This is a genomic window from Allobosea sp. P2_A10 (assembly GCF_056405115.1).
Window position 1 is genome coordinate 1 of record NZ_JBFUCS010000018.1, and the last position, 56,164, is coordinate 56,164.

50 protein-coding genes and 2 tRNA genes (1 of these 52 cut by a window edge) are annotated in these 56,164 nt (G+C 67.0%); 21 read left to right on the forward strand and 31 right to left on the reverse strand.

The window, feature by feature from the left end:
- Positions 1 to 181 precede the first annotated feature (181 nt).
- The 3 genes from AC1DZY_RS21365 to AC1DZY_RS21375 all read right to left on the reverse strand — a co-directional run bounded on the left by AC1DZY_RS21365 (position 182) and on the right by AC1DZY_RS21375 (position 4,533).
- Positions 182 to 1,114, reverse strand: a complete 933-nt coding sequence (locus AC1DZY_RS21365; protein ID WP_476822171.1) for a CobW family GTP-binding protein — start codon at positions 1,112 to 1,114, stop codon at positions 182 to 184.
- 5 nt (positions 1,115 to 1,119) lie between these two features.
- Entirely contained in the window at positions 1,120 to 2,604 is a 1,485-nt protein-coding gene (locus AC1DZY_RS21370; RefSeq protein WP_476822172.1) for an amidohydrolase family protein, read from the reverse strand.
- A 132-nt stretch (positions 2,605 to 2,736) separates the two neighbouring features.
- The gene (locus tag AC1DZY_RS21375; protein WP_476822173.1) at positions 2,737 to 4,533 is read right to left on the reverse strand and encodes a RyR domain-containing protein; all 1,797 of its coding nucleotides are present in this window, start codon (positions 4,531 to 4,533) and stop codon (positions 2,737 to 2,739) included.
- 174 nt (positions 4,534 to 4,707) lie between these two features.
- Here AC1DZY_RS21375 and AC1DZY_RS21380 point away from each other — a divergent pair, with 174 nt between their 5' ends.
- From AC1DZY_RS21380 to AC1DZY_RS21400, 5 genes are all read left to right on the forward strand, one after another.
- Entirely contained in the window at positions 4,708 to 6,375 is a 1,668-nt protein-coding gene (locus AC1DZY_RS21380) for an SUMF1/EgtB/PvdO family nonheme iron enzyme (RefSeq protein WP_476822174.1), read from the forward strand.
- A gap of 35 nt (positions 6,376 to 6,410) precedes the next feature.
- Positions 6,411 to 6,932: a GNAT family N-acetyltransferase gene (locus tag AC1DZY_RS21385; RefSeq protein WP_476822175.1), complete on the forward strand. Its 522-nt coding sequence runs from the start codon at positions 6,411 to 6,413 to the stop codon at positions 6,930 to 6,932.
- A gap of 70 nt (positions 6,933 to 7,002) precedes the next feature.
- Positions 7,003 to 9,702 carry a DUF2610 domain-containing protein gene (locus AC1DZY_RS21390; RefSeq protein WP_476822176.1) on the forward strand — a complete coding sequence of 900 codons (2,700 nt, stop codon included), beginning with the start codon at positions 7,003 to 7,005 and terminating at the stop codon, positions 9,700 to 9,702.
- 123 nt (positions 9,703 to 9,825) lie between these two features.
- Positions 9,826 to 11,025, forward strand: a complete 1,200-nt coding sequence (locus tag AC1DZY_RS21395; RefSeq protein WP_476822177.1) for a hypothetical protein — start codon at positions 9,826 to 9,828, stop codon at positions 11,023 to 11,025.
- A 15-nt stretch (positions 11,026 to 11,040) separates the two neighbouring features.
- Positions 11,041 to 13,050, forward strand: coding sequence for a hypothetical protein (locus tag AC1DZY_RS21400; RefSeq protein WP_476822178.1), 2,010 nt, complete (start codon positions 11,041 to 11,043; stop codon positions 13,048 to 13,050).
- Between the two features lie 28 nt (positions 13,051 to 13,078).
- On the opposite strand, the gene AC1DZY_RS21405 is transcribed toward AC1DZY_RS21400, so the two are convergent.
- Complete coding sequence (locus tag AC1DZY_RS21405; RefSeq protein ID WP_476822179.1) at positions 13,079 to 14,152, reverse strand: lactonase family protein; 1,074 nt, start codon at positions 14,150 to 14,152, stop codon at positions 13,079 to 13,081.
- 314 nt (positions 14,153 to 14,466) lie between these two features.
- Positions 14,467 to 14,541: transfer RNA gene (locus tag AC1DZY_RS21410), tRNA-Gly, on the reverse strand.
- Between the two features lie 236 nt (positions 14,542 to 14,777).
- Between AC1DZY_RS21410 and AC1DZY_RS21415 the strand changes: the two genes are divergently transcribed.
- The 4 genes from AC1DZY_RS21415 (at position 14,778) to AC1DZY_RS21430 (ending at position 18,363) form a co-directional block, all read left to right on the forward strand.
- Entirely contained in the window at positions 14,778 to 15,302 is a 525-nt protein-coding gene (locus tag AC1DZY_RS21415) for a prolyl-tRNA synthetase associated domain-containing protein (RefSeq protein ID WP_476822180.1), read from the forward strand.
- A gap of 84 nt (positions 15,303 to 15,386) precedes the next feature.
- Complete coding sequence (gene trxA, locus AC1DZY_RS21420; RefSeq protein WP_476822181.1) at positions 15,387 to 16,286, forward strand: thioredoxin; 900 nt, start codon at positions 15,387 to 15,389, stop codon at positions 16,284 to 16,286.
- A 17-nt stretch (positions 16,287 to 16,303) separates the two neighbouring features.
- Positions 16,304 to 16,975 (forward strand): LON peptidase substrate-binding domain-containing protein, encoded by a 672-nt coding sequence (locus AC1DZY_RS21425; protein ID WP_476822182.1) that lies wholly within the window; start codon positions 16,304 to 16,306, stop codon positions 16,973 to 16,975.
- Positions 16,972 to 18,363 (forward strand): MFS transporter, encoded by a 1,392-nt coding sequence (locus AC1DZY_RS21430; RefSeq protein ID WP_476822183.1) that lies wholly within the window; start codon positions 16,972 to 16,974, stop codon positions 18,361 to 18,363. The genes AC1DZY_RS21425 and AC1DZY_RS21430 overlap by 4 nt, the downstream gene beginning before the upstream one ends.
- On the opposite strand, the gene AC1DZY_RS21435 is transcribed toward AC1DZY_RS21430, so the two are convergent.
- Both AC1DZY_RS21435 and AC1DZY_RS21440 read right to left on the reverse strand, forming a co-directional pair.
- Positions 18,360 to 18,482 (reverse strand): hypothetical protein, encoded by a 123-nt coding sequence (locus tag AC1DZY_RS21435; protein ID WP_476822184.1) that lies wholly within the window; start codon positions 18,480 to 18,482, stop codon positions 18,360 to 18,362. The two genes, AC1DZY_RS21430 and AC1DZY_RS21435, sit on opposite strands and share 4 nt — an antisense overlap.
- Positions 18,483 to 18,591: 109 nt before the next feature.
- Positions 18,592 to 19,728, reverse strand: coding sequence for a DSD1 family PLP-dependent enzyme (locus tag AC1DZY_RS21440; protein ID WP_476822185.1), 1,137 nt, complete (start codon positions 19,726 to 19,728; stop codon positions 18,592 to 18,594).
- A 114-nt stretch (positions 19,729 to 19,842) separates the two neighbouring features.
- Here AC1DZY_RS21440 and AC1DZY_RS21445 point away from each other — a divergent pair, with 114 nt between their 5' ends.
- Positions 19,843 to 21,663 carry an ABC transporter ATP-binding protein gene (locus AC1DZY_RS21445; RefSeq protein WP_476822186.1) on the forward strand — a complete coding sequence of 607 codons (1,821 nt, stop codon included), beginning with the start codon at positions 19,843 to 19,845 and terminating at the stop codon, positions 21,661 to 21,663.
- Between the two features lie 149 nt (positions 21,664 to 21,812).
- On the opposite strand, the gene AC1DZY_RS21450 is transcribed toward AC1DZY_RS21445, so the two are convergent.
- The 3 genes from AC1DZY_RS21450 to AC1DZY_RS21460 all read right to left on the reverse strand — a co-directional run bounded on the left by AC1DZY_RS21450 (position 21,813) and on the right by AC1DZY_RS21460 (position 24,397).
- Positions 21,813 to 22,364: an invasion associated locus B family protein gene (locus tag AC1DZY_RS21450; RefSeq protein ID WP_476822187.1), complete on the reverse strand. Its 552-nt coding sequence runs from the start codon at positions 22,362 to 22,364 to the stop codon at positions 21,813 to 21,815.
- A gap of 79 nt (positions 22,365 to 22,443) precedes the next feature.
- The gene (obgE, locus tag AC1DZY_RS21455; protein WP_476822188.1) at positions 22,444 to 23,487 is read right to left on the reverse strand and encodes a GTPase ObgE; all 1,044 of its coding nucleotides are present in this window, start codon (positions 23,485 to 23,487) and stop codon (positions 22,444 to 22,446) included.
- Between the two features lie 43 nt (positions 23,488 to 23,530).
- Positions 23,531 to 24,397, reverse strand: coding sequence for a LysR family transcriptional regulator (locus tag AC1DZY_RS21460; protein WP_476822189.1), 867 nt, complete (start codon positions 24,395 to 24,397; stop codon positions 23,531 to 23,533).
- Positions 24,398 to 24,572: 175 nt separating this feature from the next.
- Here AC1DZY_RS21460 and AC1DZY_RS21465 point away from each other — a divergent pair, with 175 nt between their 5' ends.
- On the forward strand, positions 24,573 to 25,499 hold the full coding sequence (locus AC1DZY_RS21465) for a DMT family transporter (protein ID WP_476822190.1): 927 nt from the start codon (positions 24,573 to 24,575) through the stop codon (positions 25,497 to 25,499).
- 3 nt (positions 25,500 to 25,502) lie between these two features.
- Here AC1DZY_RS21465 and AC1DZY_RS21470 read toward each other — a convergent pair whose 3' ends face one another.
- The 5 genes from AC1DZY_RS21470 to AC1DZY_RS21490 all read right to left on the reverse strand — a co-directional run bounded on the left by AC1DZY_RS21470 (position 25,503) and on the right by AC1DZY_RS21490 (position 35,155).
- Positions 25,503 to 27,836, reverse strand: a complete 2,334-nt coding sequence (locus AC1DZY_RS21470) for a molybdopterin guanine dinucleotide-containing S/N-oxide reductase (protein WP_476822191.1) — start codon at positions 27,834 to 27,836, stop codon at positions 25,503 to 25,505.
- Between the two features lie 1,320 nt (positions 27,837 to 29,156).
- A complete protein-coding gene (locus AC1DZY_RS21475) occupies positions 29,157 to 29,861 on the reverse strand; it encodes a hypothetical protein (protein WP_476822192.1) in 705 nt (234 codons plus the stop codon).
- 130 nt (positions 29,862 to 29,991) lie between these two features.
- A complete protein-coding gene (locus AC1DZY_RS21480; RefSeq protein WP_476822193.1) occupies positions 29,992 to 33,225 on the reverse strand; it encodes an efflux RND transporter permease subunit in 3,234 nt (1,077 codons plus the stop codon).
- Between the two features lie 20 nt (positions 33,226 to 33,245).
- Positions 33,246 to 34,484 (reverse strand): efflux RND transporter periplasmic adaptor subunit, encoded by a 1,239-nt coding sequence (locus tag AC1DZY_RS21485; protein ID WP_476822194.1) that lies wholly within the window; start codon positions 34,482 to 34,484, stop codon positions 33,246 to 33,248.
- A complete protein-coding gene (locus tag AC1DZY_RS21490) occupies positions 34,481 to 35,155 on the reverse strand; it encodes a TetR/AcrR family transcriptional regulator (RefSeq protein WP_476822195.1) in 675 nt (224 codons plus the stop codon). The genes AC1DZY_RS21485 and AC1DZY_RS21490 overlap by 4 nt, the downstream gene beginning before the upstream one ends.
- Positions 35,156 to 35,379: 224 nt before the next feature.
- Here AC1DZY_RS21490 and AC1DZY_RS21495 point away from each other — a divergent pair, with 224 nt between their 5' ends.
- Complete coding sequence (locus tag AC1DZY_RS21495) at positions 35,380 to 36,177, forward strand: glutamine amidotransferase (protein WP_476822196.1); 798 nt, start codon at positions 35,380 to 35,382, stop codon at positions 36,175 to 36,177.
- Between the two features lie 24 nt (positions 36,178 to 36,201).
- Positions 36,202 to 37,473, forward strand: coding sequence for an NAD(P)/FAD-dependent oxidoreductase (locus tag AC1DZY_RS21500; protein WP_476822197.1), 1,272 nt, complete (start codon positions 36,202 to 36,204; stop codon positions 37,471 to 37,473).
- A 150-nt stretch (positions 37,474 to 37,623) separates the two neighbouring features.
- Here AC1DZY_RS21500 and AC1DZY_RS21505 read toward each other — a convergent pair whose 3' ends face one another.
- The 8 genes from AC1DZY_RS21505 to AC1DZY_RS21540 form a co-directional block, all read right to left on the reverse strand.
- On the reverse strand, positions 37,624 to 38,406 hold the full coding sequence (locus AC1DZY_RS21505) for a succinate dehydrogenase iron-sulfur subunit (RefSeq protein ID WP_476822198.1): 783 nt from the start codon (positions 38,404 to 38,406) through the stop codon (positions 37,624 to 37,626).
- A gap of 2 nt (positions 38,407 to 38,408) precedes the next feature.
- Positions 38,409 to 38,708: a virulence factor gene (locus AC1DZY_RS21510; protein ID WP_476822199.1), complete on the reverse strand. Its 300-nt coding sequence runs from the start codon at positions 38,706 to 38,708 to the stop codon at positions 38,409 to 38,411.
- Positions 38,709 to 38,769: 61 nt separating this feature from the next.
- A complete protein-coding gene (gene sdhA / locus AC1DZY_RS21515) occupies positions 38,770 to 40,602 on the reverse strand; it encodes a succinate dehydrogenase flavoprotein subunit (RefSeq protein ID WP_476822200.1) in 1,833 nt (610 codons plus the stop codon).
- A 5-nt stretch (positions 40,603 to 40,607) separates the two neighbouring features.
- Complete coding sequence (gene sdhD, locus AC1DZY_RS21520) at positions 40,608 to 41,000, reverse strand: succinate dehydrogenase, hydrophobic membrane anchor protein (RefSeq protein WP_476822201.1); 393 nt, start codon at positions 40,998 to 41,000, stop codon at positions 40,608 to 40,610.
- Between the two features lie 13 nt (positions 41,001 to 41,013).
- On the reverse strand, positions 41,014 to 41,430 hold the full coding sequence (gene sdhC, locus AC1DZY_RS21525) for a succinate dehydrogenase, cytochrome b556 subunit (protein WP_476822202.1): 417 nt from the start codon (positions 41,428 to 41,430) through the stop codon (positions 41,014 to 41,016).
- 141 nt (positions 41,431 to 41,571) lie between these two features.
- Positions 41,572 to 42,636: a MaoC family dehydratase gene (locus tag AC1DZY_RS21530; RefSeq protein ID WP_476822203.1), complete on the reverse strand. Its 1,065-nt coding sequence runs from the start codon at positions 42,634 to 42,636 to the stop codon at positions 41,572 to 41,574.
- A gap of 133 nt (positions 42,637 to 42,769) precedes the next feature.
- Complete coding sequence (locus AC1DZY_RS21535; RefSeq protein ID WP_476822204.1) at positions 42,770 to 43,723, reverse strand: threonine/serine dehydratase; 954 nt, start codon at positions 43,721 to 43,723, stop codon at positions 42,770 to 42,772.
- A gap of 15 nt (positions 43,724 to 43,738) precedes the next feature.
- Complete coding sequence (locus AC1DZY_RS21540) at positions 43,739 to 44,506, reverse strand: DUF429 domain-containing protein (RefSeq protein WP_476822205.1); 768 nt, start codon at positions 44,504 to 44,506, stop codon at positions 43,739 to 43,741.
- A 105-nt stretch (positions 44,507 to 44,611) separates the two neighbouring features.
- Here AC1DZY_RS21540 and AC1DZY_RS21545 point away from each other — a divergent pair, with 105 nt between their 5' ends.
- A complete protein-coding gene (locus AC1DZY_RS21545) occupies positions 44,612 to 45,487 on the forward strand; it encodes an HpcH/HpaI aldolase/citrate lyase family protein (RefSeq protein ID WP_476822206.1) in 876 nt (291 codons plus the stop codon).
- Positions 45,488 to 45,571: 84 nt separating this feature from the next.
- On the opposite strand, the gene ppa is transcribed toward AC1DZY_RS21545, so the two are convergent.
- The gene (ppa, locus tag AC1DZY_RS21550) at positions 45,572 to 46,108 is read right to left on the reverse strand and encodes an inorganic diphosphatase (RefSeq protein ID WP_476822207.1); all 537 of its coding nucleotides are present in this window, start codon (positions 46,106 to 46,108) and stop codon (positions 45,572 to 45,574) included.
- Positions 46,109 to 46,293: 185 nt separating this feature from the next.
- On the opposite strand from ppa, the gene AC1DZY_RS21555 reads away from it, so the two are divergent.
- On the forward strand, positions 46,294 to 47,016 hold the full coding sequence (locus AC1DZY_RS21555; protein ID WP_476822208.1) for a fused DSP-PTPase phosphatase/NAD kinase-like protein: 723 nt from the start codon (positions 46,294 to 46,296) through the stop codon (positions 47,014 to 47,016).
- 9 nt (positions 47,017 to 47,025) lie between these two features.
- Here the strand turns inward: AC1DZY_RS21555 and AC1DZY_RS21560 are convergent, their stop codons facing one another.
- Positions 47,026 to 48,381 carry a hypothetical protein gene (locus tag AC1DZY_RS21560; protein ID WP_476822209.1) on the reverse strand — a complete coding sequence of 452 codons (1,356 nt, stop codon included), beginning with the start codon at positions 48,379 to 48,381 and terminating at the stop codon, positions 47,026 to 47,028.
- A 156-nt stretch (positions 48,382 to 48,537) separates the two neighbouring features.
- On the opposite strand from AC1DZY_RS21560, the gene AC1DZY_RS21565 reads away from it, so the two are divergent.
- Positions 48,538 to 48,795 carry a hypothetical protein gene (locus AC1DZY_RS21565; RefSeq protein ID WP_476822210.1) on the forward strand — a complete coding sequence of 86 codons (258 nt, stop codon included), beginning with the start codon at positions 48,538 to 48,540 and terminating at the stop codon, positions 48,793 to 48,795.
- Here AC1DZY_RS21565 and AC1DZY_RS21570 read toward each other — a convergent pair.
- Both AC1DZY_RS21570 and AC1DZY_RS21575 read right to left on the reverse strand, forming a co-directional pair.
- A complete protein-coding gene (locus AC1DZY_RS21570; RefSeq protein ID WP_476822211.1) occupies positions 48,792 to 49,301 on the reverse strand; it encodes a DUF1684 domain-containing protein in 510 nt (169 codons plus the stop codon). The two genes, AC1DZY_RS21565 and AC1DZY_RS21570, sit on opposite strands and share 4 nt — an antisense overlap.
- A 15-nt stretch (positions 49,302 to 49,316) precedes the next feature.
- Positions 49,317 to 49,466 carry a hypothetical protein gene (locus AC1DZY_RS21575; protein WP_476822212.1) on the reverse strand — a complete coding sequence of 50 codons (150 nt, stop codon included), beginning with the start codon at positions 49,464 to 49,466 and terminating at the stop codon, positions 49,317 to 49,319.
- Positions 49,467 to 49,786: 320 nt separating this feature from the next.
- On the opposite strand from AC1DZY_RS21575, the gene AC1DZY_RS21580 reads away from it, so the two are divergent.
- The 4 genes from AC1DZY_RS21580 to hemP all read left to right on the forward strand — a co-directional run bounded on the left by AC1DZY_RS21580 (position 49,787) and on the right by hemP (position 53,150).
- A complete protein-coding gene (locus AC1DZY_RS21580; RefSeq protein ID WP_476822213.1) occupies positions 49,787 to 50,863 on the forward strand; it encodes a tryptophan 2,3-dioxygenase family protein in 1,077 nt (358 codons plus the stop codon).
- Positions 50,863 to 52,047, forward strand: a complete 1,185-nt coding sequence (locus AC1DZY_RS21585) for an aminotransferase class V-fold PLP-dependent enzyme (RefSeq protein ID WP_476822214.1) — start codon at positions 50,863 to 50,865, stop codon at positions 52,045 to 52,047. Before AC1DZY_RS21580 ends, AC1DZY_RS21585 begins: the two co-directional genes overlap by 1 nt.
- Before the next feature lie 162 nt (positions 52,048 to 52,209).
- Positions 52,210 to 52,695 carry a L,D-transpeptidase gene (locus tag AC1DZY_RS21590; RefSeq protein WP_476822273.1) on the forward strand — a complete coding sequence of 162 codons (486 nt, stop codon included), beginning with the start codon at positions 52,210 to 52,212 and terminating at the stop codon, positions 52,693 to 52,695.
- 272 nt (positions 52,696 to 52,967) lie between these two features.
- Positions 52,968 to 53,150 carry a hemin uptake protein HemP gene (gene hemP, locus AC1DZY_RS21595; protein WP_476822215.1) on the forward strand — a complete coding sequence of 61 codons (183 nt, stop codon included), beginning with the start codon at positions 52,968 to 52,970 and terminating at the stop codon, positions 53,148 to 53,150.
- A 96-nt stretch (positions 53,151 to 53,246) separates the two neighbouring features.
- On the opposite strand, the gene AC1DZY_RS21600 is transcribed toward hemP, so the two are convergent.
- From AC1DZY_RS21600 to AC1DZY_RS21610, 3 genes are all read right to left on the reverse strand, one after another.
- A complete protein-coding gene (locus AC1DZY_RS21600; RefSeq protein WP_476822216.1) occupies positions 53,247 to 53,924 on the reverse strand; it encodes a cold-shock protein in 678 nt (225 codons plus the stop codon).
- A gap of 101 nt (positions 53,925 to 54,025) precedes the next feature.
- A complete protein-coding gene (locus AC1DZY_RS21605) occupies positions 54,026 to 54,724 on the reverse strand; it encodes a carbonic anhydrase (RefSeq protein WP_476822217.1) in 699 nt (232 codons plus the stop codon).
- A 146-nt stretch (positions 54,725 to 54,870) separates the two neighbouring features.
- The gene (locus AC1DZY_RS21610) at positions 54,871 to 55,161 is read right to left on the reverse strand and encodes a YggT family protein (protein WP_476822218.1); all 291 of its coding nucleotides are present in this window, start codon (positions 55,159 to 55,161) and stop codon (positions 54,871 to 54,873) included.
- A gap of 115 nt (positions 55,162 to 55,276) precedes the next feature.
- Here AC1DZY_RS21610 and AC1DZY_RS21615 point away from each other — a divergent pair.
- Positions 55,277 to 55,352, forward strand: a tRNA-Ala gene (locus AC1DZY_RS21615).
- 339 nt (positions 55,353 to 55,691) lie between these two features.
- On the opposite strand, the gene AC1DZY_RS21620 is transcribed toward AC1DZY_RS21615, so the two are convergent.
- On the reverse strand, positions 55,692 to 56,164 hold the 3' portion of the coding sequence (locus tag AC1DZY_RS21620; protein WP_476822219.1) for a FadR/GntR family transcriptional regulator. 274 nt of this gene lie beyond the right edge of the window; 473 of the gene's 747 nt are visible here — the last part of the coding sequence; its start codon lies off the right edge, out of view; the stop codon is at positions 55,692 to 55,694.

A 56,164-nucleotide genomic window follows, 5' to 3' on the forward strand; every position in this document is an offset into this window, starting at 1 on the left:
GCTCTCGCTCACCCCGAAATGCCGGGCCGCAGCCCGACGCGAATGCCCTGCTTCGACAAAACCCACGACGCGCGCACGCAAATCATCCGAATAGCTGCGACCCATGATCCACCTCCAGAAACGGTGAATCACAAAGCAGCCCTCAAGGGAATCCCACGATTCCAGTTTTCAGTCCGACGCTCTAGCCTTTCGGATCGACGCATCCGTCCATGGCGAGGTCGATCTCGGTCGCGGTCACGGCCGCAAGCTCGGCGATGAACACGATCCTCGACCGGGGCAGTCCGGCCGGCGGCATTCCCGCCGGAGCCAATGTCGCCCTGCCGCTGGCGAGCTGGAACAGGAACTGACGTCCCGGCTGCTCCACGGTTTCAAACAGCCCCTTGGCGCGGGCGATCCTCGGTGCGAGCTGGTTCACGGCTCGCTGCAGGCGCGGCAGCGAGACCGGCTGTTCGGAGGTCCAGCTATGGCTCTCGAACCGGTCGATGGCGGGGCGTCGGCCGCCGACCGGGCGCGGCGTGGCCGGGCGATCCGGGCTTTCGGGAAAGACCAGCTCCAGCGGCACCTGACCGAGCGGCGCGTCGATGACGAGCACGCCCGGGCGGATCGTCGCCACGGCGCGCCGCATCGCGTCCCGTAGGGCCTCGTCGACGAGATCGGTCTTGCTCAGCGCCACGATGTCGGCGGCGCGCAACTGTGCGCGGATCAGGACATCGTCCAGCGTGGAAGTCGAAGCCGTCGCGTCGACCACGCACAGAACGGTCTCCAGCGGAGCCTCCCGCCAGATCACCGGGTCCATCAGGTTGCGGACGATGTCCACGGGATCGGCGACGCCGCTCGTCTCGATCAGGATCGCCTCCGGTCGCGGGTCGCGCCGCAGGAGGGTGGCGAGCGTCCGCAGCAGGTCGCCTTCCAGCGAGCAGCAGATACAGCCATTGGACAGGCTGACGATGCCGTCGCTGGCGCCCGCGATCAATTCGGCATCGATGTCGATCGCGCCGAAATCATTGACGACAGCGGCGATCCGCCGGCCCCCGGCATGGGCCAGGATGTGGTTCACCACCGTCGTCTTGCCCGCTCCCAGAAAGCCGGCCACGAGCAGGATCGGGACGGGCATGCCGGTCAGGCGACCGGCCGGCGCACGGGCTGGCCGGGGCGCGCCGCGACGTCCATGACGCCGTCGCTGATCACCGCCTGACCGCCGACCACGAGATGTCTCACGCCCTGCGCCGGGCGGTTCATCGCGGTGAATTCGGCGCGGTCGGCCAGCGTCTCGAAGTCGAACACGACCACGTCGGCATCGGCGCCCGGCCGCAGCCGCCCCTTGTCGCGCATCGCCGGGGTGCTCGCCGCCAGGATCTCCGCCGGGATCAGCGTGCATTTGGCGATGCCCTCGATCAGCGGGACTGCCTGCCGCTCACGCACCCAGCGGCTGATGAAGCGGGTGAAGGTACCAGCCGAGCGTGGATGCGAGGTCGCCTCGATCGGCAGCGGCCAGGCGTCGCCGGTATAGGACGAGCCGTCCGGCATCGACCAGGGCATCGCGTCGGACGCGATCGCGCCGCCCGGATAGAGCACGGAGAGATCGAGCATATCGGCATGGCGCGGGTTGTTGTCGGTGTCGAGCACATGCCAGAGCACGAGCTGCGAGGGATCCTGCACCTGGGCTGCGAGCAGGTCCTCGCGGTCGCGGAAGCGCCGCCCGGTCGCGACGATCTGGACCTGGTCATAGGTCGCGTCGTTGCGGCTCTCGAATTCCGGGTCGCTGAAGAACGCCGCCGACACCACCGTGGAGCCCGTGCCATAGGGATAGGCCTCGACCGTGATCGGCAGGCCCTGCGCCTGCGCCTTGCGGATCAGCTTCTCGCAGCGCTCGACATCCGTCTTGCTGGAGCTGTTGAAGTGGCAGATGTGCATGTGCGCGCCGGTCGCGCCGGCATAGCCGATCAGGCGGACATAGGCCTCCGCCGCGCTCTTGGGATCGCGGTTGGCCATATAGGCGATGTGGGTGAAGGTCGGCACGCCGCGTTCGGCGGCGAGCTGGCAGATCGCGGTCAGCTCCTGCACGCCGGCGCCGGGCGCATAGGCATTGAGGATGCCGATACCGATGCCGCCCTCGTCCAGACCCTGCGCGATGCGGGCGATGATGCCGGCCTGCTCCTCGCTGCTGGAGACATTGTCCATCCAGCGCGGATCGCGCATGGCGCGGCCGAACGCCTCCAGCGACGATTCCTCGTTGATGCCGACCATCGCGCCGATCCGCGCGAAGGCCCAGTTGGTGGCCGCCCCGTAGTTCAGGATGCGGCCCTGCTCGGCCTGACGCCGGTACCAGGAGGCGACCGGCATCACGCCCGCCTCCAGATCGAGCGTGGTGGTGACGCCGTCGAACGCCTGCATGCGGTCGGCGGGGATCGACTGGCCGTGGGCGTGCAGGTCGATGAAGCCCGGGGCTACCACGAGCCCGGTCGCGTCGATGACGCGCTCGCCATCACCCAGATCCGTCCCGACCGCGACGATCCTGCCATCCTGTATGACGACATCGCCGATGGCATCCATCCCGCTTTCGGGATCGACCACCCGGCCGCCTTTGATCACCAACCCGCCCATATCGCCACTCCGCATGCCGGGCCCGCGCCCGGCCAGCCCAAAACCGGTTCAACCGGCAGTAGAGTCGGATTCCCCGATGGCCGCAATCGATCCGCGCGAGGTTCAGCCCTGCCGTATACGGTGGTCGATCGATCACGCCACCGCAGGTCCGGGCGCGCCTGCCCGCTCGCGCAAGATCTCGCTTTGCGCGGTCGCGATCTCGATCAGCACGCGGACGGTGTCGCGGTCCTTGATCTTGTCGCTTTCGGTAAGCTGCTCATAAGGCAGAAGCGAGGGATGCAGCTGCCGGTCGTCATTGCGGACCTGGCCGTAGCGCCAGCCATGGTCGATGCGCGAGGCCATCCAGTGGCGATGCTCGACCATCGCCAGCGTCTCCAGTTCGTCCGCCGAAATCTGGCGCGGCGGGATGCCGGGAGCCGCCTCGACAAGCTCCAGACCGATGGCGGCGAACAGGATCGGCGCATGTTCGGCCGCCGAGCGGTTGGCTTCGCGCAGGTTCTCCGACAGTTCGTCCCATGACTTCAACGCGGCGGGCGTGCTGACGCCGCCCGCCTGAGCGGCCGCGAGATAGCGCTCGTGCAGGGCGATGGCCCTCTCGTCGCCCTTGCGGCTCAGCGCCCGCTCGATGCTGTCGGCCCGGATCAGCCCGCCGAAGGCGACCATGCGCGACAGATCTCGCGCCTGGCCCTGCGTTCTCTGCAGGGTCTCGAGCACATGGTCCTCGCGGCCCTGCCGCACGAGCAACGGAACGTTGCCGGTTCCGGCCGGGTTCATCGGCCGGCGCAGGGCAAGCGAGGTCGCGATCGCATCGGCATCCTCGCACATCACCACGACCAGATGCGGGCTGCCGCAGCGCGCGACCCATTCGCTCAAGGCGTCCGCCCGGGGCAGGCGGGCGGTTTCGGCCTCGAGAAGCTCGAAGCGGACGACGAGGTCGAGCTCGGGCCGGGCCGCGCGCCAGGCCTCGAACAGCTTCAGTTCCGGCGCGGTCAGGACGAGCGACAGGATCGGCCGCTCGGAAGGATGATCCTGCGTCGCGACGATCAGCTCGGACAAGACCTGCTCGAAGCGGCCGGCGAGCCCTGCGACCATGACATGGCTCGGCGCGTTGCGGTCACGCTTGGTGAAGATCGGAGCGAAACGGGCGAGTTCGAGGCGAACGCCTTCGCGATCCGGGCAGAGCCGGTGATAGCGCAGGCGTTGATGGCGGGCGATGCCGTCGAGCGCCTCGTCGAGTTCGATCGCCAGATCCTCGCGATCGATCATCACCGCGAGCACCAGCGGCGGCTGGCCGTCGGGGCGGTTCTCGACCGAGGCCAGGGCCAGCATGGCGATGTTCAGATTGTCGAGATCGTCGGGACCGGTGACGAAGACGGCGGCCGCCGTCCTGAGATTCAGTTGTTTCAACGCGCCGGCCTGCCGCAGATCGGACTCGATTGCCGTCAAGCCGAAACTTTCCAGCATCTCGCGACGCAAATCCGTGACCTTGGGCGCGACGACCACGATCTGGCGTCCGCGCTGCGCCAGCGTCAGCAATGCGGCCTCTGTCAGCTTGGTGTCGCCGAAGACGACGATGTGTTCCTGCGCGCGCGGCAGCAACGCCAGCCGCAAGGGCCGCGTGACGGCGCCGACCAGCACATGGAACGAGGCCAATACGGCGACGAGCGGCACCATCAGTCGGGCGATCTGGAGCTGCCAGGTGATCTCGCCGTCGAATTTCTTTGGGAAGTTCAGCGTGACGAGCTGCAGGGTGCTGAACAGGTTGTTGGCATGCCCCGACCAGTTGGCGGCCGGCTCCTCGATCGACCAGCCCCAGAAGCCGAGCCCCAGTGCGATCGCGCCGGCGACGAGCTGCATCTCGCCGCGATGACGCGTCACCCGCGACGCCATCTGCGCCGAGAGCTTCGAAAGCGCGATCAAGGCCGGCATGCCATCCCCCAAACCATGCAGCGATTTGATCGGTTTCGGGTCGCTTGGCAACGGGCGGGTCCTCGCCGAACGCCACGGCCATGCGAGGTGCTTGAACTCGCCTGTCGCGGTATGGCAGGATCAGCCTACGTCGATCGACGCCGGATCCGATAAAAGCCGCTCCGAGACCGGTCCTTGGCAAGCATCTTCATCAGTTATCGCAGGGCCGACAGCGCCGGGCTCGCCGGGCGGCTCTATGATCGTCTGGAGCGGCAGTTCCGCCGCCAGGACCTGTTCATCGACATCGACAGTATCCAGGCCGGCAGCGACTTCACGCAGACGCTCGACCGGACGCTGGCGCTTTCCCGGGTCGTGCTCGTCCTGATCGGCCCCAACTGGCTCGACATCCGCGACGCCGAAGGCAACCGCAGGCTCGAGGATCCCGGCGATTTCGTTCGCCTCGAGATCGAGGCCTCGCTGGCGCGCGATGTCGTCGTCGTGCCGGTGCTGCTGGAGGACGCCGTGATGCCGGCGGCCTCGGCGCTGCCCGAGAGCCTGCGTCCGCTCGCCCGCCGCCAGGCCGTCGAATTGCGCACGCGCCGCTTCGGCCCCGATTGCGACGATCTGGTGCGGACGCTGAAAACCCTGCTGAAGCCGGCAAAGTCGCGCAGCCTGGTCTTGCCGGTCGCCGCAGCGCTGCTTCTGGCGGCGTCGGGCATCGGCTTTGCCGCCTATCGATCGCTTGGCCCCTTCGCGAGGGACGAGGGTCTGCACGAGCGCACGGACGCTGCCGCGCCAACGCCTGCCAATGCGGTGCGCGGCGATCTCGCGGCGACGGGCCTGCCGGTTCAGGTATCGCCCACCGCTCAGACGCTCGCCTCGCTCGAACAGCGCCGCGTCGATGATGCGCAGGTGGTCGAGGCGGCGCGCAAGGCTGCCGAGGCGCAGGCGCAGGAGACGCGGAGGGTTGCTGCCGCGAAGGCGGACGAGGAAGCCAAGGCGAAAGCGAAGGCTGAGGAGGAGCGGGCGCGCGTCGCGAGCGTGGTGGCGCCGAAACCGGCCGCCGTCGCACGGACGCCGGGGCCGGCCGGGACGCCGTTCCAGGAATGCGAGACCTGTCCGCAGATGGTCACGCTCCCGGCCGGGCGTTTCACCATCGGCTCGCCGGCAAGCGAGCGCGGCCGCAACCCCGATGAGGGGCCGCAGCGCGAGGTCTCGATCGCGACGCCCTTCGCCGTCTCGCGCTATCCGGTCTCCTTCGACGATTGGGACGCCTGTCTCGCGGAAGGCGGCTGTAACGCCCACCGTCCGGGCGACTACAACTGGGGGCGCGGCCGGAACCCGGTGATCTTCGTCTCATGGGCCGACGCCAGGGCCTATGCAGCCTGGCTGTCGCAGAAGACCGGGCAGGTCTACCGGCTGTTGAGCGAGGCCGAGTGGGAATACGCCGCGCGCGGCTGCGCCGGGCCGCGCTGTGGCGGGGAGGCGTTCTGGTTTGGCCCGATCACACCCGAGAAGGCGAATTACGACTGGCGCCAGTCCTATGAGGGCAGCCCCAAGGCGCAAGGCGAACGAAAAACCGTCGCGGTCGATTTGGGGCAGCCCAACGGCTTCGGCCTCGTCCAGATGCTCGGTAATGTCAGGCACTGGGTCGAGGATTGCTGGGCTGCGAGCTATGACGGCATGCCCGGCGACGGCTCGCCACGGCTTGGCGGCGATTGCTCGCGTCGCGTGACGCGCGGCGGCTCCTGGTCCGACGAGCCCAGGGCACTGCGCGCGGCGGCGCGGAGCTGGGAGATTTCGGACGCGCGCGGCCGCAGCGCACAGATCGGCATCAGGGTGGCCCGAGTGATCGCACCGTAGTGGCTGCAATCGCAGGGATTGCAGACCCCGTTGCCGTGCGCAGGACCGAAAGGCTACTGCTGCGTCCGCCGGGGCCGGCCGACCGGGACTTCATCATCGCGCTGTTCTCTCGGGCAGAGCTCGTCGCGCATCGCCCCGATCCGACGCCGGATCCGCCGGAGGCGAGCATCGCGCGGCTCCTCCGCGACATCACGCATTGGCAGACGCATGGCTTCGGCCGCTGGGCGATCGAAGCCGATGTCGGCATCATTGGTTTTGGCGGCGTGACGGTCACGAAGGATTTTGATGGCCTCAACCTGTCCTATCATCTTCAGCCGGAGAACTGGGGACGGGGCTTTGCGGGAGAACTGGTGCATGAGGCGCTCGCCTTCGCATTCGGGGCACTGAAGGCGGAGAAGGTGATCGGCCTCGTCCGCCCCGCCAATCCAGCCTCCCGCCGCGTGCTGGAACGGGCCGGCTTCAGCGTCGAGCGGGAGGTCGATCTTGATGGCGCGCCGACCATCCTGCTGGCGCTCGACAGGCGTGGTTTCTCGGCGGCCGGCGGCGGCGACGCCTGACGGTCACCGCTTGCGGCCGGGGCTGTTCAGGCTATTCTTCGACGCCTCTTCCGTTTCGACAGAGATGACCATGGCACGTTTGCAGCGCCTCGGGGTCTGGCTCGCCAGCCTTGCCGCCATCGTCCTGACGCTGACGACTGTCGCCGAGGCGCAGACGCGGCGCGCCTTTCTCGTCGGGATGGAGCGTTATGCCGACGGCAACATCCAGCGTCTGAGCCGCTCGATCAGCGATGCGCGCGACCTCGCCTCCGATCTCGAACAGGTCGGCTTCGACAAGAAGAACATCAAGGTCGTCTCCGACCTGCAGAGCAAGAAGGACTTCCAGAAGGAATTCGACGCCTTTCTGAAGACCGTCCAGGAGGGCGATGTCGTCCTGTTCTTCTATTCCGGCCACGGTTTCGGCGTCGAGCTCGACCGCAAGAACTACATCCTCTTCGGCGACCTGCGCAGCCCGGTCGCCTTCACGCGCGCGCAACTGCCCGACGAGGAGCGCCGCAATGCCGATGTGGTGCGGCTGCGCGTGTCCGGCTTCATGGAAACCTACCAGAGCGACGAAATCCCCAAGAGCGGGATGTCCGAGCAGGAGATCCAGGCCCAGATCGCCGCCCGCAAGCCGCGCACCGCCATCGTGATCCTCGACGCCTGCCGCTCGCTGCTGGTCGGCGATCCGTCTGCCAACGCCCAGCGGCTGCGGCGGGGGCCTGAATCGGGCTCGCGGCTGATCTCCGGCGTCGAGCCGCCGCCCGGTTTCGTCGTGCTCTATTCGGCCTCGTTCGGCGAGACGGCGGTGGAGAGCTTCGGGGCCTGGGACAAGCGTCGCAATTCGCTGTTCACAGAGGTTCTGCGGACCGAATTGCCGCGTCCGGGTCAGAACCTGTCGCAGCTTGCCGCCCGCACCCGCCTGATGGTGCGCACCATCGCCGACAGCCAGGGCGCGCAGCAGGAGCCCGACGTCGCCCAGAACCTCAAGGGCGTCGACGATTTCTATTTCGTCGAGCCGATCGGGGCCGATCGCTTCGCCTTTCGCCAGACCGCCTGCGAGGGCGCGCGCGCCGACTGGGACCAGATCGCAAGGCAGCGCCGTCGCGATTTCTTCGAGCGCCACCGGCGCAGGTTCGATGGCTGCCAGACCGCCGAACTCGCGCGCCGCGCCCTGGTCAATCTGAGCGACACGGCCGTCGATACGCTGCCGATGCCCGTGGCTGCGAGCGACCGGCGCATCGACGAATGCGACCGGCTCGCGGCGGCCGAGCACGACCGCGCCCGTCCGCCGGAGGTGCCCGGCGTGCCTCTCGACCGCGTCGAGGCTGAGGAGGCGATCGCCGCCTGCACGAAATCGGTCGAGGCCAATCCGCGCATCATCCGTTTTCTGTTCAATCTCGGCCGGGCCCATTACAAGCGCGGGTCCGAGCCGACGCTCGACGAGGCCGAGCGGCTCGTGAATTTCCGCCGGGCGCGGCTCGCTTTGGAGGACGCCCAGAAGCGCGGCTACCTCGCCGCGCTGAACAATCTCGCGATCCTCTACGATTCAGGCGACGGCGTGGACGTCGACGAGAAGCGCGCCGACGACCTCTGGAAGAGCGCGGCCCAGCAGGGCCACCCTCTGGCAATGTACAACCTCGCCCTGCGCTACCAGAGCGGCAAAGGCTCGATCCAGCGCGACCACGGCCAGGCCTATGAATGGTTCGTCAAGGCGGCGGAAAGCGGCTTCGTGCCGGCGATGGTCGAGACCGGCGCGGCGCTGGTTTCGGGGCTGGGCGTGCCCTCGGTCAATCCGCGCCGCGCCGTGGAATGGTTCGAGCGCGCCGCGGCCGCAGGCTCCAACCTCGCCCGCGTCAAGCTCGGCGCGCTCTATGCCAGGGGCAAGCCGGTCTACCGCGGCAATGCGATCAGCCCCGACAGCATCGACCCCGATCCCTCGCTGGCGCTGATCTGGTACGGGCGCGCGGCGGAAGCCGGCGATTCCAGCGCGCAGCACGAACTCGCCGCCATCATGGAAGGCGGCCAGGGCCTGCCCAACCGCCAGCCCGAGATCGGCGAGCGCTACTGGCGGCTGGCGGCCTATGGCGGCGTGCTCGAAGCCGAGGTCGAACTCGCCGAGAAGCTGCGCACCGGCGCCATGCTGGTCAAGCCGGAGAACGGCGCGCAGGAGGCGATCGAACTGCTGCGGCGGGCGATGAGCCTCGGCGCCACGCGCGCCGCGCTCGAACTGGCGCGGATCTATCGCAAGGGCGATTTCGACCAGCCGCGCGACCCCGTCCAGGCGATGCGCCTCGCCTATCACGCCATCCGGCTCGCAACCGAAGCGGACCCGACGACGACGGACGGCAACCCCTTCTATGAGATCGCCGCCGGCCATCTCCTGGCCGAAATGGCGAAGAACGGCGAGGCGAACGACCCTGCCACGGGGCGGCCTCTCCTCAGCAAGGACGAGAGCGACCGGCTCGAGACTTTTTATGGGCAGGTCGAGGCCGGCAGCGGGCAGGTCAAGGTTCGCCGGCTGATCGTGCCGATCGACTGCGTCGGCTATACCCGATCGTATTACGTCTGGGTCTGGGACTGGGCGCGCAAGGAATCGCCGACCGAGCCGCAGATGCGCCGGATCGAACGCGAAACCAATTGCTACAATAATCTGGCGCTGCGCGAGACGCTGGTCGCGAGCTTCCAGCTCTCGAAGAAGAACAAGATCCCCTTCGCCGATCTGATCGAGCAGCAGATCAAGACGGCGAAAGCTTCGGCGGACGCAGAGGCGACCAGGAAAAGACGCTGACGCGCCGCGTCAACGCTACGTCCGCGCTTGACGTTGAGTGCGCTTTACGACAGCGTTCGAGTCTTGGCCGGCGCTGGCGAGGTTGCCTGCCGTATGGCCTTCCTGCTCCTCGAGGAGATGGGCATGGCGACGAAATCCTGGCGAAACACGCTTCTGGTTGCCTGCTCCGCGCTCGCTGTGAGCTGGGTGCTGCAACCGCTCCCCGCCAGCGCGCAAAGGCGCGGCGGCTTCTTCGGCGCGGCCGCCATTGGCGGGCTGATCGGCGGCGCGCTCGGTGGGCTGGGCGTGCGGCAGCAACGCCGGGTCGTCGTGCAGCAGGGCCCGCGCCAGAAGGCGCGGCGCGGCGGTGAGCCGCGGGAAAACAGCGTCGTCGCCGACGGCCGGGGCAACAGCGCCCGCAATGAGCGCGTGCTCGCGTCGCTCGCGCCGGCCAGCAGCATCCAGACCAAGGTCCTGAAGACGCTGGCGGCGGCGGTGACGATCGGCGCCGTCGGCTCAACGCTCGACCTCAACCAGGTCGGCAGGACGAGCAGCAAGGAGGCCGAGCGCGACTATTCGGCCAAGATCGCCCGGCTGATCATGACCTTCCAGGAGCGCCAGAAGGCCTCCGAGACCGGCGATATCACCCAGCATGCGATCGAGCGTTCGGTCGAGAAGGCCTTCTCCGCCGCGGCACTCGAGCGTTTCGAGAGCTTCCTCGGCGAGAACTGGACCACCGAGCGGCTCAAGGTGATGATCCTGAACCGGGCGCAATCGGAGATCGGCGCGCTCTTCCTCGGCACCAATCAGGGGCTGGTGAAGATGGACGATCTCGACAAGATCATCCAGGCGGCCGGCCTCAGCGTGCATCGCCGCCTGTTCGAGACCTCCGAGCTGCTCGCCGCCAACCAGAGCGCGTCGCTGTTCGTGCAGCGGCTCTATCAGACCCATGGTGAGCTGGTCGACGGCGAGCTGCGCGAGGGCGCGGCGCAGGTGCTGATGCGCGCCTCCGGTTCGGCGATCGGCAGCATCGAGGGCCTTCTGCGGCGCGACCAAAACTCGTTTGCGCTGCGCTACCGGGCACGGCGGATCATCTCCGACTGCCTGTCGAGCCGGGTCGAGACGATGTCGTCATCCGACAAGGGCATCGCGACGCCCGCCGAAATCGAGAAGCGCATCGTCGAGACGGCGTCCAAGGACTGCATGGCGTGGGTGACGCAGCAGTTCATCGCCGACAAGAGCAACCTGAAGCCACAGGAACCGCTGCCGCTGCGGGCGATCTGGTCGCCCGATGGCCCGCGCGATGATCCGTCGATGTATGGCCGGTCCTCGGGCAACCTCTAGCGGCGCAGATCGATCTTGTCCGATGCGTCATCGCCAGCGGCCCTGACAGTCCGCGTCGCGTTTGCCGGACATCGGAGCCTCGATCCCACCAGCCTGGAAGCGTCGCTGACGGCGGCCTTCGCGCTCGTTGCCGAGGCCGTCGTCCTGACGGCTGCGCGGCCGGTCGCGCCCGGACAGACCGAGACCATCGCCGACGCCTACAAGGCGTTCTGGCCGGGTTCGGGAACGCAGCCGAGGCTCGATCTGCTCGTCGGTTACGCTCCCGGCGCCGATCGTGTCGCCGCGCGGCTGTGGCGCGTCGGTCGGCATGGTAGCATCCATGCGGCCTTTCCCTTCGCCGACAGGACGGAGCCGGGGCGGATCGCCTGGACGGACGGCCCAGACTGCAACGATCCCTCGCTGCGGATCGCGCTCGATGCGCCCGAGGGTCTCGACCGCCCGTTTGAGGCGACCAGCGTTCTCGACGGAGAAGCGAGCCTGCGTGAATCGCCCCCACGCGACGCGCATCTCGAGCAGACTCGCTGGCTGGTGCGCTGGGCCGATATTCTGATCGTCGCATGGAACGGAGAGCTTGCAGCCGGCACTGGCGGCACCGCCGACACCGTGGCATTGGCGCTTCGCAAGGGTATGCCGGTGCTGTGGATCGACGGGGCGACGATCCGGCTGCTGAGCGCTGAGCGACTCTGGCTCGACCAGAGCTTTTCCGAGCTCGTCGACGCACTGGGCGATGCCGGCCGCCGCGACCGCACCGCACCAGAGGCGTCCGCCGATGCGCTTTGCGAGTTGCTCGCTCCTATGCTGGCTCCGCCGGCCGCCAAGCCATCAGACCAGGGACAAGAGCACGGGCACGGGAACAACATCGACGAGGAGACGGCGGCGCGGCGCGACTATGCCAGCGGCAATCGCGTGGCGCCCGCGCCGTGGACCGGCTGGACGGGATTGCCCGGCTTCCTGCTCGATCAGGCGCGGTTTGTGCCGGCGCGGCTGCTCGTCGCCGGCTGGCGCGCGTTTTACGGCCGACTCAAGCCCAAACCCACCGGCGCGCCACAGCCGGACGCGGTCACCGACGAGCAGATCGCCCAGGCCAAGCGGGACGCTCAGGACATTGCCCATCCGATGATCGATGCGGCCTTTCGCGCGGCCGATGCGAAGGCAAGCTTCTACGGCGACCTGCATCGCGCGATGCAGGCGTTTCTGCTGGTCATCGCCGTCCTGGCCGTCGTGGCGGCGACGATTCCCGCGATCTTCGACAAGCTGAAATTCTGGATGGTCTTGGTCGAGCTCATCCTGCTGGGCTTCGCCTTTTGGTCGATGCATCTCGGCTTCTTCGCAACGAGCCATCAGCGCTGGAGCGATATCCGCCGCCTCGCCGAACGCCTGCGGGCGCTGCGCGCGACCTGGCCGCTGGGCTTCGACGTCGGCGACTACAGCGCCCTGCCGGCGGTAAGTTGGACCGAGTGGCAGGCGCGCGCGATCCTGCGCGCGGCGGGTCCGCCGAAATCCGTCGTCGCGCGGGATCGACGGGACGCGGTCGTCACGGCGCTCCGGCTGGATCCGGACGGCATCGTCAGGGGTCAAAGCGGCTACAACGCCTCGACCACGCTGCGCATGCATCGGCTGCAACGCGCGCTTCACCGTATTGAAAACTGGACCTTCTGCGGCTTGATGGGGGCGCTCGCGATCTTCCTGTTGGTCTACTGGTTCTTTTTTGCAGCTGTGCCCGACGATCACAGCGTCCGGGCGATGGTGAAGCATGCCGTCGGAGGCGCCATCCTGATGCTCAGCGCGATCATCCCGACAGTAGCTGCGGCCTGCCTCGCCATCGACGCCAAGCTCGGAATTGAGGAAAACGCCCGCCGGTCTGAAAGCTTGGCCGAGCAATTTAGCGTGATCGACCTGAAGATGGCTGATACGAAAAGCTTTGCGTATGTGGAGGAATTGCTTCGCGACGCTGCGCAATTGCTGACCAAGGACATCGACGGCTGGCGCGACGCAGCCGTCCGGCGTCGCATCGCGATGCTTTGACGACGACAGACGCTGGTGCCGGCGCGCCTCAGGGCAGGTCGATGATTTCGACCCAGTTAGGGTTCCTGCCGAGCGGATAGCGTTTCAATGGCCTTAGCGCGCCGCTTTCCTGATCGACCGCGTAAAGCGTCGCGGAATCCGACTTCTGCCCGGCCGCGATCAGAAAGCGTCCGCGCGGATCGATGCTGAAGCCGCGCGGTTGGCTTTCCGTCGCGAAGTTGCCGGCAGGCGTCAGTTCTCCGGTCGCGCCGTCGACGCGGAACGCGGCGATCGTGTTCGAGCTGCGCTCCGATGCGTAGAGAAAGCGGCCATCCGGCGTGATCCTGATTTCGGCGCTGGACGGCGCACCACCGTTAAAACCGGGCGGCACGACGCTGACGCTGCCGATCCCGGCCAATGTGCCTCGGCCGGCGTCGAAACGGTAGGTGTTCAGCGTGCCGTCGAGCTCGTTGAGCAGATAGAGAAACCGGTCATTGGGATGGAAGACGAAATGGCGCGGGCCGGCGCCCGTCTCCGTCCCGACAAAGGGCGGGTCGTTGGGCGCGATCCGCCCGGTCGTGGCGTCGAAGCCATACTGCAGCAGCATGTCGCTGCCGAGATTGGTGGCGAAGACATACGTGTTGGAGCGGTCGGTCGCGATGGCATGGGCGTTCTTGCCGGTCGGCACGACCGCGACCGGCCGTGCCTGAACGAGGCCGTCGGGGCCGATCGGATTGATCGCGATCCTGTCGCCCGTATAGGAGGCGCTGAGCAGGAAGCGGCCGGTCCGGTCGGTCGAGATATAGGCCATGTTGTCGGGCAGGGGCACGGTCGAGCGCAAGGCGAGCCTGCCGCTGTGCCGGTCGATGGCGAAGGAACTGACGCAGAAGGGCTGCGAGCGCAGCGCGACATGGAGGTGGCGACGGTCGGGCGCGATCGCCATGGGCATCGCGACGCCGCTGACCGGCACGGTCTCGACGGGCCTGAGTTCGCCGGCCTGCACGTCGAGCTCGAGCACGCTGATCTCGCGGCTGTCGGCGTTCGAGATGTAGACCATCGTCTTCGCCACGGCCGGCGTTATGGCGAGCGCGGAGGCTGCCCCGGCCTTCCTCCCTGCAATCATGTCCATCCCTGCATTTATCGCTCGCCGGTTATCCGCGCGGCAGCGTTCCTTGCCTTGCCTATACAGGTTTGGGGAGGCGCGGACGGAACTGGACGGCCCAAAGAGTGTATCGAACGATACAGTCCCCGCAGCATGGCCGGCGTCGAGCCGGGGCCGCTGTTTCCCGGGCTGGCGCGGGGCCGCAGCCGGAGGAAAATTTCCGACGTCGATGCTGCTCTCGGACGGTGGTTTCACCGTCGTCCTGCTTGGCCCCAAAACGCAAAAAGCGCCGGGAAACCCGACGCCTTGCGTGCCTAACCGGCCATGTGATGTCCTGGAGCGGGAGAAGGGATTCGAACCCTCGACCCCAACCTTGGCAAGGTTGTGCTCTACCCCTGAGCTACTCCCGCATCAGGACATAACTGCGCCGTTGCCGACGCGAGGCCGGTCTATTGCCCCAATCCGGGGCTCAGTGCAAGCGCCTTGTTGGAGAAGTTGCGCCGCCTTGCCCAACCTCCTTGCGCGCGGGTGCCCAACGGCCTTGCCCACGGATGATGCGGACCGCCGCAGCATGCCGGCGCTTGCCGCTGCGCCGACGCACCGCTAGGCATCGCGCTTCCGTGTCCGTTTGCAGATCCGCGCCGCCATGACAGCCCCGCTCACGCCCGACGAACTCTGTGCTGATCTGTCGGCCCGGGGTCTGGCCTTCCAGCGCATCGAGCACGAGGCCGTCTTCACCGTCGAGGAGTCGCAGTGGCTGCGCGAGTCGATGCCCGGCCTGCATTCCAAGAACCTGTTCCTGAAGGACAAGAAGGGCCGGCTTTTCCTGGTCTCGGCCCGCCAGAATGCGCGCATCGACCTGAAGCGGCTGCATGAGGTCATCGGCGGCAGCGGCCGGCTCTCGTTCTGCTCGGCGCAGATGCTGATGGACAGGCTCGGCGTCACCCCGGGCTCGGTCACCGCCTTTGCGGTGATCAACGACCGCGCCGGCGCGGTGACGATGGTGCTCGACGCCAACCTGATGACGGGCGAGGACGTGAACTTCCATCCGCTGGTCAACACCGCGACGCTGCGGATCAGGCGCGATGACATGCTGGCCTTTCTGCGCGGCACCGGCCATGAGCCGCTGATCGTCGATTTGCCAGTGCCGCCCGATGGACAGACTGGCTGACCCTCCCCATCTATGGGAGGGTCGCGAGACGCAGCCCGCTCCACTGACTTTTTAAGACGATCCGATTGCGACGAAGGACGACCCATGCTGCTGAATGATGCGCCCGCCGAGCAACCCGGCATGATCAAGGACACCACGACGCAAGCCTTCCGGCAGGATGTCGTGACGGAATCGATGACGCAGCCCGTTCTCGTCGATTTCTGGGCGCCCTGGTGCGGCCCCTGCAAGCAATTGACCCCGATCATCGAGAAGGCGGTCAAGGATGCCAAGGGCAAGGTCAAGCTCGTCAAGATGAACATCGACGAGCATCCGCAGATCCCCGGTCAGCTCGGCATCCAGTCGATTCCCGCCGTGATCGCCTTCAGCAAGGGCCAGCCGATCGACGGCTTCATGGGCGCGCAGCCCGAAAGCCAGGTCAAGGCCTTCATCGAGAAGCTGGTCGGACCGGTCGGCCCCGGCGCGACGGAGGAACTGATCGCGGAGGCGCAGGCCGCGGCCGAGGCCGGGGACGCGGCCGGCGCGAGCGAGCTCTATGCCGGCGTGCTCGAAATGGAGCCCGAGAACCTGGCTGCGATCGCCGGTCTCGCGCGCCTGCATCTCGACATGGGCGATCTCGAAGGCGCGACCGGGATTCTGGCGATGGCGCCGGAGGCGAAGGCGGCCGACCCGGCGGTCGCCGCCGTGCGCGCCGCAATCGAGCTCGCGCAGCAGGCCGCCGATCTCGGCGACACCGCCGAACTCGAAGCCAAGGTCGCAGCCGACCCCAGGGACCATCAGGCTCGCTTCGATCTGGCCGTGGCGCTCAATGCCCGCGACCGGCGCGAGGAGGCGGTCGACCATCTGATCGCCATCATCAAGGCGGACAGGGCCTGGAACGACGACGGCGCGCGCAAGCAGCTGCTGCAGTTCTTCGAAGCCTGGGGGCCGATGGACGAGCACAGCATGGCGGGCCGGCGCAAGCTTTCCACCCTGCTGTTTTCCTGAGAAAGGATCGATCGAAGATGGGCATGAACGCCGTCTACAACGGAGCCGAGGATTGCCCGCTGGTCATCCCCGTCTTCCCGCTGGCCGGCGCGCTGCTCCTGCCGCGCGGGCAGATGCCGCTCAATATCTTCGAACCGCGCTATCTCGCGATGATCGACGACGCGATCCGGACCCATCGCGTCATCGGCATGATCCAGCCCGAGCCCGAGAGCGGCCGCCAGTCAAATGCGCCCGGCCTGCTCCAGGTCGGCTGCCTCGGCCGCATCACGCAGTTCGCCGAGACCGGGGACGACCGCTACGTCCTGACGCTGACGGGCATCGCGCGCTTCCGTCTCGTCGATGAACTCACGGTGACGACCGCCTATCGCCAGGCCAGAGTCAGCTACGACGATTTCGCCGTCGATTTCACGGCCCGCGCCGGCGAGGACGAGGTCGACCGCACCGGGCTGCTCAAGGCGTTGCGCGCCTTCGCCAAGGCCAACGATCTCAAGATCGACTGGAAGGGCGTCAACGAGGCCCCCAACGAGGCGCTGGTCAACGCGCTCTCGATGATGTGCCCGTTCGGTCCGCGTGAGAAGCAGGCCCTGCTCGAAGCGCTCGACCTGAAAAGCCGGGCCGAGGTCCTCGTCGCAATCACCGAGATCGAGCTGGCGCGCGGCGGCGGCGATCCGGAGACGACGCTTCAGTGAGCGGCCCGGCAGTGAGTGCGCCGGTCGTCTATCCGCCACGCCGCGCCGTCACGGCCTGGCTGTTCTTCGACTGGGCGGCGCAGCCCTTCTTCACGCTGATCACGACCTTCGTCTTCGCGCCGTTCTTTGCCGCGGCGCTCGCCTCCGATCCGATCGAAGGGCAGGCGCTCTGGGGCTACGCGACGGGATTCGCGGGGCTGTGCATCGCGCTGCTCTCGCCGCTGCTCGGCGGCATCGCCGACCGCACCGGCCCGCGAAAGCCATGGATCGCGACCTTTGGGGCGCTGCTGGTGGCGGGGTCGGGTGCGTTGTGGTTCGCGGTGCCCGGCTCGCCTCTGGCTGTCCCGATCGCGCTTGCCGGCTTCGTCGTCGCCACCATCGGCGCGGAGTTCGCAACGACCTTCAACAACGCGATGATGACGCGCCTCGTCCCGCCCGAGCGGCTCGGCTGGCTTTCGGGTACCGGCTGGGCGATCGGCTATCTCGGCGGGCTTTTGTCGCTCGGGCTCACACTCGCGCTTCTGGCGGCCGATCCGACCACCGGCAAGACGCTGGCGGGACTGACGCCGATCCTGGGCCTTGATGCCGCCGCGCGCGAGGGCGACCGCTTCTCGGGGCCGCTGACGGCGCTGTGGTTCATCGTTTTCGTCGCGCCGATGTTCTGGTTCACGCCGGATTCGGAGCGGACGGGGATGAGCCTGTCGGAAGCGGCGAAAGGCGGTTTCGGGCGGCTCAAGGCGACGCTTGGCGAACTGCGGAGCCTGCCGTCGCTCGGGCGCTTCCTGCTCGGAAACATGATCTATCAGGATGCGCTGGTGGCGCTTTTCGCCTTCGGAGGCATCTATGCCGCCGGCGTCTTCGGCTGGGAGACGATCGAGCTCGGCATCTTCGGCATCCTGCTCACGGTGACCGGAACATTGGGCGCCTGGCTCGGCGGCAAGCTCGACGACCGCATCGGCGGCAAGCCGGTGGTTCTGGGCGCGATCGCCTGCCTGCTGCTGGCCTGCCTCGGCATTCTCTCGCTCGGGCGCGATACGGTGTTCTTCGTCATCTCCGCTGCGCCGGCGACGCCGGGCGACGGGCTTTTCGCCTCGGCTCCGGAGAAGGTTTATCTCGGGCTCGGCCTGCTGATCGGCCTCGTCGCCGGCCCCTTGCAGGCCTCCTCGCGCAGCCTGATGGCAAGGCTCGCGCCCGAGGGCCGCGTCGGCGAGTTCTTCGGTCTGTTCGCGCTGTCGGGGAAGGTCACATCCTTCATGGGGCCGACGCTGGTTGCGCTGGCGACCACGGTTTTCGCCAGCCAGCGGGCGGGGCTCGCCGTGCTGGTGGCGTTCTTCCTGATCGGCGGCGGGTTGCTCGCCGGGGTGAAGATCGAGCGGGCGTCGACCTAGCCGCTATGGCCATTGTCCATGCCCCGCGCGATGCCGGTCTCGCGCCGGGTGATGCGGTCGACCTCGAGCTCGCCGACCACGACCATCGGCACGGCCCGGCGTGGCGAGCCACAAGACAAGTTCGGCCAGCATCCCCGCATGACGCCGAACCGCATGACGCCGAACCGAAGCTTCGCTGTAGCGAATAGCGGGAACCGGTTTTCGGAAAACGTCATGCGCAAGGGTCGCTCAGGTCAGTGCGCCGCGACCCAGGATCGGCCAGAGCGCCTCGACATGCGCATCGGGGCCGTGCAGCCCGCGCACGCAGACATACCAGTCGTGCAGGTTGACCGTCGGGTCGCAATGGCCCGGCACCAGCAGGATGCGGTCGCCGCGATGGGGCAGGCCGCCGGGATCGCCGGTCAGAACGCCATGTTCGTCGGAGGGCTTCGTATAGACCACGCCCTCGCGCCGGAACGGGACCGGAAGGCCTGAGTCGATCGCGGCTGCTTTGTGGCCGGCATCGACGATGGCGCGGTCGGGCACCGGCTTGCTCATCACGCCCGCCAGCACGAACAGCGCATGCTCGAAGGCGCGGAACGGCGTGCCGTCGGCCTGGCGGTTGCGGGCATAATCGGCGTCCATGAAGATGTAGGAACCGGCCTGGATCTCGTTCCAGATGCCCGAGCCGGTCTCGATCTCATGGGTTCCCGTGCCGCCGCCGCCGACCGTCTGGCAGGCGAGCCCGACCTGCCCCAGCCGCTCCATGGTGTTGCGCGTCAAAAGCCCGGCGCGCTCGATCGCCTCGCGGCGCTCGTCGATCGAGCGCATGTGCTGGGCCGTGCCGTGATAGGCCTGCAGGCCGCCGAAACGCAGCGTGTTGCTGCGCGAGACCGCTTCGGCGATACGGACTGCCGCCTCGCCGGGCGCGACGCCGCAGCGCCGGCCGCCAATGTCGATCTCCACCAGAATATCGAGCACGACGTCATGACGCGCGGCGGCTTCGGAGGCTTCGCGCACGCCGTCGAGATGGTCGACGCAGAGGCTGATCCTGGCGGTCTGCGCGAGGCGGGCGAGCCGATCGAGCTTGGCCGCGCCCGCGACCTCGTTGGAGACGAGTACGTCGTGCACGCCGCCCGCGACCAGGATTTCGGCCTCGGAGACCTTCTGGCAGCACTGCCCGACCGCGCCATGGGCGATCTGGCGCAGCGCGATCTCCGGGCTCTTATGGGTCTTGGCGTGGGGGCGCAGGCGCACGCCATGAGCCTGCGTGAAGGCCGCCATGGCGACGAGATTGCGCTCGAAGGCGTCGAGATCAAGCACGAGGGCCGGCGTATCGATCTCGTTGAAGCTCTGACCAGGTTGGGCCGGCGGGGGCAATGGCATGGGCTGTCGCAATCTCCTGAATCGGTCGCGCGCATGGGACGCCAGCTTCGTGTTCGGAGCAAGACCCGGCTGTCCCAGTAGCGCTGGCGCATATGCCATGATACGCCGCGCCCCATGAAGCTTGGCCGCGTCACCGACGACACTTTCGCGCTTTTCGCCCGCGTCTGGCGCGAGCAGGTCAAGGCCTATCTCCCGCAGATGGCGATGATCATGGGGCTCGTCGTCGTCATCGCGGCGACGACGAGCTTCTATCCGCTGCTGATCAAGGCTGCCTTCGACGCCTTCGCCGACCCGTTGACGGCCGAGGCGACCGGTTTCGTGCGACGGATGGAGCGCCTGACTTCCAAATCGATCGGCATCGAGATCGGCGTGGTCAACGCGGTCGCGATCGTCGTCGTCATCGTCACCGCCATCAAGGGTTTCTCGCTGCTGGCCCAGACGGTGATGACCAACAGCGTCGTCAGCCGGATCGAGGCGGACATGCAGACGCAGCTCTACGCGCATCTGATCGACGCCGACCTGGCCCAGTTGCAGCGCGAGAACCCGGCTTCGCTGACGCAGCGCTTCACCACCGATTTCACCTTCGTCAAGGAGGCGCTGACCCGGCTGATCAACATCGCCGTGCGCGACGTGCTGACCGCGATCGCGCTCGTCGGGGCCATGCTCTGGATCGACTGGCAGATGACGCTGGTCGTGCTGCTGATCGCGCCGATCGTGGCGCGCCCGATCGGTAAGATCGGCAAGAAGCTGCGCCGCATGGCGATGTCGCAGCAGGAGCAGACCGGGCTGATGGCAGGCCTCGTCACCGAAAGCCTGCAGGGCGCGCGCGCCGCCAAGACCGATTCGCTCGAGCCCTATCTCAAAATCCGCGCGGCCGCCGCCTTCGAGACGATCCGCGCTCTCAAGATGAAGGCCGCCAATGCGCGCGGCCGGCTCGACCCGCTGCTCGAGGTCGCAGGCGGCATGGCGGTCGCTGGCGTGCTGGCGGCGATCGGCGTGCGCATCACCTCGGGCGGCTCGACCGTCGGCGATTTCACCGGCTATGTCTCGGCTTTGCTGCTGGCGGCGCAGCCGATGCGTTCGCTCGGCAATCTCAACGCCATCGTCCAGGAGGCCGGCGCCTCGCTGAAGCGCTATTACGCGCTGATCGACGAGAAGCCTCTGGTGACCGAACGTCCCGGCGCGAAGGCCCTTCAAGTCAGCGCCGGTGAAATCGCCTTCCGCAGCCTGCGCTTTCGCTATCGCGACGATGCGCGCGCGCTTGAAGGCATCGATCTCGTGGCGCAGGGCGGCAAGACGACGGCGCTGGTCGGCCGCTCCGGTTCGGGCAAATCGACCCTGCTCGCGCTGGCGCCCCGGCTCTACGATCCGGGCGAAGGCCGCGTCGAGATCGACGGCCAGGACATTCGCGACGTTACGCTGACCAGCCTGCGCGCCCAGATCGGCGTCGTCAGCCAGGATGTCGTACTGTTCGACGACACGGTGCGCGCCAATATCAGCTTCGGCCGGCCCGATGCGACCGAAAGCGAGATCGTCGCGGCGGCAAAGGATGCCGCCGCGCATGACTTCATCATGGCGATGCCCGAGGGCTATGATTCGCAGGTCGGCGAGCGCGGCTCGATGCTGTCGGGCGGCGAACGCCAGCGCATCGCGATCGCCCGCGCCATTCTGAAGGACGCCCCGATCCTGCTTCTCGACGAAGCGACGAGCGCGCTCGACACGCAGTCGGAGCGTCTCGTCCAGCAGGCGCTGGCGCGGCTGATGGAAAACCGGACCACGCTGGTGATCGCGCATCGCCTATCTACGGTGCGCGAGGCCGATCTGATCGTCGTGCTGGACGAGGGCAAGATCGTCGAGACTGGCAGCCACGACGCCCTGCTGGCGCGCGACGGTGCTTATGCCCGCCTGCACCGGCTGCAATTCGTCGAAAGCTGAGAGCTCGACTGCTCACATCGCGGCGTCATTCCGGGCAGAGCGAAGCGCTGACCCGGAATCCATCATAGAGCGCAACGCCCGAGGATGGATTCCGGATCGGCGCTGCTTCGCAGCTTGTCCGGAATGACGGCTTGGGAACCGGAAAGGTCCTACTCGCGGGCGAGCGCCTCGGCCGCCGCCTGGAAGCCGCGGAAGGAGAAGGGCAGCACCAGGGGCCGGTTCGCCGCGTCCTGGAAGCGCAATTGCCCGCCCTCGCCATAGGCGCGCCAGCGCTTGAGCAGATCCTCGGTCATCGCGACCTCGGCGAAGCAGCCGCCGGGCGTGCAGCGTTGATAGACCGCCAGCACACCCTCGTCCTTCTCGCCCAGCGCGACGCGCACGCCGGCATTGGGGCCGAAGCTGACATTGGGCGCAACCTGCACGACGAGCTTGTAGGGCTCGGTCTTGACCGGCCGGCCGACGGCCACGAGCGCGACCGGCCCCTGCTGGCCCTGGACCTGAAGCGTCTGCACGACCTCGCAGATCCGGGTGCCGACGCCCTGCTGGCAGCGATGGATCCAGTCGCCATAGGTCGCCGTGGTGTTGTCTGGCTGCGAAACGCCGCCGGGCGCGGCGGGCGGCGCCGGGCGCTGGGCCTGCGCGAGAACTGGCGCGGAACACGCCATGGCGAGCAGCATTGTCAGGGAAAGGAGCTTCGTCATCGCGCCGTCGATCCGGTTGTGTTTGGTTGCAGGCGCAGTTGAGGCAACGGAAGGCTTCAGCGCAAGCCCCCCATGGCGATCAGGGCCGCCAGCCGACATCCTCGACGGGCGCGTTCTCGCGGTCTTCCTCCGCGCGGGCCGCGCCGACCACGGTAAAGAGCGCACGCAGCGAAGCCTCGACGCCCTCGCCCGAGGCCGAGGACAGGATGATCGGCATCTGCTTGCAGGCCCGCTTCAGCCGCGCCACCTGCTCCTTGAGCAGCTCGGGGCTGAGCGCGTCGACCTTGGACAGCGCCACGATTTCCGGCTTCTCGTCGAGCCCCTCGCCATAGGCCGAGAGTTCGGTGCGCACGGTCTTGTAGGCCTTGCCGGCATGTTCGCTGGTGCCCTCGACCAGATGCAGCAGCACGCGGCAGCGCTCGACATGGCCGAGAAAGCGGTCGCCGAGGCCATGGCCCTCATGCGCACCCTCGATCAGGCCGGGAATGTCGGCGAGCACCATCTCGCGGCCATCGACGCGGACCACGCCGAGGCCGGGATGCAGCGTCGTGAACGGATAATCGGCGATCTTCGGCTTGGCCGCCGTCACCGTGGCGAGGAAGGTCGACTTTCCGGCATTGGGCAGCCCGATCAGGCCGGCATCGGCGATCAGCTTGAGCCGGAGCCAGACCCAGCGCTCCTCGCCGATCAGGCCGGGATTGGCATGGCGCGGGGCCTGATTGGTCGCCGTCTTGAAATAGGCGTTGCCGAAGCCGCCATTGCCGCCCTTGCACAAAACGAAGCGCTGGCCGGCCTGCGTCAGGTCGGCCACCAGCGTCTCGCCATCCTCGTCGAAGATTTGCGTACCCGGCGGCACGCGCAGCACCTTGGTCTCGCCATTGGCGCCATGCCGGTCGGCGCCCATGCCGTGCCCGCCGATCTTGGCCTTGAAATGCTGCTGGAAGCGGAAATCGATCAGCGTGTTCAAACCCTGCACGCATTCGATCACGACATCGCCGCCGCGCCCGCCATCGCCGCCATTGGGCCCACCGAACTCGATGAATTTTTCACGCCGGAAGGAGACGCAGCCCGCGCCGCCATCGCCCGCCTTCACGTAGATTTTTGCCTGGTCGAGGAATTTCATGGGCTCTCAGTAGTGCTGCGCGGGCGGAAGGGCAATGCGCCCCTCACGCCGCCTGCCGCAAGCCTGCCATCTCGTCGCGCAATGCGTCGGCGAAACGCCGCGCCGCCAGCCCCGGCTGCGGGCCGATGATCAGCCCGACCGAGAGATCAAACAGCGGCGGCAGGCCCTCCGCGAGCCCGAGACGGCGCAAGCTGGGTGGCACGGCGCTTTCGGTCAGCGCCGTGACGCAGAAACCGGCCTCGACCGCAGAGAGCAGGCCCGACGTATGTGAGCAGGAGAATACCAGCCGGTGCGCCTTACCCGCCGTGCCCAGCGCCGACAGGATGCGCGGCCTCGCCCGGCAACCCTCGGCGAACAGGGCCAGCGGCAAGGTCTCCTGCAGTTCCGGCCGGTGGCCGCGGCCGGCGACCCAGACCATCGGCTCGCGCCGGAGCACCTCGCCGATCGGGCGCTGTGGATCCTGCGTGACCACGGCAAGGTCGAATTCGCCGGCCAGCAGCGCCGGCTCGATGCGCTTGGACAGGTCACAGCGCAATTCCAGCTCGACACGCGGATTTTCCGCGGCAAAACGCGCGATCAGCGGGCGCAGATAGGCGTCCATGTAATCGTCCGGGATACCGATTCGCAGCCGGCCCGACGCCGTGTCGCCACCGAGATCGGCCAGCGCCTCGCGCTCGATCGCCAGCAGCCGGCGGGCATGGGCGATCAGCCGCTCGCCGGCATCGGTCGGCGTCACCCCGCGACGCGAGCGCTCCAGCAGGCGATGGCCGAGCTGCGTCTCCAGATCCTGCACGCGCACCGAGATCGCCGATTGCGTGCGCCCGAGCCTGACGCCAGCGGCGGTGAAGCCGCCGGTCTCCGCCACCGTCACCAGCATGTCGAGCGCGGCGAGATCGAAATGAGCCGTCATGGGGCACTCTCCATCGATCGCTTTTGAGAATGGTTAAATCAGAATAATCCGTTTTTTCGATGGATGGAAGGTCGGTATCTCCAGATGACGCATGAGCCTCCCCGTCATCCCGGACGCATCGAAGCGGAGATCCGGGATGACGGGGAGGTTCGGTCGCCAGAATCGGAAAGCGCTCATGACCACCGCCGACCTCGCCAGCCCTTCCGCCATGCGCCGCCCCGCCGCGCCGGCGCTCACCATGTTCGTGGCCCTGCTTGCGGGCGCGACCTGCATCGGCTTTTCCGGCGTGTTCATGCGCATGGCCGATGTCGGCCCGGCGGCTGCCGGATTCTGGCGGATGGCCTTCGCGCTGCCGGCCCTTGGTCTTTGGACCGCGCTGGAGCAGCGCAAGGCGGTCGCGGGCGCGGTGCGTCCCGGCGCGCTCTGGCCGATCGCGCTTGCGGGGCTCGCCTTCTCCATCGACGTGACGCTCTACAACGCGTCGCTTGCGACAACCTCGATCGCCAATGCCTCGCTGCTCGGCAATCTCTCGCCGGTCGCGGTCGTGCTCGGCGGCTGGCTGATGTTCGGCGAGCGGCCGACGCGGCGTATTCTGGGCGCGCTGGCGCTGGCGCTCGGCGGCGCCATGATGCTCGTCCTGCCGAAATTCGCGGGCGCCCCTGCTGCTGGCGCCGCGCCCTCGGGCCTGCTCGGCGACAGTCTCGCCGTCTGCGCCGCCATCGCCTATGCCGGCTATATCCTCGCCGTCCGCCGCGCTCGCGACTCGGCCGATGCGGGTCGGATCAGCCTGATCTCGAGTGCGCTCTGCGCCGCCTTCTGCCTCGCCGCGGCGTCGCTGCTTGGCGAGACCGTCATTCCGGGGAGCCTCACCGGCTGGCTCGCGGTCATTGCGCTCGGTCTGGTCTCGCATGCGCTCGGGCAGGGCCTGATCACGCTCTCGCTCGGCCATTACGGCGCCAGCGCCGCCTCGCTGGTGATGGTCTGGCCGGCGCTGGTCAGCGTGCTCGCCGCCTGGGCCATCTTCGGCGAGCAGCCGGGACCGGCGCAGGCTTTCGGCGGCGTCGCAATTCTCGCCGCCGTCCTGCTGGTGCGGCGCGGCTGACGCTCACGAAGCCCGCAGCACCGGCGGCTCATAGGCCTGGATCGGCGGCAGGTTGCCGTCGAAGCGCTCGACCTGAACTGTCGTCAACTGCCCGGTACAACCCTGCGCCAGCGCCGACGTGCCGACATCCCGCGTCAGGACGTTGGGGTTGCCGTGCACGCAAAGCGGCTTGTCCTCGGTCGGGTCGGCGGGATCGTACCAGGCGCCCGTCGGCAACTGGACCACGCCCTGCCGGATGCCATCGGTGACGCGGACGCCCGCCAGGCAGGCTCCACGCTGGTTCGAGATGCGAATGATGTCGCCGTCCCTGATCCCGCGTGCGCCGGCATCGTCTGGATGCATCCGTGCGACCTCGCGGCCGCGATGCTTGGCGTCGCTGCTGTGACCGCCGAAATCGAACTGGCTGTGCAGCCGCGTGCGCGGCTGATTGGCGACGAGCACGAAGGGCGAGGCGGCGTCGGGCACATTGGTCGCGCCGAGCCAGGTCGGGTGGCCCGGGCAATCCGCCTCGCCGAAGCTCGCGATCGTCTGCGAGTGGATTTCGAGCCTGCCGCTCGGGGTCGGCAGCGGGTTGGCCGCCGGGTCGGCGCGAAAGGCCCGCAGGCGGCCGCCATCATCGTCCTGCTGCGGCAGTTCGTAGCCCTCGCTCGTCCAGAACGCGTTGAAGGACGGCGCGGGCAGGCCCTTCCGCGCCAGCGCCGTGCGCGTCGGCTCGTAGAGATGCTCCAGCCATTGCCGGACGGACCGGCCCTCGGTGAAGGCTTCCGCCGTGCCCATGCGCTCGGCGAGCCCGGCGAAGATCGCATAATCGTCGCGCGCCTCGCCATAGGGCGCGACCGCCGGATGCATCGGCACCAGCAGTGGGTCGTTGGCGTTGCCGCCGATATCCTCGCGCTCCAGCGTCATCGTGCAGGGCAGCACGATGTCGGCGTGGCGGGCCGTCGCCGTCCAGGCGAGTTCGTGCACCACCAGCGTATCGACCCGCGCAAAGGCCTGCCGCAGCCGGTTCAGATCCTGATGATGGTGGAACGGGTTGCCGCCGGCCCAGTAGACCAGCCTGATCTCTGGATAGGTCCGGGTCTGTCCGTTGTAGCGATAATCAGCGCCCGGATTCAGCAGCATGTCGGAGATGCGCGCGACGGGGATGAAATCGGAGACGCCGTTGCGCCCCTGCGAAAAGGTCGGCATCGGCACGGCGTTGTAGCGCCGCCCGTAATAGGCGATGGCGCCGAGCCCATAGCCGTAGCCGCCGCCAGGCAAACCGATCTGGCCGAGCGCTGCCGCCAGCACCAGGCCCATCCAGACCGGCTGCTCGCCATGCTCGGCGCGTTGCAGCGCATGCGCGACGACGACGAGCGCGCGCTTGCCGTGAAGCCTTCGGGCCAGTTTTTCGATCTCGCCTGCCGCAACGCCGCTGATGGCTGAAGCCCAGGCCGCGTCCTTGGGCTGGCCGTCGGTTTCGCCCAGCAGATAGCGCTCGAACACCGGCCAGCCTTCGGTATAGCGCGCGAGAAAATCGCGATCGTGCAGCCCGTTGACGACGAGGGTGTGGACGAGGCCCATCATCAGCGCCGCATCGGCGCCGGGGATGCTGGACAGCCATTCGGCCCCGGCCTCGTCGGGCAAGTCGCCGCGCAGCGGCGAGACCAGCACGAACTCGCAGCCGCGCGCTTTGGCCCGGTCCATCGCGCCGCGCTCGACATGCCGGCTGGTGCCGCCGCCGGCGACCATCGCGTTCTTCAGCGCCATGCCCCCGAAAGCGATGACGATCTCGCTGTGATCGGCGACCTGCTCCCAGGAGACGTTCCGCTTCACCAGATCCTCGTAATCGCCGATGATATGCGGCACGAGGACGGAGGACGCGCCCGAGGAGTAGCTGTTGACCGACCGGACATAGCCGCCGGTCGAGGTGTTGAGGAAACGGTGGATCTGGCTCTGCGCATGGTGGAAGCGCCCGGCGCTGGCCCAGCCATAGGAGCCGCCGAAGATCGCGCCCGGCCCGAAATCGTCGCGCACGCGCCTGAGTTCCGCCGCGAGCAGATCGAGCACCACATTCCACGACATCGGCACATAGTCGTCGCGTCCGCGCCTGTCGTCGGGCCCCGGCCCGCGCTCCAGCCAGCCCCTCCGCACCATCGGCTGCGCGATCCGGGCGCGATGGCGCAAGGCCGAGGGAAAGTTCTGGATGATGCCATTGGGATCGGGATCGCCGGGATGAGGCTTCACCTCGAGCTCGCCATCCTTCATCCGCGCCGAGAACACGCCCCAATGCGAGGTGTGCGGCCGGAAGGGCTCTTCGGGTGCGATGTCGGGCTTGGCTGTGGTCGGGATCGTCATCGCAGGGCTTCCGGCTGCCGGGGAGAGGCAGCAGCCTAGGACATCCTTGCGGCGAGAACGAGAGCCGCGACACAGCTGCGAGTGCGCCGGGCGGCGGCATGATCCCGGCATCGGGCGCGCACGCCAAAGCCCCGCCCGCAGATTTTGCGGCGGCCGGTGAGGGGCGAGCGGAGCGCCGCGAGGCGCGTATTGCTATCAGTCCGCAACCGTTAAGCCAGGTCGCGGCGCGGAGGGATTGAGCCACCCTCCGCACGCCCCGTGGCGCTCCGCCCGTCGGCGATTTCGGACTCCGGGCCGCGCTTATACCGGATCGGGCGATACCGGACCTTTTCGCCTGTCGGACGCCAGTTCCCCTCAGCGGGTTGTCGCGTCCTCGAGGTTTTGTCCGGCGACAGGTTGCCGTCTCCGTTCCAGCGAGCTCCTCGCGCAGGGACCGTAGTGTCCCCAGGGCGGTGCCCCGAAGCCTCCCGGGAGTGGATCGTGACTCCACCCGCAGGCGCCGCCCCCAACCCCACCAACGGCACACCTCCGGATGGCTGCCCCTCGGGGATGAGGTGGCGGCATCATGACGCCATGCGCAAGCACCGGGGATAAGGTTTCCACTTGCACGTCCGTCATGGTCGGCCTTGCGCTGACCATCCACGCCTGGCGGCGGTCATGCTAGGCGCGAGACATTCCGCCCCTTGCCCGATGCGCCAGCGTCACAAGACGTGGATGGTCGCCACAAGGGCGACCATGACGAAAGGGCTGGAGCCTCGACGCCTCTTCCCTTCTGCCGCAAGGGGAGAAGGGCTCGCGCCCTCCCGCCGCGCATCGGAAGCCCGACGCGGAACCCTCTCCCGGAGGGAGAGGGCAGGGTGAGGGGTCGGACGTTGTCCGCATAGGCGAGACTTCGTCGCTGCGTGCGGGCTGGTTTGCGTTTCGCTGGTTGATGGGTCGTCACCTCACCCCTGCCCCTCTCCTTACAGGAGAGGGGTTCTTCCAGCGCCTCTCCGTCATGGTCGGCCTTGTGCCGACCATCCACGCCTGGCGGCGGTCATGCTAGGCGCGAGACCTCCCACCTCTTGCCCGGACGCACCCGTGCCAAGACGTGGATGCTCGCCACAAGGGCGAGCATGACGGGAGAGGCCTTCAATCGAGGTGCGGCCCGAAGGCCAGAACCGCGCGATGTCCGGAAACCCCCAACCCGRCTGCATGCAACACCTCGTCTTCGACTTATCGACGTTGGCACGCAGGCGCGAAGCCTGCTCCACATGCTCACTTTCTCTCGCGGACGCCGAGATAACCCGCAGCTGGAGCCGATAGAGCGTTTGGGAAGTATTATTGACCGATTACCAGTGCTTGCATCGGATCACGTGGATGGATCAATATCACACGGTCGAACATCCGATTATCTATAAATTCAACAATAGATAGACGCTCCGCTATGTTAAGGTCAGGTCCGATATAGTCAGGGAGGAGCAGCCACCAATGATCATATCGATTTCGATACGGCCTGATTTTAGCAGACTTCTCTATAATACAAATATTTAAGTTTCTGATAATTTCTGCAGCAACAAAGCCACCTGCATCTTGGTCCGAATATCCCCCAAGCATGAGCAAGTTTTCGACAGGAATACTCGCGGGCTGAATATCAATTCTGAAGCCTCGGGTCAGCTGGATCCTCGCGCCGCTTGGTGGTTGCGCGTCACAGAACGCTTGGAGACAAATGGGCAGTTCCCGTTTGATGGCCCTCCGATCCAGAGGCCTATGAAATCCAAAAGAAACCCACCAGCCTCTTCCATTGGGAGCTAATCCAAATTTAGGCAGCAAGTTCTCTACAAAACGGAGCAATGGTGCTTCGAGTTGCTCCAACCCTTCGTAGCAATCGGAAGTGCCATGGTTCTGATTGAGGCGGCGAACTTCAACAGCGACGTTACCTTTCAGAGCAAAGTCCGGCGGCACGTTGCCGTCAGGCTCGAATACGACAGGTCCTAGATCGAGGGTATCCAGATAGCGTTTAGCAAGTGCTTCTGAGTGATCCATCGATTGAAAAACGAGCCGCTTAATTCCGAGTGCGAAGGATAGCGAAGACTAAGGAAACCGCAGATGCGAAGCACATCAAGCTTGATTGCCGAAAATCGACGCAGGGTATCAAGCCTTCTTATATCGCCCCTCACTCCGCCGCCAGTCTCGGCGGCGGGAGCTTCGTCATTGCCCTTGCGCTGGCTTCGCCCGGCGTGCCGTGCGGCGTCGCGTGTTCGCCCATCGCCTCCCACTGGCTCTCGTCCTCGGGCTTGCTGAAGAAGCGGCCGAAGACCCAGCTCACGAGGCGCTGGAGGTCGTCCATCACCGCGTAGAAGGACGGCACGAAGACGAGCGAGAGCACGGTCGAGACCAAGAGGCCGCCGATCACCGCGATCGCCATCGGGGCGCGGAACTCGCCGCCGTCGCCGACGCCGTAGGCGGAGGGCAGCATGCCCGCCGCCATCGCGATCGTCGTCATCACGATCGGGCGGGCGCGCTTGCGGCCGGCTTCGAGCAGCGCGGTGCGGCGGTCCTTGCCGCGCGCCATCTCCTCGACCGCGAAATCGACCAGCATGATCGCGTTCTTGGTAACGATGCCCATCAGCATGAGCAGGCCGATATAGACCGGCATCGAGACCGGCTTGTCGGTGGCGAGCAGCGCGATCACGACGCCGCCGAAGGAGAGCGGCAGCGAGAGCAGGATCGTGATCGGCTGGAAGACCGAGCCGAACAGCAGGATCAGCACCGTGAAGACGAGCATCAGCCCGGTCGCCATCGCCGTGATGAAGCCCTGCACGACCTCGCCCTGGATCTCGGCGTCGCCGGTGGCGGCGATGCGCACGCCGTCGGGCAGGCCGACCTCGCGGACGATCTGGTTGAAGGTCTCCTGCGCGGTGCCGAGCTCGAAGCCGCGCTTCAGGTCGGCGCCGATCGCGGCGCGGCGGACGCGGTCATAGCGGTCGATCGAGCTCGGCCCCTCGCCGAAGCCGATCTCGGCGACCGCCGTCAGCGGGATCGAGACGCCGTTGGTGTTGGTGACGCGCAAGGCCGCGATGTTGCGGATGTCGGCGCGGGCGGCCTCGTCGAGCTGGACGCGGATCGGCACCAGCCGGTCGCCGGCGTTGAATTTTGCGAGGTTGGCGCCGACATCGCCGATGGTGGCGACGCGGACGGCCTCCGAGATTGCCTCGGGCGTGACGCCGAGATTGGCGGCCTGTTCGAGCTTGGGCGTGACGCGCAGCTCCGGCCGGCTGAGCGAGCCGGAGGTCGCGACGTTGAGATAGCCGTCGACCTTGCGCATCCGGCTCTCGATGCGCGCCACCGCCTCGTCCAGCGCCGCCCCGTCCTTCGACAGGATCGAGAAGGCCATTTCGCGCTCGCCGCGCTCGTTGACATACCAGGCGCGGGTGTCCGCCACGCCGGCGAGTTTCCGGGCGATGACGACCTTGAGGTCCTTCTGGCGCGCCTTGCGCTCCGCCTTCGGCAGCAGCTTGATCGTCACGGCGGCGCGGCGGACCTCGCGCTGGCCGGTCGGCGAGGAGCCGCCGAGCACGAAGACCTGCGTTACCTCGGGGATTTCGCGTAAGCGGTCGACGACCTGGTCGGTGGCGACGCGGGTGTCCTCCAGCGTCGAGCCCGGCGGCAGTTCGACCGAGGCCACGACACGCGAGGTGTCCTCGTCGGGAATGAAGCCGGTCGGCAGCAGCGCGGTGGCCTTGATCGACATGAACAGGAAGCCGAAGCCGACCAGCAGCGTGACATAGGCCATGTTGAGCGGCAGCCTGCGCCAGCGCCCGCTGCCGTCCAGGCGCGGCAGCAGCGGAATGCGCAAAGTCGCCAGCGTGCCCCGGAGCAGGCCGACATAGCTGCCCATGACGAGGCCGTCCCTGGGGTCGGCATGCTTCACCGGCTTCATCAGATAGGCCGCCATCATCGGCGTGATCAGCCGCGCGACCAGAAGCGAGAACAGCACGGCGACCGCGACGGTGAGGCCGAACTGACGGAAATACTGCCCGGCGACGCCGCCCATGAACGAGACCGGCGCGAAGATCGCCACGATCGTCAGCGTGATCGCGATGACCGCGAGCCCGATCTCGTCGGCCGCCTCCATCGCGGCGCGATAGGGCGACTTGCCCATGCGCATGTGCCGGACGATGTTCTCGATCTCGACGATGGCGTCGTCGACCAGGATGCCGGTGACCAGCGTGATGCCGAGCAGGCTGACGAGGTTGAGCGAGAAGCCCATCAGCTCCATCGCCCAGAAGGTCGGGATGGCCGAGAGGGGCAGGGCGATCGCCGTGATCAGCGTCGCCCGCCAGTTCTTCAGGAACAGGAAGACGACGAGCACGGCCAGCGCCGCGCCCTCGATCAGCGTCTCCATCGCGGCCTTGTAGTTGCCGTAGGTGTAGGCGACGGCGTCGTCGATCGGCTTCAGGACGATGTCGGGATAGCGCTTGTTGAGCTCGGCGATACGGGCGGCGACGACATCCTTGACCGAAAGCTCGCTCGAACCCTTCGAGCGGAATACGGCGAAGGAGACGACCGGCCGCTTGTCGAGACGGCCGAAGGAGCGCGGCTCGGAATTCGAATCCTCGACACGGCCGAGCTCCTTGAGGCGCACCTCGCGCCCGCCGGTCAGCGTGATCTTGGTTTCGGCAAGCTCCGCCACCGTGCGCGCGCCGGCGAGCGTCCGGATCGCCTGCTCCTGGCCGCCGACCTCGCCGCGCCCGCCGGCGAGATCGACATTGGTGGCGCGAATCTGGCGGTTGACCTCGCCGGCCGTGGTGCCCAGCGCCAGCAGCCGGTCGGGGTCGAGCGAAATGCGGATCTCGCGGTCGACGCCGCCGAAGCGGTCGATCCGGCCGACGCCCTTCAGCCCCTGCAATTCGCGCGCAACGACATCGTCGACATGCCAGGAGAGCTGCTCCAGCGTCATCCCCGCCGAGGACGCGCCAAAAGTCATGATCGACTGGCCCTCGACATCGATGCGCTGGATGATCGGCTCGTCGATGGTGCGCGGCAGGTCCGCCCTGACCTTGGCTATGGCGTCCTTGACGTCGTTGACGGCACGGTCGGTGTTGGTTTCGAGCCGGAACTCGATCACCGTCACCGAAGAGCCGTCGGTCAGGGTCGACAGCACATGCTTGACGCCGGTGATGTTGGCGACGGCGTCCTCGACGCGCTTGGAGACCTGGCTTTCGAGTTCGGCAGGCGCCGCGCCCGACTGGGTCACCGTCACCGAGACCAGCGGCACGTCGATATTGGGGAAGCGCGTCACCGGCAGCTTCGAGAAGGACAGCAGCCCGAGCACGCAGAGCACGACGAAGAGCAGGATCGCGGGAACCGGCTTGCGGATCGACCAGGCGGAGAAGTTGATGTTCACGGGGATTGCGCTCCTGCCCGTCAGTTCGTCGCGACCGGCGTGATCACGTCGCCGTCGCGCACGAAGGTGCCGGCGCGCGCCACCACCGTTTCGCCCTCAGCGAGGCCGGACGCGATCTCGGCGCGGCCGTCGCCGACGAGCCCGAGCGTGACCTTCTTCGTCGTCACCTTGCCCTCGCTGACGCTCTGCACCGTCGCGCCGGTGCGGGCGTAGGTGATCGCCGAGAGCGGCAGCGTGACGGCGGTCTTGCGACCGGTCTCGATGACGCCACGCGCGAACGAGCCGATCGCGATCGGCGGATTGCCCTTGAGCGAGACCCGCAGCCTGCCGAGCCGCGAGGCCTTGTCGACTTCGGGCGCGATCAGGCGGATCGTGCCTTCGAGCGGCGTCGTCGCGCCGGCGGGCAGAACCGCGACGCCCTGCCCGACCCTGAGGCCCGGCAACTCGACCTCGGCGACATCGGCCTGAAGCTCGATCGCGCCATCGGCGATGATGCGAAACAGCGGGTCGACGGCCGCCATCGCGACCATCGCGCCCTGCCGCGCATAGCGCTTGCTGACGATGCCGGCGGCCGGCGCCCTGATCTGCGTGCGGCCGAGCTTGACCTCAATGTCGCGCCCCTGCGCTTTCGCCAGCTGGAGATCGGCGGTCGAGATCGCCAGCGCCTGCCGCGACGAGTTCAGCTTGGCTTCGGCCGCGCGCGCGGCGGCGTCGCGCTGGTCATAAGTCTCGTTGGAGACGTTGCCGCTGCTGCGCAGCGCCTTGGTGCGGTCGAAATTATTGTTGGCGGCGACGAGATTGGCCTGCGCCTCGACGATCTGGGCGTTGGACTGCGCGATTCCCGCCTCGGCGCGGGCGATCTGCGCGTCGTTCTGGGTCTTCTGCACCTCGAGCGTCACCCGCGAGAGCCGCGCCAGCACCTGGCCGGCGGTGACCTTGTCGCCCTCCTCGGCCAGCAGTTCGACCACCTGCACCCCGTCGATTTCGGGCGAGACCAGAACCTCGTCGCGCGCGATCATCGAGCCGGAGACGACGACGCTCTGGACGATCTCGGTCACCTTCGCGGTGGTCACGGTGACGGAGGGGCCGGCGCTCGCCGCAGCCGGAGCAGGCGCGGTCGTCTGCGCGACCAGCGGCGCAACCGAAGCGGCCAGCGCCAGCAGCGAGATGCCGGCAAGACGCGAGACGGAGAGATTACGAGACATCGGGCGGGCCTTCATGGCGAAAACGGATTGAGAAGCAACGGGGTTCGTGGTCATGGCCGCGCCTCGTCCGGCGCGGGCAGCCGCAGCACCTGGGCCAGCCCGCGCATGGCGGCAAAAAGCGTCTCGGCCGCCATCGCGGCATCAAAGGCAGGGTCCATGGCGCGCCGGCAGAAGAAGCCGTCGGCCATCATGAAGATCGCCTGCAGGAAGCGCGCATCGTCGAGATCGGCAGGCAATTCGCCGCTGGCCTTGGCTCCGGCGATCGCCGCCGCGAGCCCGCCGATCACGGTGCCGTCGATCGCGGCGCACATGCTCGCCATCTGCGGATTGCGCGCGGCCTCGGCCCAGATCTGCAGGGCGATGATCGCCTTCTCGCGCGGCTCGTCGACGAGATGGCGGCGGCCAAGTGCGTCGAGCTGGTCGAGCAGCTTGCCCTTGGCCGGATCGAGGCTTGCGAAATCGGCGGCGATCATGGTGCGGTCGCGCTCGGCCATGCCGGCGATGATGGCGTCCTTGGAAGCGAAGTAACGGTAGAGATTGCCAGGGCTCATCCCGGCTTCGACGGCGACATCGTTCATCGTCGCGGCATGGAAGCCGGCGCGCGCGAAGACGCGTTCGGCCGCATCGAGAATGCGGGTCTGGCGCTGCGAGGGAGCGCTGTCTGGCGCCAAAGCGACGAGATGGGGCGGCAAAGGAGAAGTCCAGTAATGAGAATGAACGTTCATTCTCATGCGGGAATTCCGTCGCCGAGTCAAGAACACGATTGTCTCGGCGTGTTTCCGGAAGGCCCGCCGTCGCCGAGAAAGCCGCGAAACGAGGCTCGGCCATGCGTTTTCATGGCGCATAAATTGCTTGCTAGGTTCCTGATGGGACTGCATTCTCGGCCGATGATGCGGCGCTTCGTCCGTCCCGGACAGTGCAGCTTCGGCAAACGGTCTTGACGCCTGCGATGAACGACCAGTCATTCCGCTTCCCCGCCCGCCGAAAGGCGCGTTCCGCCGCCGCGCCCCGCATCCCGAATCCCCCGCTCAAGCCCGTCCTGATCGTGCTCCATCAGGAGCATTCGACGCCGGGTCGCGTCGGCCGGCTGCTGCAGGCGCGCGGGCATGCGCTCGACATCCGCAAACCGCGCTATGGCGAACCGCTGCCGGTAACGATGCGCGAGCATGCCGGCGCAGTGATCTTCGGCGGCCCGATGGGCGCCAACGACCCCGACGATTTCGTCAAGACCGAGACCGACTGGATCGGCACCTGCCTGAAGGAGGACGCGCCCTTCCTCGGCATCTGTCTGGGCGCGCAGATGATGGCGAAGCATCTTGGCGCGCGGGTCTATACCCATGGCGAGGGCCGCGCCGAGGTTGGCTACTACAAGCTCGACCAGACTGAAGCCGGCGTGAACCATGCGGCGGAAGCCGGCTTCGCCTGGCCCGGGACCGTCTATCAATGGCACCGCGACGGCTTCGACTGCCCCGAAGGGGCCGAATGCCTCGCCACCGGCGGCGATTTCCCGGTGCAGGCGATCCGGGCGGAATCGCGCTGCTACGGCATCCAGTTCCATCCGGAGGTAACGCCGGCGATGATGTGCCGCTGGGGCGTTCGCGGCCATGAGCGCACGCTGATGCCCGGCGCGCAGCTGCGCCACATGCATCTTGACGGCTGGTACCAGTACGACCCGGCGATACGCGCCTGGCTCGACGGTTTCCTCGACCATTGGCTGAAGGTCCCGGCCGAGCCCGCTTTGGCGTGAGTCGCAGCGCTGTTTGAAGTGAATATGGCGTTGGCCGAAAAACCGGTTCCCATTTCTTCGCGCCATGCTCTCGTTCTCGGCGCCGGCATGGTCGGCGTCTCCTGCGCGCTCGCGCTGCGGAAGCGCGGGCTCACCGTGACGCTGCTCGACCGGCGCGAGCCCGGCCACGAGACCTCCTACGGCAATGCCGGCGTGCTGGCGCGCTCCTCGATCGTGCCGCTCAACAACCCCTCGCTGTGGAAGAGCCTGCCGGCCTATCTCGGCAATCGCAGCCCGGCCCTGCATCTCGATCTACGCCGCCTGCTCGCGACGCCGCTCTGGCTGCTGCGGTTCCTGCTGGAGGCGCGGCCCGGCCGGCTCGCGGCGCGCGTCGCCGCGCTGGATTCGCTGACCTCGCAGACTGTGCCGATGCATCGCGCGCTGATGGCGGAGGCGGGCATCAGCCATCGTCTGCGCGAGACCGGCACGCTGAAGCTGTGGCGGACGGAAGCCGGACACGCATCGGCCAAAGCCGAGCATGATTTCCTCAGCCGGCACGGTATCGCCTCGGAGCTCCTCGACCGGCAGGCGATCTCCGGCCTCGAACCGCATCTGAAGCCGATTTTCCCGGCGGGTTTGCTGATCCCGTCGAACGCTTCGGTCGATTCGCCCGGCGCGGTCGTCGCAGCCTATGCCGCGCTGTTTGAAAGCCGTGGCGGCACGATCATGCGAGCGCAGATCGAGGGCCTGTCGCGCCATGGCGAGGGCTGGCGCGCGCAGACCTCAGTCGGCCCTGTCGATGCCGATCTCGCCATCGTTGCGCTCGGCCCCTGGAGCGCCGACCTGCTGCGCCCTCTCGGCCTCAAGCCCCCACTCGATGTCGAGCGCGGCTATCACCGCCATTTGCGGCCCGAAATTGGAGCCAGCCTGTCGCGCCCGGTCTACGACGCCGACGCCGCCTATTTCATGGCGCCGATGGAGCAGGGCTTTCGCATCACCAGCGGCGTCGATCTCAGTCCGCGCGATGCGCCCGACAACCACCGCCAGATCGATGCGGTAACGATGAGCGCCCGCGAGGCTTTCCCGCTCGGCGACGTCGTGGACGAGCCGACCTGGCGCGGCGCGCGGCCGACGCTGCCGGATTCGCTGCCGATGATCGGAGAGGCCCCGCGCCATCCCGGCCTGTGGCTCGCCTTCGGCAACCATCATATCGGCTTCTCGACCGGGCCGATCACGGGCGAGATCCTGGCGGCGCTGATCTGCGGCGAGACGCCGCCGGTCGACCCGAAGCCGTTCTCGCCGGGGCGATATCTGTAGCGTCGCCAATCAGGCCGTCATTCCGGGCGCAGCGAAGCGGAGACCCGGAATCCATCGTAGGACTCGGCCGTTCTCGATGATGGATTCCGGATCGGCGCGGCTTCGCCGCTTGTCCGGAATGACGGCGCGTTTAGGTCCGCGATGCGGCCTTCACACCTGCCGCGTCACCATCATCTTCTTGACCTCGGCGATCGCCTTGGCCGGGTTCAGCCCCTTCGGGCAGGCGTTGGCGCAGTTCATGATCGTGTGGCAGCGATACAGCCGGAACGGGTCCTCGAGATTGTCGAGCCGCTCGCCGGTCGATTCATCGCGCGAATCGATCAGCCAGCGATAGGCCTGCAGCAGCGCGGCCGGGCCGAGATAACGGTCGCCGTTCCACCAGTAGCTCGGGCAGGAGGTCGAGCAGCAGGCGCAGAGGATGCACTCATAGAGGCCGTCGAGCTTCTCGCGGTCGTCCTTGGCCTGCGACCATTCCTTCTCGGGCGAGGGCGTCGTCGTCTTGAGCCAGGGCTCGATCGACGCATGCTGGGCGTAGAAATTGGTCAGGTCGGGGACGAGGTCCTTGATCACCGGCATGTGCGGCAGCGGGTAGATCGCGACTTTTCCCTTCGCGCCGCACTCGTCGATGCCGGTGGTGCAGGCCAGCCCGTTCTTGCCGTCCATGTTCATGGCGCAGGAGCCGCAGATGCCCTCGCGGCAGGAGCGGCGGAAGGTCAGCGTCGGGTCGATCTTCGACTTGATCCAGATCAGCGCATCCAGAACCATCGGCCCGCAATCCTCGCGGTCGACGAAATAGGTGTCTGTACGCGGATTTTCACCGGTGTCGGGGTTCCAGCGATAGACCTTGAACTCGGTCAGCTTGGCCCCGGCGGGCTTGGGCCAGGCCTTGCCTTCGACGAGGCGGGAGTTTTGGGGGAGGTTGAATTCAGCCATTACTATTCGTCGTCCTCGTCGGCGAGAGCGCTCATAAGATCGTTATTTTCCTCGATCCTGAGCATGCGGATGTCGCGAACCGAGGGCGTGAACCAAGAATACTTCTTTGCCAGTCTCTGAACGACCGTCACGCAGCGCACTGCATCGACCGTATCGTCGCCAAAATAGGTACTGCCTTGCTTCCACTCGAAACCTCGTGACGTCAGATAGCCACGAACATCGGTGTAAGCGTTGCGCCAAGACTGGTTTGGATAGAGCTGTTCAAGCGTCTGAGTATCGAAATCGAAAACGATCGCGTACATTCGCCCTCCGCCCCTTCTATTGTGCCCAATCGTTGCGAGAGGCCGCATCGGCCCATCCCCCTCAATACACCCGCGCCTTGGGCTTGATGTACTCGATGTCGTTCGAGAGCGTGTAGGTGTGCACCGGGCGATCATCCAGCGTCACCGTGCGCTTCTCGTCATCGACCCAGGCGAGCGTGTGCTTCATCCAGTCCTTGTCGTCGCGGTTGGGGTAGTCCTCGCGGGCGTGGGCGCCGCGGCTTTCGGGGCGGTTGAGGCCTGAATCCATCGTCACCACGGCCTGGGTGATCAAATTGTCGAATTCGAGCGTCTCGATCAGGTCGGAATTCCAGATCAGCGAGCGGTCGGTGGTCTTGATGTCCTCGATGCCGGCCCAGACCTCGTGGATCTGCTTGTGGCCCTCTTCGAGCGTCTCGCCGGTGCGGTAGACCGCGCAGTTGTCCTGCATCGTCTTCTGCATGCGCCCGCGCAATTCGGCCGTCGCCGTGTTGCCCGACGCGTTGCGGAACCTGTCGAGGCGCGTCAACGCCAGGTCGGCCGAGGTCTTCGGCAGTTCGGGCTGCTTCTCGCCCGGCGTCACGATCTCGGCGCAGCGCAGGCCGGCCGCGCGGCCAAAGACCACGAGGTCGATCAGCGAGTTCGAGCCGAGGCGGTTGGCGCCATGCACGGAGACGCAGGCCGCCTCGCCGATCGCCATCAGGCCGGGCACCACCGTGTCGGCATTGCCGTCGACCTTGGTCAGGACCTCGCCGTGGAAGTTCGTCGGGATGCCGCCCATGTTGTAATGCACCGTCGGCAGCACCGGGATCGGCTCGCGGGTCACGTCGACGCCGGCAAAAATCTTGGCGCTCTCCGAGATGCCCGGCAGGCGCTCATGCAGTATCTTCGGGTCGAGATGGTCGAGATGCAGGTAGATGTGGTCCTTGTTCTTGCCGACGCCGCGCCCGCCCCGGATCTCCATCGTCATCGAGCGTGAGACGACGTCGCGCGAGGCGAGGTCCTTGGCTGAGGGCGCATAGCGCTCCATGAAGCGCTCGCCTTCCGAATTCGTCAGATAGCCGCCTTCGCCGCGCGCGCCCTCGGTGATCAGGCAGCCCGCGCCATAGATGCCGGTCGGGTGGAACTGCACGAACTCCATGTCCTGCAGCGGCAGACCGGCGCGCAGCACCATGGCGTTGCCGTCGCCGGTGCAGGTATGGGCCGAGGTCGCGGAGAAGTAGGCGCGGCCATAGCCGCCGGTCGCCATGATCGCCATCTTCGAACGGAAGCGGTGCAGCGTGCCGTCGTCGAGCTTGAGCGCGATCACGCCCCGGCAGGCGCCGTCCTCGTCCATGATCAGGTCGATGGCGAAGTACTCGATGAAGAACTCCGTGTTGTAGCGCAGCGCCTGGCCATAGAGCGTGTGCAGCATGGCATGGCCGGTGCGGTCGGCGGCCGCGCAGGTGCGCTGGGCCGGCGGCCCCTCGCCAAATTCGGTGGTCATGCCGCCGAACGGCCTCTGGTAGATCTTGCCGGCCTCGGTGCGCGAGAACGGCACGCCCCAGTGCTCGAGCTCGTAGACGGCGGCGGGCGCATTGCGCACGAGGTATTCGATCGCATCCTGGTCGCCGAGCCAGTCCGACCCCTTGACGGTGTCATACATGTGCCACTGCCAGGTGTCCTTGCCCATATTGCCGAGCGAAGCGGCGACACCGCCCTGCGCCGCGACCGTATGGGAGCGCGTCGGAAACACTTTTGTGATGCAGGCGGTCTTCAGGCCGGCCTGAGAGCAGCCGACGGTGGCGCGAAGGCCGGCCCCGCCCGCGCCGACGACGACGACGTCGAAGGTGTGGTCGGTGATCTGGTAGGCCTGCCCGGTATAGGCCGCCGTCGAACGGTTCCTGGTGATCGCCATTGAGATCAGCCTCCGAAAGAGAGCTTCAGCAGCGCGAAGACGCAGGCCGCGCCGACCGCGATCGCAAAGAAGGTGTTGGCCATCACGGCGGCGATCTTGAGGCCCTCGCCATGGATGTAGTCCTCGATGACGACCTGCATGCCCAATCGCATGTGCACCAGACCAGATACGGTGAAGAGCAGCATCAGGATCGCCACCAGCGGGTGCGACAGAGTGGCCATCGCAGTGGCGTAGGGCTTGCCGAAGAGCGAAATCACCAGCCCGAGGAAGATGACCGTCAGGATGACATTGGCCACGGCGGTGACGCGCTGGAGCCAGAAATGCCCGGTGCCCGATTTGGCCGAGCCGAGGCCGCGAACGCGACCCAGAGGTGTGCGCATGGAGGAGTTGGACGACATCGGTCTTGCCTCCTCAGCGGGCTGTGTAGGCGACGATCCAGACGAGCAGGGTGAGCCCGCCCGAAACGATGCCGCTGTATTTCGCAAGGTTCATCCGCGTCTGCGGATCGTAGCCATGGCCCATGTCCCAGACGAAATGCCTGAGACCTCCGACCATGTGATGCAGCAGCGCGAAGGTGTAACCGAACAGGACGAGACGCCCGAGGATCGAGCCGGCGACGGCCTGTGCCGTGGCGAAGGCTGCGGGCCCCGACGCCGCGGCGACCAGCCAGAAGGCGATCAGGAGCGTGCCGGCATAGAGCGCGCAGCCGGTGACGCGATGGGCGATCGACATCGCCATCGTCCAGGACCAGCGGTAGATCTGGAGATGCGGCGAAAGCGGGCGCGCCGCCTGTTTGACCTCGGCCAAATGATCTCTCCGCTCGCTCATCAGGGCCTGAAAGCCGGCCCGCCATCCATTTGGGATCGTTCTAGAGTGACTGGCTCTGTAGCGAAACCGGCACGTTGCTGCAATGCGATGGGATGTTGACTGGTTACAGATTTCAGAATGTGTAACTTTTCCTCGACCGGTTCACCGCGGCAGCAGCGCCCAGTAGTCGAAATCGAGGATGACGCCGTCGTCGTAATGGTCACCGTCATGCTTGAACGGGAACTCGCCGCAGGGCCGGTTCTTGGTCGCGACGAGGCGCAGCCGCAGCGCACCGACATCAGCGCGGCCCGGCAGTTCGGCCACTTCCAGCACCTCGCTCCAGGCAAAAACGGTGTCGCCGGCGAAAAGCGGCGAGACATGCCGGCCGCCATTGATCGCCGCGATGTGGAAGGCGTTGCCGAGGCCGTTGAAGGACAGCGCCCGCGCCAGGCTGATGACGTGCCCGCCATAGATCAGGCGCTTGCCGAAGCGGGTCTCGCGGGCGGAATAGGCGTCGAAATGCACCTTGGCGGTGTTCTGGTAGAGCCGCGTCACGATCTGGTGTTCGGCCTCCTCGACCGTGACGCCGTCGACATGGTCGATGCGCTCGCCCTTGGCATAATCGTGCCAGCGGAAGGGCGAGCCGGCCAGCGAATCGTCATAGAACGCGGTTGCCAGAGACGGGCAGCCCTCGCCGAGTTCTTCGGGCATCACGGCCGCCGGCAGCTCCGGCACCTGCTCGGCATGGGCGGCGGTGCCCGGCTGGCGCTTGCGCACCAGCACCCAGCGCGCATAGCTCAGCACGATCTCGGCGCGCTGGTTGCGGCCGATCGAACGGACATAGACGATGCCGGCGTCGCCCGCCGAGGTCTGCTTCAGACCGATCACCTCGGATGTGGTCGCCAGCGTGTCGCCCGGAAAGACCGGCCTCAGAAAGCGGCCATCGGCATAGCCGAGATTGGCGACCGCGTTCAGCGAGATGTCGGGCACGGTCTTGCCGAAGACGATGTGGAAGACCAGCAGATCGTCGACCGGCGCGGCTGGATAGCCGATCGCCCTGGCGAAGGCGTCCGAGGATTGAACGGCGAAACGCGGCCCGTATGAGGCGGTGTAGAGCGAGACGTCGCCGGCCGTGACCGTGCGCGGCGTCGCATGCACGATGGTCTCGCCGAGGCGGAAATCCTCGAAGAAGCGGCCGGGATTGGTTTTGGGCGCGGGTTCTGACATCGGCTCACACTCGGCTTGCACGCGGAGAGTGTGCGCAGCCACGGGGCAAGGCGTCCAGTGCCAACGCCTCTCGTCGCGGAAAGCCAAGGCGCAGGGAACCCTCTCCCTCCCGGAGAGGGATTGTTCCAGCGCCTTATCCGACCAGCGTGGCGAGCTTCCCAAGATCGACATTCGCGCCGCAGACCAGCACGCCCAGCCGCTCGCCGGGCGCCGGCTTGTAGGCCCCGCAGAGCAGCGCTCCCAGCGCCGCCGCCCCGCCCGGCTCGACCGCAAGCCGGAAATCGCGCCAGAGCACGCCTTGCGCCTGCGTGATCGCGGCGTCCGGCACCAGCGCGACATGGTCGACGGTGTCCTTGCAGACCGCGTGGACCAGCGGCCCGACATTGCGCGCGCCCAGCGAATCGGCCGCGACCGAGGCGACCTTGACCTCGACCGGCCCGTTGGCCTCCAGCGCCGCCTGCAGGGCGCGCGAGCCTTCCGGCTCGACGCCGACGACCTTGACCTTCGTGCCGGCAAACCAGGCCGCGATCCCCGAGATCAGCCCACCACCGCCGACCGCGACGAGCACGGTGTCGAGATCGGGCTCCTGCAAATCCCATTCGCGCCCGAGCGTGCCCTGGCCAGCGATGGTTTCCCTCGCCGCGAAGGGGTGGATTTTCAGCGCGCCTGTGTCCGCGACGAAGGCGTCGCAGGCGGCCTGGGCGTCGTCATATTGCGCGCCGCCAATGCGGACATCCGCGCCGAAGCGGCGGATCGCCTCGATCTTGGCGGCCGGCGAAATCTCCGGCACGAAGATCGTCGCCTTGACGCCGCGCTCCCGGGCCGCATAGGCGACCGCGGCACCGTGATTGCCGCCGGACGCGGCGGCGACGCCAGATGCGGGGACAGGCAGCGAAAGCAGGTTGTTGAAGGCGCCGCGCGTCTTGAACGAGCCGGCATGCTGTAAGGCTTCGAGCTTCAGCGAGATGTCTGCAGACGAGCCGAAGGCGCCCGTGCCCAGCCGCATCACCGGGGTGATGCGGGCGTGGCCGACGATGCGCGCGGCGGCGGCCTCGATCATCTCGCGCGGGACGGGGCGGTCGGTCATGGCGGTGTCCTGTATCTATGGTCGGGTAAGCGGGTAGGTCCAGATCGCGATCGGAATGCAGTGGCTATCGTGTTCAGGGTTGTCGGGGAAGGACCGCTCATGTCCGGCCGCGATGTGTCTAGCGACGACCAGACCAGCCAGCGCATCCAGCATGTCGTCCCGTTTCGCTCCGTAAGGCGCTGGTCGAGCTAGGAGCGCCAACGAAATGCCCTGCGAAGCCAACAATGCAGCACGCTCTTCCTCGCCGGCGATCGCCTTCTTACTAAAATTGAGCGGCTTTTCGCTATTCATCGTCCAGAACGCGATCTCGGGGTGAACCTCTCTGACACGCGCCCGCAAATCGGGCTCGTCTCTCAGCAAGCCATCGATCTCCCGGATTTTTGGGAAAATCATGAAAGCCTGTCTCGTGCAACGCTTGGGAGGGCGCGATGTCTGGCTTGCAACGTCGCCTGCTTGATCGTGACCGGCCTTGATTTCAGCCATTCCGTTTAGCGGGCGCGTGACGGCGTAGACGGCCTCGCGAGACGGAATGCTGAAAACAGATGAAGCCCTTCGACCCAGAACTCGTCTGGCTGCCTGTTCCGGGCCGCGGCCAGCGCCCTCGACCCTGTCTGGCAGACCGATGGGCATATCGACTGCCACGATCTTCGGCGCGAACTCGCTCGTCAGGATATCCGCGAACAGCGCGAACGTCTGAATGACGGGCTCATCTCGTCGCTCTGGATCGCAAAAAGCCACGATCCAGCCCCCTGCGCAGCCATCCACGCCCGCAACCCAGACCATCGCCGCGCTCCTTCATTCGCCTTTCGCAGAACTGACGTTGCATGCGCGTCACGTCTAGTGTGCAGTGCAGCGAAGAGCGGCGATCCGCCGTCAGGAAACCAGACCATGACCACGATCCGTCCGCGCCGCAGCGTCCTCTATATGCCCGGCTCGAATGCGCGCGCGCTCGAGAAGGCCCGCGATATCGCCGCCGACGCACTGATCCTGGATCTCGAGGACGCGGTCGCGCCCGACGCCAAGGAGATGGCGCGCGCGCAGGTCTGCGCCGCCGTCAAGGCCGGCGGCTATGGCCGGCGCGAGCTGGTGATCCGGACCAACGGGCTGGACACGCCGTGGTTTGCAGCCGATCTCGCTGCGGCGGCGGAAGCGAAGCCCGACGCGATCCTGATCCCGAAGGTATCGAGCCCCGAAACGCTGGCCAGGGTGGGCGCGCTCCTGACCGGCCTGTGGGCCTCGCCCGCGATCCGGATCTGGGCGATGATCGAGACGCCGCTGGCGATCCTCGACGCCGAACGGATCGCGCGCGCCGCCCGCATGCCCGGCACCCGGCTTTCCTGCTTCGTGATGGGCACCAACGACCTCGCCAAGGAGACGCGCGCGCGCTTCGTGCCGGGCCGCGCGCCGATGCTGCCCTGGCTGACGACAGCGCTGCTGGCGGCGCGGGCCCATGACATCGACATCGTCGACGGCGTCTACAACGATCTCAAGGACGAGGCTGGCTTCCTTGCCGAATGCGAGCAGGCGCGAGATCTCGGCTTCGACGGCAAGACGCTGATCCATCCCGGCCAGGTCGCGACTGCCAACGCCGTATTCGCGCCCGACGAGGCCGAGCTTGCAAGGGCGCGCGCGATCATCGCAGCCTTCGCCCTGCCCGAAAACGCCGGTAAGGGCGCGATCCAGCTCGACGGCCGGATGGTCGAGCTGCTGCATGCGGAGATGGCCAGGCGCGTGGTGGCGCTGGGGGAGGCGGTCGCTGCGTGAAGCGCGTCATGGTCGGTCTTGAACCGACCATCTCTTGCCAGGGATTCTCGGCTCGTCGCTGCGCGCCGTCCGAGAATGACTCTGTTACGCCTTTGCGGCCTTCGCCCGCTCGATGCCCTCGAGGATCAGCGCCTTGGCCTTGGCGGCGTCGCCCCAGCCCATCAGCTTGACCCATTTGCCGGGCTCGAGATCCTTGTAGTGCTCGAAGAAGTGCTGGATCTGGTCGAGCGTGATCTTGGGCAGGTCGGTGTAGTTGTGCACGTTCTCGTAGCGCTTGGTCAGCTTGGGCACGGGCACGGCGATGATCTTCTCGTCGCCGCCGGCCTCGTCCTGCATCATCATGACGCCGATCGGCCGGACCGCGATATAGGAGCCGGGGATCAGCGGGCGCGTATTGGCGACGAGCACGTCGCAGGGGTCGCCATCCTCCGACAGCGTATGCGGGATGAAGCCGTAATTCCCGGGATAGCGCATCGGCGTGTAGAGGAAGCGGTCGACGAAGAGCGTGCCGGCTTCCTTGTCCATCTCGTACTTGATCGGCTCGCCGCCGATCGCCACCTCGATGACGACATTGACTTCGTCGGGGGGATTTTTGCCGATGGAGATGGCGTCGAGGCGCATGTGTCTAGAACCTGTCAGGATTGAAACCGGGCGTCTTATGCGGGTTCGCAAGCCAAAGGCCAAGCCCGACCTTTGCGTCATGGTGAAGCTGGCCGATTTGCACGATTCCGCCCCCGCTGGTATCGGGCCGACATGACATCTCGCGCACCGGGCCGTTGCGGCCGCCAGATCCGACGGGTCCGCCCGTGCTGAACCGTCTGCGCCCCGACGAGGAACGCTATGCCCGGCGCATGGCCCGGATCGCGCGCTGGGACCGGCCGATCGGCGGCGGCGTCGATCGTCTGCGCGCCTGGGCCAATATGCTGCTGGTCGATCACGGCATCTTCCGGCTGGCCTATCTCAACGCCCATCGCGTCACGCCGAAGCTCTGGCGCGCGGCGCAGCCCGCGCCCGGACAGATCGCCCGGTTTGCGCGCGAGGGCGTCAGGACCATCGTCAACCTGCGCGGCGGCCGCGAGCACGGCTCCTGGCCGCTGCAGCGCGAGGCCTGCGAGCGCCATGGCGTCGCGCTGGTCGATTTCGTGCTGCGCTCGCGCGGCGCGCCCGAGCGGGAGACCATCCTCGGAGCGAAAGCGTTCTTCGCCGGCCTGACCGAGCCGGCGCTGGTGCATTGCAAGTCCGGAGCGGACCGGGCCGGCTTTTTCGCCGCGCTCTATCTGCTGATCCATGAGCAGCGCCCACTGGACGAAGCCATTAAGCAGCTCTCGCTGCGCTACGGCCATTTCCGCTTCGCCAAGACCGGGATTCTCGACGCCTTCTTCGAGACCTATCGGCGCGATGGGCAGGCCAGGGGCGTCGCTTTCCTCGACTGGGTCGCGAAGGATTACGATCCCGAACGGCTGGAGCGCGAGTTCAGGCCGGGCTTCCTGTCGTCGCTGATCGCCGACAGGATCATCCGGCGGGAATAGGCGAGCAGTTCAGCGGGCGCCGACCGCGCCTTCCGCGCCAAACCGCGTCCAGGCGAACTGCACATGCGCCAGCATCCGTGCGATCGAGACCATGCCGATCGCGACGAGCAGCGCCAGCGAGAGCGTGCCGAACCAGACCATCACGAGCGCAACGCCCAGAAGCGCCACGGCGTTGGTGGCGACCTGGCGGTGGGGATGGCGTGACAGCGCCGCGATCTCGTGCAGCGGCGTCACCAGCGCGACGCCGCCATAAAACAGCGCCATGATCGCGACGATCTCTCCGATGCCCTCCCATTGCGTGCCGTCGAGCACGAAATCGGCGAGTAGCGACACCAGGGCGATGCCTGCAAACACAGCCGTGGCGGCGCCCAATAAGCAGACCGTCATGAAGCGCACCCAGGATTGCCGATCCCCGACCGTGCGCGCCCGCAGGCTCGACAGCACAAGCGGCACCGAGACCGCGGAAAACATCTGCGTGGGCACTTCGAGCAGCCGCATCGCCAGCGCGACATGGGCGGCCAGCAGCGGGTTGGTCGCATAGGGCAGCACCAGCAGCGGCACCACCATGAAGCCGAAGGCCAGCAGCGCAGAAGGCAGCAGAAGCCGCGGCGCGGCGCGCCAGCGACTCGCCGATTCCCGCAGTTCGGCCTTCGACCACGCTTCGGTTCGGATAAGCCAGGACAGGGCCTTGCGCCGCCTCCAGACGAGATAGATCGCCGACGTCAGATGGCCGATCGCGTCAGCGGCGAAAAGCGAGAGCGAGGTGGCGCCGATCGTGCCGATCAGCACGACCATCATGCCCGGCTGCACCAGCGCCTGGACGACGTTGTTGTTGCCTATCGCGGCGAAATCGCCCTCCGCCGTCGCTTCCGCCGCGACCAGCCGGATCACGGCGCGGCTCGCCAGCGAGATCAGGAAGACGAAGCCGTAGCTCGCCACGACCCAGCCGGCGACGCCGGCCACCATGATGGCGGAGGTCGCAAGCGCCATGAAGAGAGCGCCGGCCGCCAATGCGAGCCGGAAAGCCCGCGCCAGGCGGTCGCGCCCGCTGTTCTGGAAAAAGACGGCCTCGAACCGCATCAGCGTCGCGATCGAAACGAAATTGGCCAGCGCCGAAAACAGCGCGAAATCGGCGAAGACCTGCGCCGGACACAAGGCCGCGGCGACGAGCAGGCCCCAGACGGAAAGAAAGCGCGCCTGCACGAAGCGCAGCGCGAGCATCAGCCCAGCGACGAGCCCGGCCTGGGCGACGGGCGAACGCTCGACGGCGATGATCTCGGCGGCGATAGCAGGAGTCGCCGGCTCCGAGGCGGAGAAAGCTGTCCGTTCGAGAGTCAGCTGCCCTGCCATATCGACATCCAGCATCGGGACATCTGACACATCGTCATCGCGCGCCTCCCGGTGCGCGCGATGAGCTGGCGAGGTCCTCCTTTGATCGACCGGGTCGATCAAAGGAGGACCGCCATGCATGAAACAGGGTGCGCGCCCATGGTTAACAAACGGTTATTCGGACGCGGCGCCATGGCTCTCGCTCTCGGGAAGGCCCTCGCTGTCAGTCAATTCCATGGCGCAAAAAAGGCGGGATATGACCCTTGGTCATGCCGCTTCTCGATCGATGGCGTGGAAAAAACCGTGAAAGCGGCCGAATTCGAGAGAATCGAGCCGCCAGCCTTTGCCTGCCGAAGCCGCGCCGATAACAGGACCGGGATATCCGGATACAAAAAAGTGATGACGGACCGAAACGCCGCCGCCCCCGAAGCGATGTGCGGCCGGCTTTAGCGGGCGGGGCCGCGCTCCCCCGCGAATACGGGCGACGGCAGCCGGTTCTCATGGGGCGAAAGCGGACAGACCCAGGCTTCGGAATAGGCGCAGGACGGGTAAAAGGCGAAATTGAAGTCGAGGATCAGCCGGCCGTCGGAGGTTGCGCCGAGGTCGGCGCTCTTGATCGTGTCGAGCAGATAGCGGCCGCCCGCGAAGGTCTCGCGGCCATTGCTGGCGTCGCCGAAGGGCAGGAAGGTGCCGCCGCCATAGCCGTCGATCCAGTACAGCGTCAGTTCCTTGCCGAGAGGCCCGGCAAGGCCGTCCGTCAGGGCATAGGGCACGAGGGTCATCAGGCCGTCCTTGCCGGCTTCGACCGCGATCGTCTCGCGGTCGACGGCCGGAACGACGCCCACCTCGAAACGTAAGGCGGGATCGTAGTCGAAATAGCTGATGCCGCCAAAGCCTGCGCGACGCGCAGCAGCAAGCGGCGATTGCGCATGCTCGCGGAAGAGCCGGTCGCGCACCGTGCGCCACTGCGTCTACGCCGCCTCCGGCTGCATTGTCCTGACGGCCGCGTAGAGGTCCGCGATCTGGCGACGCCAGTCCTGAAGCGAGGCGAAACGCTGGAGCTTCATGGCATCCGACTGCACGGACGCGCCGCCGGACGGTTTCAGGGATTGCTGGTTCATGCCTTGCCTCGAAACATGCGATGCCGACGACCGGCGGATGGGCTGCGCTGGATTATCTCCGCGCCAAACGCGGGCGGGCAGCCGACGTTCCCCTTCTCTGACAGCGATCGGCGCCAGAACCTGTCAGGGGCGAGCGCCGCCTTCCGGTCGCCACCCTCCCGGCCCGGGGCGGGTGGAGCAATGCGCGACTGCGTGATCGGCGTCACGAGGCCGCGATGCCGGCGTGATCGGGCAGGCTTTGCGCGGCTTTCGGTGCGCTTGATCGCCCGATGTTATTATTTTAAGCTTGAAATAATTCGATATCGGACGGGACGAGGGCCATGACGGAATCGCCGCGCAGATTGTCCTATGGCGACTATCTCCAGGTCGACCGGCTGCTCTCCTGCCAGAGCCCCGAAAGCGTGAGGCTCGGCGCGCCGGCCCATGACGAGATGCTCTTCATCATCGTCCACCAGGCCTATGAGCTCTGGTTTCGCCAGGTCCTGCACGAACTCGACCTGATCCAGGACGATTTCGCGGCAAGCCCCGTCGCCGACGAGCATCTCGGGCGCATCGTCGCGGGGCTCACGCGCATCAAGGAGATCCTGAAGCTGCTCGTCGGCCAGCTCGACGTGCTGGAGACGATGACGCCGGCCGGCTTCCTCGAATTCCGCGACCTGCTGACGCCGGCCTCGGGCTTCCAGTCCGTGCAGTTCCGGCTGATCGAGGCGAGACTCGGCCTGAACGAGACCATCCGCATCCGGATCGACGACCAGCACATGCGCGACCGGCTGGCGCCGGAAGACCGCGAAAAGCTTGTCGCCGACCGTAGCCCCGCGCTGCTCGGCCAGCTCGACGCCTGGCTCTCGCGCACGCCCTTCGTGGCGCTGGGCGACTATAATTTCCGCGAGAGCTACCGGGCTGCCGTGATCGCGGCGCTGAAGCGCGACGCCGGTCGGGTCGGGGCCGATGCGTCCCTGCCCGAGCCGCAGCGGGTCGAAGACGCGGCCGCGATCGAGAAGGCGCTCGCGCGCTTTCAGGCGCTGTTTGCACCCGACGCCGCCAATGCGACCTGGCGGATGTCGCCGCGCGCGATCGAGGCCGCCCTGTTCATCTCGCTTTATCGCGACATGCCGGTGCTGCAGCTGCCCTTCCGCCTGCTGCAGGCGCTGATGGACATCGACGAGAGTCTGACGCTGTGGCGGCTGCGTCACGCGCTGATGGTCGAACGCATGATCGGCGTCAGGCCCGGCACCGGCGGCTCCTCGGGCTCCGGTTATCTCAAGGCGACCGCCGAAAAGCACCGCATCTTCATCGACCTTTTCCACCTCTCGACCTATCTGCTCAGCCGCCGCGATCTGCCGGCCCTGCCCGAGGATGTGCGCAGGCGCATGGGCTTCAGCTACGGAGCGGCCTGATGGGTGGCGCTGGCGACTGGACGGGCCATTTCACGCGCTTCCGCGCGGCAAGGTCTGAGCGCATCAACCTCGCCGCCCACAGCCATCACGACTGGCCCGACGTCACCTTCGCGGCGCAGGGCCTGGCCTGGATGGATGCAGCCGTTCATGCCGGCGAGAAATGGGATGTCGTCTTCGGCGAACTCGTTCCAGCCGTCCAGGCCGGCATCGCCCGCTACCTCACCCTGCCCGATCCCTCCACCATCGCCTTTGCGCCCAACACGCATGAATTCCTGCGCCGGCTGCTCTCCTGCCTGCAGACGACGCGGATTCCGCGCGTGCTGACGACGGGGGCGGAGTTCCACACCGCGAGACGACAGCTGCATCGCCTCGCCGAGGATGGGCTGATCGTGCTTGAGGAGGTCGCCGCCGAACCCTTCGCCAGCCTGCACGAGCGGCTTGGCGCGGCGATCGCGGCCGGCGGCCACGACCTGATCTATCTCAGCCAGGTGCTGTTCAGCTCGGGCGCGACGACGGGCGATCTCGCAGCCCTCGTCGGGGCCGTGCCGTCGCCCGACACCCTGATCGCGATCGACGGCTATCACGGCTATCTCGCGCTGCCGACAGATCTGTCAGGCATCGCCGGGCGCGCCTTTTATCTCGCCGGCGGCTACAAATACGCCATGGCCGGCGAAGGCTGCTGCTTCATGCACTGCCCGCCGGGTTACGGCCCGCGCCCGCGCGACACCGGCTGGTTTGCAGCCTTCGGAGCGCTCGCCGCGCCGGCGGGCAGCACGATCGGTTACCCCGCCGATGGCGGCCGCTTCATGGGCGCGACCTTCGACCCGTCCGGCCTCTACCGGATGCGCGCCGTGCTGGACTGGATGCAAAGCGAAAACCTGGACGCCGCGCGCGTCCATGACCACGCCATCGCCTTGATCGAGCGCTTTCTGACAAGGCTCGATGGGCTCGGGCTGGCCGAATTGTCGCGCGCCGCGCTGATCACGCCGTTGCAGCGGCCCGACAGCCACGGCAATTTCCTGGCGTTCCGGACGGCACGCGCCGGTGAGCTCGAAACGACGCTCGCCGGGCTTGGCATCGCGACCGACCATCGCGCCGACGTGTTGCGCTTCGGCTTCGGCGTCGCCCTGTCCGAGGCCGATATCGATATGGCGCTCGACAGGATGAAGGCGCTGCGCGGCTAAGGGCGCGACGGTTTACCGGCGATTCATCGTGAATCGGCGCTTCACCATGTTGCTCAACCGCCGATTCACCGAAGAGGCGCGACATCTCCCGCAACGTGACCCGGCGGGAGACCTATCGTGACCAGACGCCACGCTCCGATCGACTTTCTGCTGGCGGCGGCGATGTCGCTGTTCCTCGTCGTCCTCGCCACCCGCCCGGCGCAGGCGCGCGAACTCGTGGATGCGCCCGATGCGCGCTATCAGCCCGGCACGATCGTGATCCGCACCAGCGAGCGGCGGCTCTATTTCGTCAACGCACCGGGCACCGCGATCCGCTACCAGATCGCCGTCGGCAAGGCCGGCAAGCAATGGCGCGGCGTCAAATATGTCGAGGAGCTTCAGGTCGATCCGGCCTGGAGCCCGCCGGCTTCGGTGAAGCGCGACAATCCCAATTTGCCCGACGTCATCCCCGGCGGCTCGCCGCGCAACCCGATGGGCGCACGCGTCATCGGGCTTGGACCCGGCGGCGAATACGCCATCCACGGCACCAACATGCCCAGGACAGTAGGCACCTCCGCCTCCTATGGCTGCTTTCGCATGTACAACGAGGATGTCGTCGACCTCTACGCCCGCGTCCGCATGGGCACGCCGGTCGTCGTCCTGCCCTGACGCTGCTCCGAGTGGCCGCAGGTTTCCGACCACTGCGACCAAGACGCGTCCGCCGGTCCCGGCGCAGCCGCGCTTGTCCGGAATGACGGCGTTTTCAACGCGAGACTGCCCGACCGGCGCCCTTCCGGTTGACGGCTCCGCTCCGGCCAGCGTAAGTCATGCGCTGGTCAAGATACTGTTTTGATTTAGTTTTATTCAAAACAATGGACCCCTCGAAGACCGGCGCCGCCTTGTCATCCGCGCTTTCGGGCTATCGCCTCAGGTCTTCCTCGATGAATTCCGTGCCACCCTCCGGTTCGACGCCGAAGCCCGCCGCAACGCAAGAGCGCGGCGAAATTCCGGTCGTCGATGTCAAGCAGCTTCTGGGCGAGGGGCGCGAGATCATCCTGATGCATCTTGGCGAGGCCTATCGCCTGCGCATCACCGCGCGCGACCGGTTGATCCTGACCAAATAACCGCGGCTCGCCGCATCCCGGGCCAAGCTCGTCGGGTCAAGAAAAAGGCCCGCCGATCCGGCGGGCCTGATGTCGTTTCAAAGCTGCGGCTTCTTATCAGAGGAAGCTGACATCGGCGGCTTCGGGACCCTTCTTGCCGGCGCGGATCGAGAAGCGAACGCGCTGGCCGTCCATCGGCGGCTGCAGGCCGCTGCGACCCAGCGACGAGACGTGCAGGAACACATCCGGCCCACCCTTGTCGGGCGCGATGAAACCGAAGCCCCGCTCGGTGTTGAAGAACTTCACGGCGCCGTCGAACGGACCTTCCATCGGGCCGCTGTCGCGCTGGCCGAAGCCACCGCGATCGCCGCGGTCATTGTAGCCGCCACCGCCACCGCCGTAACCACCACGATCACGGTCGTTGTAACCACCGCCGCCGCCATAGCCGCCACCGCCGCCGAAATCATCGCGCGGCGGACGGGCCGAGAACGGGCGCGGGGCGCGGTCGGCACGCGGCGCGGCGGGCTGCGCCGTCGAGGCGTCGATCTCATGGATGGCCACAACCTGCAGGCCGCGACGGCCCTCGCCGAGATCGGCGATGATGGTCGCGCCGGGCTGGAGGTCCTGCTGGTCGAGCGGGCCCAGAGCCGAAATGTGAAGGAAGACGTCGCCGGATCCGTCGGCGGGCGAGGCGAAGCCGAACCCCTTTTCAGGGTCGAACCATTTGACCTTGGCTTCGATGTTTTCGTGGGTGACGAAGGGCTGGGCGGCGGGGGGCTTGCGACGATCGAACATGGAGCTTCGGGACTTGAGTGACCGGGAGCCAATAATCTAGCGCAAGGTTGGCCGGTCGTCATCGGGGGCGCGGGAGGAAATTATCGCACCCGCCGGCGTTTTCAGCCGGGCTCGTCGCAACGGATCATCTGGACCTTTTTGGGCATGTCGCCGACGGCGGGAATGAACTGCCCGGAGACCGGATCGAGCAGCATCAGCACCCCGGTCGCAACCGCGAAATAGGCTCCGTGCAACTGGATGCGGCCCTTGCCCTCGAGGATCTGGACGCAAGGGAAGGTCCGCAGATTGATCAGCGACTGCTGGATCGAGGCGAAGCACAGCCGTTCGACATAGTCGTCGAAACTCTCGTTGCGGCCGCGCCCGCCGGTGCGCTGGGCGGCCGGGCCGATCAGGGTGATCCATTTGCCGATGAAATCGCCCGGCGAAAGCGGCCCTTGCGTGTCGTCGGCGAAGGCGCGGATGCCGCCGCAGCGGCCATGGCCGAGCACGACGATATGCTCGACCCTGAGCGCCTGCACGGCATATTCGAGCGCAGCCGAGGTGCCGTGCAGCTGGTCGTCGGGCGAGAAGGGCGGAACCAGATTGGCGACGTTGCGGGCGACGAACATTTCGCCCGGGCGCGCATCGAAGATGATCTCCGGCGAGACGCGCGAATCGCAGCAGCCGATCAGCATGATCTTCGGCGTCTGGCCGTCGGCGAGTTCCTCGTAGCGCGATTTCTCGCGGTCGAAACGGTCGTCGAGGAAGGCGCGATAGCCTTCGGTGAGGCGTTGTGGAAATGGGGCCGCTGGCTTGTCCATGGCCTCTCTCGAACAGGACTCCGGCGCATTCGTCAAGCGGATGTTGCGCCGCAGCGAATGCGCGGATGCGCTCAGGCCACGGCGAGCAGGGCCGCCTGGCGTCGCGGCGATTCAGGCTTCCGCCATCCGGAAGGCCTCAGGCAGTCTCAGATCGTGAGCGGATAGAGATAATAGACGATCACCCGCTCGATGAAGAAGATGATCAGCAGCAGGATGATCGGCGAGATGTCGATGCCGCCGAGATTGGGCAGCATGTTGCGGATCGGGCGCAACGCCGGCTCGGTGACGCGGCCAACGAAATCCCACACCGCGGCGACGAACTGGTTGCGCGTGTTGACGACGTTGAAGGCGATCAACCAGCTCAGAACCGCCGACGCGATCAGGATCCATGTGTAGATGTTCAAGGCGAGCATCACCACATCGAGAACGGCACGCATCGGCATCCCTCTTGTCATCAGGCGGCTGGGCGCGACACCCTCGCCGCCGGCCCCAAACACATGGCGGAAGCGATTGACATTCACGCGACGCACAGCCTAGAAGGCCAGCGCCTTCGGGGCTGTAGCTCAGATGGGAGAGCGCTGCAATCGCACTGCAGAGGTCAGGGGTTCGATTCCCCTCAGCTCCACCAGGCTTTCGATCTAAGTGATTGAAAGCCTGGGCTGGAGTCAGGCGATTCCATGTATGGCGTCGGTCTCGTCTGCACAAAATGCGGCGGAATTTGCAAGCGAGGTCCGGTTCGTCGCGTTCAACGCCAGGGTATGACGTGGCGTCATAAGCGTCACCGCAGGTTCCATGCGCTTGATTCGCGCATGAGAGACGCCCTCGACACTGACGTTCTCCCCGTTTTCGTGCCACTTCGTCGGCCCACCTCATGCTCCCGGTGAGGCCGGCTGCCGCGACGATGACCGCCGAGCGAGCTCATGAGAGCACAGCCTGCCCGCGCACAAGTTCCGCCGGGTTGAGCGTGTTATGTCGCGGCCGAGGTTCCCAGCGTCTTCTCGAACGGGTCGGTGCCGCGGATCTTGACGAGATCGTCGACCGAGTGGCGCAGCAGCACGATTGTCGCGGCGTGCGCGCCTTCGGCATCATGAGCGATGATTGCGTCCAGCACCGCGCCATGCTCGGCCAGCGCGCGGGGGCGATGATCGCCGGTCGAGGCGATGGCGAAGCTCTGGCGCAACGTGATCTCGAACATCTGCGCAATCGGCCAGAAGAACTCGTTATGCGTCGCGAAATAGATGCCCTGGTGGAAGGCGATGTCGGCGACGACGAAGCTCTCGGTATCGGTCGCGGCCGCCATGCCGTCGAGGCCGGCCCTGATCCCGGCGATGTCCTGCGCGGTCGCGGCGGCAGCCGCCAGCGCCGCCGCCGCCGGCTCGACCGCGTAGCGCAACTGGAACAGCTTGGCGAGATAGGCATCGGTGTCGGCCGTCTCGAGCT

Coding starts and splice junctions, on each gene's coding strand:
- AC1DZY_RS21560 (WP_476822209.1), bottom strand. CDS start 48,381: ATGCTGGATGTCGATATGGCAGGGCAGCTGACTCTCGAACGGACAGCT.
- AC1DZY_RS21505 (WP_476822198.1), bottom strand. CDS start 38,406: ATGGCTGAATTCAACCTCCCCCAAAACTCCCGCCTCGTCGAAGGCAAG.
- AC1DZY_RS21465 (WP_476822190.1), top strand. CDS start 24,573: ATGACCACCGCCGACCTCGCCAGCCCTTCCGCCATGCGCCGCCCCGCC.
- AC1DZY_RS21475 (WP_476822192.1), bottom strand. CDS start 29,861: ATGGATCACTCAGAAGCACTTGCTAAACGCTATCTGGATACCCTCGAT.
- AC1DZY_RS21600 (WP_476822216.1), bottom strand. CDS start 53,924: ATGTTCGATCGTCGCAAGCCCCCCGCCGCCCAGCCCTTCGTCACCCAC.
- AC1DZY_RS21370 (WP_476822172.1), bottom strand. CDS start 2,604: ATGGGCGGGTTGGTGATCAAAGGCGGCCGGGTGGTCGATCCCGAAAGC.
- AC1DZY_RS21610 (WP_476822218.1), bottom strand. CDS start 55,161: ATGCGTGCCGTTCTCGATGTGGTGATGCTCGCCTTGAACATCTACACA.
- AC1DZY_RS21390 (WP_476822176.1), top strand. CDS start 7,003: ATGGCACGTTTGCAGCGCCTCGGGGTCTGGCTCGCCAGCCTTGCCGCC.
- AC1DZY_RS21440 (WP_476822185.1), bottom strand. CDS start 19,728: ATGCCATTGCCCCCGCCGGCCCAACCTGGTCAGAGCTTCAACGAGATC.
- AC1DZY_RS21585 (WP_476822214.1), top strand. CDS start 50,863: ATGGGTGGCGCTGGCGACTGGACGGGCCATTTCACGCGCTTCCGCGCG.
- sdhC (WP_476822202.1), bottom strand. CDS start 41,430: ATGAGCGAGCGGAGAGATCATTTGGCCGAGGTCAAACAGGCGGCGCGC.
- AC1DZY_RS21575 (WP_476822212.1), bottom strand. CDS start 49,466: ATGAACCAGCAATCCCTGAAACCGTCCGGCGGCGCGTCCGTGCAGTCG.
- sdhD (WP_476822201.1), bottom strand. CDS start 41,000: ATGTCGTCCAACTCCTCCATGCGCACACCTCTGGGTCGCGTTCGCGGC.
- obgE (WP_476822188.1), bottom strand. CDS start 23,487: ATGAAATTCCTCGACCAGGCAAAAATCTACGTGAAGGCGGGCGATGGC.
- AC1DZY_RS21395 (WP_476822177.1), top strand. CDS start 9,826: ATGGCGACGAAATCCTGGCGAAACACGCTTCTGGTTGCCTGCTCCGCG.
- AC1DZY_RS21540 (WP_476822205.1), bottom strand. CDS start 44,506: ATGGTCTGGGTTGCGGGCGTGGATGGCTGCGCAGGGGGCTGGATCGTG.
- AC1DZY_RS21490 (WP_476822195.1), bottom strand. CDS start 35,155: ATGAACGTTCATTCTCATTACTGGACTTCTCCTTTGCCGCCCCATCTC.
- AC1DZY_RS21545 (WP_476822206.1), top strand. CDS start 44,612: ATGACCACGATCCGTCCGCGCCGCAGCGTCCTCTATATGCCCGGCTCG.
- AC1DZY_RS21485 (WP_476822194.1), bottom strand. CDS start 34,484: ATGACCACGAACCCCGTTGCTTCTCAATCCGTTTTCGCCATGAAGGCC.
- AC1DZY_RS21605 (WP_476822217.1), bottom strand. CDS start 54,724: ATGGACAAGCCAGCGGCCCCATTTCCACAACGCCTCACCGAAGGCTAT.
- AC1DZY_RS21445 (WP_476822186.1), top strand. CDS start 19,843: ATGAAGCTTGGCCGCGTCACCGACGACACTTTCGCGCTTTTCGCCCGC.
- AC1DZY_RS21460 (WP_476822189.1), bottom strand. CDS start 24,397: ATGACGGCTCATTTCGATCTCGCCGCGCTCGACATGCTGGTGACGGTG.
- sdhA (WP_476822200.1), bottom strand. CDS start 40,602: ATGGCGATCACCAGGAACCGTTCGACGGCGGCCTATACCGGGCAGGCC.
- AC1DZY_RS21495 (WP_476822196.1), top strand. CDS start 35,380: ATGAACGACCAGTCATTCCGCTTCCCCGCCCGCCGAAAGGCGCGTTCC.
- trxA (WP_476822181.1), top strand. CDS start 15,387: ATGCTGCTGAATGATGCGCCCGCCGAGCAACCCGGCATGATCAAGGAC.
- AC1DZY_RS21580 (WP_476822213.1), top strand. CDS start 49,787: ATGACGGAATCGCCGCGCAGATTGTCCTATGGCGACTATCTCCAGGTC.
- AC1DZY_RS21565 (WP_476822210.1), top strand. CDS start 48,538: ATGGCTCTCGCTCTCGGGAAGGCCCTCGCTGTCAGTCAATTCCATGGC.
- hemP (WP_476822215.1), top strand. CDS start 52,968: ATGAATTCCGTGCCACCCTCCGGTTCGACGCCGAAGCCCGCCGCAACG.
- AC1DZY_RS21470 (WP_476822191.1), bottom strand. CDS start 27,836: ATGACGATCCCGACCACAGCCAAGCCCGACATCGCACCCGAAGAGCCC.
- AC1DZY_RS21425 (WP_476822182.1), top strand. CDS start 16,304: ATGGGCATGAACGCCGTCTACAACGGAGCCGAGGATTGCCCGCTGGTC.
- AC1DZY_RS21535 (WP_476822204.1), bottom strand. CDS start 43,723: ATGACCGACCGCCCCGTCCCGCGCGAGATGATCGAGGCCGCCGCCGCG.
- AC1DZY_RS21375 (WP_476822173.1), bottom strand. CDS start 4,533: ATGCCGGCCTTGATCGCGCTTTCGAAGCTCTCGGCGCAGATGGCGTCG.
- AC1DZY_RS21590 (WP_476822273.1), top strand. CDS start 52,210: ATGTCGCTGTTCCTCGTCGTCCTCGCCACCCGCCCGGCGCAGGCGCGC.
- ppa (WP_476822207.1), bottom strand. CDS start 46,108: ATGCGCCTCGACGCCATCTCCATCGGCAAAAATCCCCCCGACGAAGTC.
- AC1DZY_RS21500 (WP_476822197.1), top strand. CDS start 36,202: ATGGCGTTGGCCGAAAAACCGGTTCCCATTTCTTCGCGCCATGCTCTC.
- AC1DZY_RS21415 (WP_476822180.1), top strand. CDS start 14,778: ATGACAGCCCCGCTCACGCCCGACGAACTCTGTGCTGATCTGTCGGCC.
- AC1DZY_RS21405 (WP_476822179.1), bottom strand. CDS start 14,152: ATGATTGCAGGGAGGAAGGCCGGGGCAGCCTCCGCGCTCGCCATAACG.
- AC1DZY_RS21510 (WP_476822199.1), bottom strand. CDS start 38,708: ATGTACGCGATCGTTTTCGATTTCGATACTCAGACGCTTGAACAGCTC.
- AC1DZY_RS21365 (WP_476822171.1), bottom strand. CDS start 1,114: ATGCCCGTCCCGATCCTGCTCGTGGCCGGCTTTCTGGGAGCGGGCAAG.
- AC1DZY_RS21530 (WP_476822203.1), bottom strand. CDS start 42,636: ATGTCAGAACCCGCGCCCAAAACCAATCCCGGCCGCTTCTTCGAGGAT.
- AC1DZY_RS21450 (WP_476822187.1), bottom strand. CDS start 22,364: ATGACGAAGCTCCTTTCCCTGACAATGCTGCTCGCCATGGCGTGTTCC.